47 protein-coding genes (2 of these 47 cut by a window edge) are annotated in these 55,952 nt (G+C 69.6%); 23 read left to right on the top strand and 24 right to left on the bottom strand.

The genetic code is table 11. The features are described 5' to 3' along the window. Positions 1-336: the 5' portion of a redox-sensitive transcriptional activator SoxR gene (soxR, locus tag ACF8LI_RS15675; protein ID WP_012202096.1), read on the bottom strand. Its footprint begins 168 nt before the window's first position; 336 of the gene's 504 nt are visible here — the first part of the coding sequence; the start codon lies at positions 334-336; the stop codon falls past the left edge of the window. Positions 337-560: 224 nt separating this feature from the next. Here soxR and ACF8LI_RS15670 point away from each other — a divergent pair, with 224 nt between their 5' ends. Continuing rightward, positions 561-944 (top strand): hypothetical protein, encoded by a 384-nt coding sequence (locus tag ACF8LI_RS15670; RefSeq protein ID WP_016447388.1) that lies wholly within the window; start codon positions 561-563, stop codon positions 942-944. 31 nt (positions 945-975) lie between these two features. Further along, positions 976-1,788, top strand: a complete 813-nt coding sequence (locus ACF8LI_RS15665; protein ID WP_312840572.1) for a helix-turn-helix transcriptional regulator — start codon at positions 976-978, stop codon at positions 1,786-1,788. 3 nt (positions 1,789-1,791) lie between these two features. On the opposite strand, the gene ACF8LI_RS15660 is transcribed toward ACF8LI_RS15665, so the two are convergent. From ACF8LI_RS15660 to ACF8LI_RS15645, 4 genes are all read right to left on the bottom strand, one after another. Continuing rightward, entirely contained in the window at positions 1,792-3,801 is a 2,010-nt protein-coding gene (locus tag ACF8LI_RS15660; RefSeq protein ID WP_312840573.1) for a reverse transcriptase domain-containing protein, read from the bottom strand. A 307-nt stretch (positions 3,802-4,108) separates the two neighbouring features. Beyond that, positions 4,109-5,839: an SWIM zinc finger family protein gene (locus ACF8LI_RS15655; protein WP_392413275.1), complete on the bottom strand. Its 1,731-nt coding sequence runs from the start codon at positions 5,837-5,839 to the stop codon at positions 4,109-4,111. A gap of 31 nt (positions 5,840-5,870) precedes the next feature. Then, entirely contained in the window at positions 5,871-9,032 is a 3,162-nt protein-coding gene (locus ACF8LI_RS15650; RefSeq protein ID WP_392413273.1) for a hypothetical protein, read from the bottom strand. A 223-nt stretch (positions 9,033-9,255) separates the two neighbouring features. Next, positions 9,256-9,441, bottom strand: coding sequence for a hypothetical protein (locus ACF8LI_RS15645; RefSeq protein ID WP_156179775.1), 186 nt, complete (start codon positions 9,439-9,441; stop codon positions 9,256-9,258). On the opposite strand from ACF8LI_RS15645, the gene ACF8LI_RS15640 reads away from it, so the two are divergent. From ACF8LI_RS15640 to ACF8LI_RS15600, 9 genes are all read left to right on the top strand, one after another. After that, the gene (locus ACF8LI_RS15640; protein ID WP_016447393.1) at positions 9,440-10,654 is read left to right on the top strand and encodes an efflux RND transporter periplasmic adaptor subunit; all 1,215 of its coding nucleotides are present in this window, start codon (positions 9,440-9,442) and stop codon (positions 10,652-10,654) included. The two genes, ACF8LI_RS15645 and ACF8LI_RS15640, sit on opposite strands and share 2 nt — an antisense overlap. A gap of 13 nt (positions 10,655-10,667) precedes the next feature. After that, complete coding sequence (locus tag ACF8LI_RS15635) at positions 10,668-13,874, top strand: efflux RND transporter permease subunit (protein WP_392413271.1); 3,207 nt, start codon at positions 10,668-10,670, stop codon at positions 13,872-13,874. Continuing rightward, positions 13,867-15,300 (top strand): efflux transporter outer membrane subunit, encoded by a 1,434-nt coding sequence (locus tag ACF8LI_RS15630; protein WP_392413269.1) that lies wholly within the window; start codon positions 13,867-13,869, stop codon positions 15,298-15,300. Before ACF8LI_RS15635 ends, ACF8LI_RS15630 begins: the two co-directional genes overlap by 8 nt. A gap of 151 nt (positions 15,301-15,451) precedes the next feature. Then, positions 15,452-16,606: an NAD(P)/FAD-dependent oxidoreductase gene (locus tag ACF8LI_RS15625; protein ID WP_392413267.1), complete on the top strand. Its 1,155-nt coding sequence runs from the start codon at positions 15,452-15,454 to the stop codon at positions 16,604-16,606. A gap of 59 nt (positions 16,607-16,665) precedes the next feature. Further along, positions 16,666-17,751, top strand: coding sequence for a hypothetical protein (locus tag ACF8LI_RS15620; RefSeq protein ID WP_016452210.1), 1,086 nt, complete (start codon positions 16,666-16,668; stop codon positions 17,749-17,751). A gap of 54 nt (positions 17,752-17,805) precedes the next feature. Next, positions 17,806-18,501 carry a helix-turn-helix domain-containing protein gene (locus ACF8LI_RS15615; protein WP_202396452.1) on the top strand — a complete coding sequence of 232 codons (696 nt, stop codon included), beginning with the start codon at positions 17,806-17,808 and terminating at the stop codon, positions 18,499-18,501. Between the two features lie 248 nt (positions 18,502-18,749). Next, positions 18,750-19,814, top strand: coding sequence for a homocysteine S-methyltransferase family protein (locus ACF8LI_RS15610; RefSeq protein ID WP_392413264.1), 1,065 nt, complete (start codon positions 18,750-18,752; stop codon positions 19,812-19,814). Between the two features lie 22 nt (positions 19,815-19,836). Next, on the top strand, positions 19,837-21,162 hold the full coding sequence (locus ACF8LI_RS15605) for a Fe-S oxidoreductase (RefSeq protein ID WP_392413263.1): 1,326 nt from the start codon (positions 19,837-19,839) through the stop codon (positions 21,160-21,162). Positions 21,163-21,460: 298 nt separating this feature from the next. Beyond that, positions 21,461-22,459, top strand: a complete 999-nt coding sequence (locus ACF8LI_RS15600; RefSeq protein ID WP_026062702.1) for a porin — start codon at positions 21,461-21,463, stop codon at positions 22,457-22,459. Here the strand turns inward: ACF8LI_RS15600 and ACF8LI_RS15595 are convergent, their stop codons facing one another. Further along, on the bottom strand, positions 22,460-24,112 hold the full coding sequence (locus ACF8LI_RS15595; protein WP_392413261.1) for a methyl-accepting chemotaxis protein: 1,653 nt from the start codon (positions 24,110-24,112) through the stop codon (positions 22,460-22,462). 682 nt (positions 24,113-24,794) lie between these two features. Then, positions 24,795-26,096 (bottom strand): CaiB/BaiF CoA transferase family protein, encoded by a 1,302-nt coding sequence (locus ACF8LI_RS15590; RefSeq protein ID WP_392413259.1) that lies wholly within the window; start codon positions 26,094-26,096, stop codon positions 24,795-24,797. Positions 26,097-26,256: 160 nt separating this feature from the next. Here ACF8LI_RS15590 and ACF8LI_RS15585 point away from each other — a divergent pair, with 160 nt between their 5' ends. Next, positions 26,257-27,171, top strand: a complete 915-nt coding sequence (locus ACF8LI_RS15585; RefSeq protein ID WP_012202113.1) for a LysR family transcriptional regulator — start codon at positions 26,257-26,259, stop codon at positions 27,169-27,171. 152 nt (positions 27,172-27,323) lie between these two features. Here the strand turns inward: ACF8LI_RS15585 and ACF8LI_RS15580 are convergent, their stop codons facing one another. From ACF8LI_RS15580 to ACF8LI_RS15565, 4 genes are read right to left on the bottom strand one after another with little or no spacing between them, the layout of a single operon-like run. Next, complete coding sequence (locus ACF8LI_RS15580; protein WP_392413403.1) at positions 27,324-27,725, bottom strand: PaaI family thioesterase; 402 nt, start codon at positions 27,723-27,725, stop codon at positions 27,324-27,326. A gap of 5 nt (positions 27,726-27,730) precedes the next feature. Beyond that, the gene (locus tag ACF8LI_RS15575) at positions 27,731-28,888 is read right to left on the bottom strand and encodes an acyl-CoA dehydrogenase family protein (RefSeq protein ID WP_013800068.1); all 1,158 of its coding nucleotides are present in this window, start codon (positions 28,886-28,888) and stop codon (positions 27,731-27,733) included. A 22-nt stretch (positions 28,889-28,910) separates the two neighbouring features. Beyond that, a complete protein-coding gene (locus ACF8LI_RS15570) occupies positions 28,911-30,122 on the bottom strand; it encodes a thiolase (RefSeq protein WP_017406617.1) in 1,212 nt (403 codons plus the stop codon). Then, a complete protein-coding gene (locus ACF8LI_RS15565; protein ID WP_034365598.1) occupies positions 30,119-30,523 on the bottom strand; it encodes a Zn-ribbon domain-containing OB-fold protein in 405 nt (134 codons plus the stop codon). Before ACF8LI_RS15565 ends, ACF8LI_RS15570 begins: the two co-directional genes overlap by 4 nt. 364 nt (positions 30,524-30,887) lie before the next feature. Between ACF8LI_RS15565 and fmdA the strand changes: the two genes are divergently transcribed. The 5 genes from fmdA (at position 30,888) to ACF8LI_RS15540 (ending at position 36,170) form a co-directional block, all read left to right on the top strand. Then, entirely contained in the window at positions 30,888-32,120 is a 1,233-nt protein-coding gene (gene fmdA, locus ACF8LI_RS15560; protein WP_126311589.1) for a formamidase, read from the top strand. Between the two features lie 17 nt (positions 32,121-32,137). Continuing rightward, the gene (locus tag ACF8LI_RS15555) at positions 32,138-32,485 is read left to right on the top strand and encodes a zinc ribbon domain-containing protein (protein ID WP_016452200.1); all 348 of its coding nucleotides are present in this window, start codon (positions 32,138-32,140) and stop codon (positions 32,483-32,485) included. A 146-nt stretch (positions 32,486-32,631) separates the two neighbouring features. Further along, positions 32,632-33,657, top strand: a complete 1,026-nt coding sequence (locus ACF8LI_RS15550; RefSeq protein ID WP_392413257.1) for a tripartite tricarboxylate transporter substrate binding protein — start codon at positions 32,632-32,634, stop codon at positions 33,655-33,657. A gap of 147 nt (positions 33,658-33,804) precedes the next feature. Beyond that, positions 33,805-35,043 (top strand): ABC transporter substrate-binding protein, encoded by a 1,239-nt coding sequence (locus ACF8LI_RS15545; RefSeq protein WP_392413255.1) that lies wholly within the window; start codon positions 33,805-33,807, stop codon positions 35,041-35,043. Further along, positions 35,040-36,170: a zinc-dependent alcohol dehydrogenase family protein gene (locus ACF8LI_RS15540; RefSeq protein ID WP_016450258.1), complete on the top strand. Its 1,131-nt coding sequence runs from the start codon at positions 35,040-35,042 to the stop codon at positions 36,168-36,170. The genes ACF8LI_RS15545 and ACF8LI_RS15540 overlap by 4 nt, the downstream gene beginning before the upstream one ends. A 68-nt stretch (positions 36,171-36,238) precedes the next feature. Here ACF8LI_RS15540 and ACF8LI_RS15535 read toward each other — a convergent pair whose 3' ends face one another. The 6 genes from ACF8LI_RS15535 to ACF8LI_RS15510 all read right to left on the bottom strand — a co-directional run bounded on the left by ACF8LI_RS15535 (position 36,239) and on the right by ACF8LI_RS15510 (position 42,868). Continuing rightward, the gene (locus ACF8LI_RS15535) at positions 36,239-37,630 is read right to left on the bottom strand and encodes an amidase (protein ID WP_392413253.1); all 1,392 of its coding nucleotides are present in this window, start codon (positions 37,628-37,630) and stop codon (positions 36,239-36,241) included. Further along, positions 37,614-37,874 carry a hypothetical protein gene (locus ACF8LI_RS15530; RefSeq protein ID WP_016450256.1) on the bottom strand — a complete coding sequence of 87 codons (261 nt, stop codon included), beginning with the start codon at positions 37,872-37,874 and terminating at the stop codon, positions 37,614-37,616. Before ACF8LI_RS15530 ends, ACF8LI_RS15535 begins: the two co-directional genes overlap by 17 nt. Then, complete coding sequence (locus ACF8LI_RS15525; protein ID WP_016450255.1) at positions 37,852-38,823, bottom strand: tripartite tricarboxylate transporter substrate binding protein; 972 nt, start codon at positions 38,821-38,823, stop codon at positions 37,852-37,854. The genes ACF8LI_RS15530 and ACF8LI_RS15525 overlap by 23 nt, the downstream gene beginning before the upstream one ends. A 338-nt stretch (positions 38,824-39,161) precedes the next feature. After that, positions 39,162-40,670 (bottom strand): class I adenylate-forming enzyme family protein, encoded by a 1,509-nt coding sequence (locus ACF8LI_RS15520; RefSeq protein WP_392413250.1) that lies wholly within the window; start codon positions 40,668-40,670, stop codon positions 39,162-39,164. Between the two features lie 14 nt (positions 40,671-40,684). Continuing rightward, positions 40,685-41,692, bottom strand: coding sequence for a tripartite tricarboxylate transporter substrate binding protein (locus ACF8LI_RS15515; RefSeq protein ID WP_047218579.1), 1,008 nt, complete (start codon positions 41,690-41,692; stop codon positions 40,685-40,687). Positions 41,693-41,848: 156 nt separating this feature from the next. Continuing rightward, entirely contained in the window at positions 41,849-42,868 is a 1,020-nt protein-coding gene (locus tag ACF8LI_RS15510; protein ID WP_392413248.1) for a LysR family transcriptional regulator, read from the bottom strand. Positions 42,869-42,967: 99 nt separating this feature from the next. Here ACF8LI_RS15510 and ACF8LI_RS15505 point away from each other — a divergent pair, with 99 nt between their 5' ends. Genes ACF8LI_RS15505 through ACF8LI_RS15495 form a run of 3 tightly spaced genes read left to right on the top strand, consistent with a single transcriptional unit; the run spans position 42,968 to position 46,271 of the window. After that, positions 42,968-44,191, top strand: coding sequence for a CaiB/BaiF CoA transferase family protein (locus ACF8LI_RS15505; protein WP_392413246.1), 1,224 nt, complete (start codon positions 42,968-42,970; stop codon positions 44,189-44,191). A 56-nt stretch (positions 44,192-44,247) separates the two neighbouring features. Next, on the top strand, positions 44,248-45,267 hold the full coding sequence (locus ACF8LI_RS15500) for an NADPH:quinone oxidoreductase family protein (RefSeq protein WP_392413401.1): 1,020 nt from the start codon (positions 44,248-44,250) through the stop codon (positions 45,265-45,267). Then, positions 45,264-46,271 (top strand): Bug family tripartite tricarboxylate transporter substrate binding protein, encoded by a 1,008-nt coding sequence (locus ACF8LI_RS15495; RefSeq protein ID WP_392413245.1) that lies wholly within the window; start codon positions 45,264-45,266, stop codon positions 46,269-46,271. Before ACF8LI_RS15500 ends, ACF8LI_RS15495 begins: the two co-directional genes overlap by 4 nt. 19 nt (positions 46,272-46,290) lie before the next feature. Here ACF8LI_RS15495 and ACF8LI_RS15490 read toward each other — a convergent pair whose 3' ends face one another. The 7 genes from ACF8LI_RS15490 to ACF8LI_RS15460 all read right to left on the bottom strand — a co-directional run bounded on the left by ACF8LI_RS15490 (position 46,291) and on the right by ACF8LI_RS15460 (position 52,418). Then, positions 46,291-46,662: a type II toxin-antitoxin system RelE/ParE family toxin gene (locus ACF8LI_RS15490; RefSeq protein ID WP_392413243.1), complete on the bottom strand. Its 372-nt coding sequence runs from the start codon at positions 46,660-46,662 to the stop codon at positions 46,291-46,293. Continuing rightward, positions 46,662-46,952: a type II toxin-antitoxin system ParD family antitoxin gene (locus ACF8LI_RS15485; RefSeq protein ID WP_016452191.1), complete on the bottom strand. Its 291-nt coding sequence runs from the start codon at positions 46,950-46,952 to the stop codon at positions 46,662-46,664. The genes ACF8LI_RS15490 and ACF8LI_RS15485 overlap by 1 nt, the downstream gene beginning before the upstream one ends. A 94-nt stretch (positions 46,953-47,046) precedes the next feature. Then, positions 47,047-48,255, bottom strand: coding sequence for an acetyl-CoA C-acetyltransferase (locus ACF8LI_RS15480; RefSeq protein ID WP_013800084.1), 1,209 nt, complete (start codon positions 48,253-48,255; stop codon positions 47,047-47,049). A gap of 35 nt (positions 48,256-48,290) precedes the next feature. Next, positions 48,291-49,592: an acetyl-CoA hydrolase/transferase family protein gene (locus ACF8LI_RS15475; protein ID WP_392413241.1), complete on the bottom strand. Its 1,302-nt coding sequence runs from the start codon at positions 49,590-49,592 to the stop codon at positions 48,291-48,293. Next, a complete protein-coding gene (locus ACF8LI_RS15470; RefSeq protein ID WP_016450246.1) occupies positions 49,589-50,386 on the bottom strand; it encodes an enoyl-CoA hydratase/isomerase family protein in 798 nt (265 codons plus the stop codon). Before ACF8LI_RS15470 ends, ACF8LI_RS15475 begins: the two co-directional genes overlap by 4 nt. A 51-nt stretch (positions 50,387-50,437) precedes the next feature. Further along, a complete protein-coding gene (locus tag ACF8LI_RS15465) occupies positions 50,438-51,331 on the bottom strand; it encodes a MaoC/PaaZ C-terminal domain-containing protein (RefSeq protein WP_392413240.1) in 894 nt (297 codons plus the stop codon). A 169-nt stretch (positions 51,332-51,500) separates the two neighbouring features. After that, entirely contained in the window at positions 51,501-52,418 is a 918-nt protein-coding gene (locus tag ACF8LI_RS15460) for an SDR family NAD(P)-dependent oxidoreductase (RefSeq protein ID WP_392413238.1), read from the bottom strand. 207 nt (positions 52,419-52,625) lie between these two features. Between ACF8LI_RS15460 and ACF8LI_RS15455 the strand changes: the two genes are divergently transcribed. From ACF8LI_RS15455 to ACF8LI_RS15445, 3 genes are all read left to right on the top strand, one after another. Continuing rightward, positions 52,626-53,531: a MaoC family dehydratase N-terminal domain-containing protein gene (locus ACF8LI_RS15455; protein WP_133072641.1), complete on the top strand. Its 906-nt coding sequence runs from the start codon at positions 52,626-52,628 to the stop codon at positions 53,529-53,531. 30 nt (positions 53,532-53,561) lie between these two features. Beyond that, positions 53,562-54,728, top strand: coding sequence for an acyl-CoA dehydrogenase family protein (locus ACF8LI_RS15450; protein WP_016450242.1), 1,167 nt, complete (start codon positions 53,562-53,564; stop codon positions 54,726-54,728). Positions 54,729-54,878: 150 nt separating this feature from the next. Then, positions 54,879-55,952, top strand: the 5' portion of a protein-coding gene (locus ACF8LI_RS15445) for a CaiB/BaiF CoA transferase family protein (RefSeq protein WP_392413236.1). The gene runs 141 nt beyond the window's last position; 1,074 of the gene's 1,215 nt are visible here — the first part of the coding sequence; its start codon is at positions 54,879-54,881; its stop codon lies off the right edge, out of view.

Here is a 55,952-nt window from a genome sequence, read left to right as displayed (position 1 = left end):
GCTCTCGCTGAGCCGCTGCAGCTCGCCTATGCGGTCGTCCAGCCGCTGCTTCCAGACCCGCGACATCTTCTGCCAGTCCCCGCCCGTGGGGACATGGCGGCTGGGCAGCTTGGCCAGCTGCTCGGCGATCTCCTCCAGCGTGAAGCCGATGCGCTGGGCGAACACCACGAAGGCGATGCGCCGCAGCGACGAGCGGTGGTAGCGCCGGTGGCCGCTGGCGCTGCGCACGGACTCGATCAGGTTCAGCGACTCGTAAAAGCGCAGCGCCGAGGCCTTGACCCCGCTGCGCTGCGCCACGTCGCCGATGCTGAGCAGCGGATCATCCTCGGTTTTCATGGTGGCTTTCCTTCGTGGCTTGACTTCAAGTTCACTTGAACTCGAAGAATGCGGCCATTCTGAGCGAAAGCGCAGGAACAGGGCAACCGGGGCTTGTACCGCCCCTGCAGGCGTCCTGGCCGGACTGCGAAATTCTTTGGCCGAGTGCTGCAATGACGCAGCTGCCGTTCATTCATACAGTAATGGGTCTCATTTGTATTGAATGGCATCGGCCGGAGGTTTCCATGTACATCGACAGCAGCAGCTTTCCCCTGGTCCGCATGGGCTACGAGCGCGACAAGGCCGTGCCCGTGGACCGCTTGCTGGAGGACTTCTCGGCCCTGCTGGCCCGCGGCCAGGCCTTTGTCTTCTTCAGCGACGGCGACATGTCCCAGGAGGAGCGCTCGCCCGAGGAGCGCAAGCAGGTCGTGCTGTGGATGAAGGCCCGCCGCCCCGAGCTCAAAAGCCTGGTGCGCGCCCTGGTCCACGCCGAGCCCGATGCGCACAAGCGCGCCGAGGCCGAGGCCTTCGCACAGATGTTCGGCAAGGCCTGGGGCTATCCCATGCTGCTGGTGGCCTCCCCCGAGGAGGCGCAGCAGCGTGCACGGGAGCTGCTCGGGTCCGATTGATGACCGATTGACATGAACTGAGAGAAACACCATGAATGCCGTGGATTCCGCCCTGCTCAAAGTCCTGCCCGAGAGGTGGGATCCCGACCATGTGGACCGTCCCGTGATCGTCCTGCCGATGCGCTCGGGCCCGGGTGACTGGGCAATGGACTTCCATGCCCACCGCAAGAGCCAGCTCATGGTCACCAATGCGGGCCTGATCACGCTGGAGACCGAGGCCGGCGTCTGCGTGGTGCCGCCGCGCAGCGCCGCCTGGATTCCGGGCGGCACGCTGCACCGCGTCAGCTGCAGCGGTGCGGCCAGCGGCCATATCGTCTTTGTGGAATGCGGCGCGGCGCGCCCCGCGCCCGGCCCCTGCCATGCGCTGGCCGTCTCGCCCTTTCTGCATGCCCTGCTGGAGCGCGTGCAGGGCCTGCCGCAGGACTACGAGCCCGACAGCGGCGATGGCCGGCTCATGCAGGTCCTGCTCGATGAAATCCAGAACGCGCAGCCCGAGGGCCTGCACCTGCCCCTGCCGCGCGACCGCCGCCTGCGCCGCATGACCGGCGCCCTGTGCGAGCAGCCCCAGCTGCAGGCGCGGCTGGCCGACTGGGCCCAGCGCATCGGCATGAGCGAGCGCAGCATGACGCGGCTGTTCCTGGCCGAGACCGGCCTCACCGTCAACCAGTGGCGCCGCCAGCTGCATGTGCTCACCGCGCTGCAGCAGCTGTCCCAGGGGCTGCGCATCCAGACCGTGGCCGATGCCCTGGGATACGAAAGCGCACCGGCCTTCGTGACCATGTTCCGCAAGGCCGTGGGCACCTCGCCGCGCCGCTTTCTGGCACTGCGCAGCGCGGTGCGCTGATCGCTACGAAAGCCGCAATCCCAGGCCGACCAGCACGGCCACCACCATCGCCGCCCCGAAGACATCCCAGCGCTGGATGCGCCGGTACCTGAGGATGACGACCAGGACGATGCCGATCAGCGTGATCAGCCGGGCCTGGAACACGGTGCCCAGCAGGAAGCAGATCACGATCTGCGCCCAGTAGGTGAGCAGGCCGGCCATCGGCGGCCTTTTCGATGCGGGCGGATTCGGGTCCGGTGCGGCCGGTGATGGCGATGGCGATGGAGAGGTCGATGCCGCGGGCAGGGTGCTTGCGGCGCCGGGGGCAGGGCCAGCCGCCTGCCGGGCGGCCTGCCGTTCCTCCTGGCGCTGCTCGCGCCGCTGCTGGTCGGTCTTCTCCAGCACGGGCGCTGCAGGTGCGGCCGGCTGCCACCATGGCTTGCCGCTGGCCAGCGCAGGTGCCTGCCCGCCGGCTGCCAGGCGCCGGAACGTGGCGTTTGCGGGGGGCTTGGCGCGCGCGGCGGCGCGGTCCTGCCGGCTGGCCTCGAGCAGGGCGTCGTTCGCCCGGTCCACAGGGCTGCGCGTGAGCTGCCGGGCCTGTGCCAGCAGCGGCCCGCCCTGCACGGGATCGATCTGGTGGACGAACTGCGCCATTCCCAGCAACTGCGAGGCATGGGCCGGCTGGCCTTGCCAGTGGGGCGCCTGGGCAGGCTGGACAGATTGGCCTGGCAGGCCTGTCCCGGCCTGCGTGGCGCGGTGCAGGGCGGCGCGCAGGCGCCTGCGCGTCTGGCGCGATACGCCGGGCTTGTCCGCGTTCACCACCAGCCCCGTGACCTCCTGGCGGCGGCCCTTGCGCATCACGCGCTCCTTGTCGGGGTGGGGCGTGAAGCCTTCGTCGCGCAGTATCCAGCGCACGCGGCCCAGCAGCCGCCCCACGTTGTCGCGCGCGGCCTCGCCCGAGGCCGAGAAGGTCAGGTCGTCCGCATAGCGCGTGTACACAAAGCCCAGCTGCCTGGCCAGGCCCAGCAGGCGGCGGTCCAGGCGGCGGCACAGCAGGTTGGTGAGCATGGGGCTGGTGGGCGCGCCCTGGGGCAGCACGCGCTCGCGCGCCTTGCCGCCAACGAAGAGCTTCTCGCCATCCACCTGCCAGGCCTGGGCGCGGTTTTCGCTGCACAGCAGGGCCAGGAGGGTGGCCATGGCCTCGCCATAGCCCAGATGCCGGAACACGCCCTTGATGCGGCCGAAGGCAATGCTGGGAAAGAAGTCCTTCACATCCAGGTTGATGACCACGTCGTGGCCCGCATGCGGCGCGGCGTTGCTGACGATGGAGCGGCCGGCCAGGAAGCCGTGCGCGGCATCGTGCGCGGGCACCTTGGCGAGGATGTTGTCCAGCACCCAGTACTGCGCGCGCTTGAGGCGCGGCATGGGCGCGGAGATCAGCCGCTCGCCGCCGGTCTTCTTGGGCAGGGTGAACGAGTGGTAGTGGTGGGTGCGGGCCACCTCGCGGTGAAAGCCCAGGAAGCGCAGCTCGGCCACGGTGATGCCCATGGCCTGGGCGAGCTGGGCGGCATCGGCCAGCTGCGGCAGGCCATGCCGGGCGAGCCGCTGCGGATCGGCCTGCCGGCGCTCCGTGCCATCCCGGGCGGCATCCTGCAGGGCCGCGGAGACGCCGGGGCCCAGATAGCCCACGTGCGTGGACCGCCTGGCATGCCAGGCCAGCGCCTTGTCATGGCGTTCCTGGGCCTGGCGGCGTTTGGTTTCCTCGCGCTGGGCCAGCGCCTTTTGCATGCGCTCCTTGCGCATCTGGCGCAGTGCGCGCTCGGGGTTCTGGCGCACGGCGATCTGCTGGCGCAGCTCGGCCAGCTCGCGCTGCAGCTCGCCTTCGCGCTGGATGTGGGCGGCGGCCAGCTGCGGCTGTCCCTCGCCCTTGGGCCAGAAGCCCAGGCGCTGCATTTCCTCGAGGATGACTTCCTGTTTGCTGGAGGCCTTGATGCGCTCGTAGATCTCGGCGCGCGTGGGTTGCGGCTGGCTCATGCGGCAACCCCTGCAAGGCGGGCCCGGCCGGTGCGAGGCGGGCAAGAAGGTGGAGCGACGCGCTTCTCGTCGAAGAGCCCGCAGGGCTCACGGGACGGGAGCTGTTCGCTCGACGCCACCCCGCGACGGTATGCGTGTTTCGCTTGTAGCAAGCCACTCAGGAAAACGCATACCGTCGCTGGGGTGGCACAGTGAAAACGGCGCCCGTGGTGCATGAAACGGCAGTTCACAAGGGTGGCGAAACACCACCCGGGTTGCAAGAGCCTGCGCGTCGCTCCGCGTGGCAGTGTAGAGCAATTGAGGCGGTTCACGCGATTTCTCCTTGTCCTGCTGCGGCCGCCTGCTGCGGGCCTGCCGGCTGGCGTGCGGCATCGAGCTGGGCCTGCGCCACCAGGCGCAGCGCAATCATGTGCTCGCAGGGCCCCTGGCGCAGCCGGTGCTGCTGGTAGTGGTTGCAGCTGCAGCGCGCATCGGTCAGGCGCTCGTCCGCGTTGAGTTCGAGCTGGGTGTCGAACAGGCGCTTGCCGTCGGCGCGCGGTATCTGGCCGGTGATGCGGCTGAAGCCGTCCTTGCGGTCGATGCGCGGCGGGGCAATGGCCTTGCCGCGCACCAGGGCCAGCGCCTTGTCCTCCTCGGGGTTGGCGGGCTGCAATTGCTGCGCCGTCAGCGGCTCGCGCAGCAGCTCGCGCCAGGCGTAGCGCCCGGCGTCCAGGTCGTAGACCGCGCGCCCGGCCTGCATCCAGCGTGTCATGGCCGTGTGCACCTGGGCCGGGGCCAGGCCCGTGGCCTGGGCCAGTTCCTGCGCGCCGGCCTGCCAGCACGACTGCAGTTGCCGGCCCACGGCCTCGACCTGGGCGGGCGTGACCTCGGCCTGCGGCGCCATCAGGTGAAAGCGCGCGCTGGCGGCCCAGTCGTTGGCGCTCCAGCCCGACAGGCCCAGCGTGACCGTGACCTGGCCCAGCTCCACCACCCAGAAGCTGGGCATGCCGCTGCCCAGCAGGTGCACGCGCACGCGCGTGGCCTGCGGGATCAGCCGCTCCAGCGTGAGCAGGCGCCGGCGCCCCCACAGGCGGATGGTGCCGCCGCCCGCGCCCAAGGCATCGCTGACGACGTGCGAGCGCCGGGTGGCCAGGCGTTCCTCCCAGGGCTCGAACACCACGGCGGGCGGCTGCCCCGGCGTCAGCTCGAAGCGCAGCGCGCGCGGGCCATGGCGCTCGCGCCGGGCACGCAGCCGCGCGCAGATGTTGAACAGGTCCATGGGGTGCAGTTCCACCACGGTGGCGGGCAGGGCCATGGCGCTGGAGACCTGTACGAAGCCGCGCAGCCAGCTGTCGGGCAGGTCGATCTTTTCCTCGCGCAGTGCCGGATCGGCGCCCACCTGCACGGCAAAGCCGGCCGGGTCCAGCGTCAGCCGCGTGTCCCGGTAGCTGCGGATCTTCTGGAATTCTTCGTAGAGGCTGGCCGAGTAGTCGATGTTGGTGGTGCCGCAGATGCGCTCGCCCGCATGCTCGAAGGCCTCGTGCCGGATGCTGACCGCGCAGTAGCTGGACTCGTCCTGGCTGAAGGCCTCGAACAGCAGCCGGTCCGGGTGCACGGTGATCACGGGATCGAGCACGTACCAGGCATCGCGGTTGGCCTGGTACAGCCAGTCGAAGTATTTGCGCTGCGCCTTGTAGAAGGGCGCGAGCACCTGATTGCGGGTCTCGCGCAGGTCCTTGAGTTCGACGCTGATTTCCTTGGCGCGCGCCTGGGCGCCGCCGGTGTCGGCCATGAAGCCGGCCAGCAGCTGGGACTCATGCTCCTGCAGCCATTCGCGGTAGGCCGTCTTGTCGCGGCCGCGCGTACGCATGTCGCTGACCACCACGCTGTGCAGCGCGCTGAGGCCTTCGCGCACCTGCAGGAAGGCCGGGCCGTCGCGCCGGAGCAGGCCGTCGAAGCGCGTGGGAGGCCGCAGCAGGTCGGGCGCGAAGGAAAACGCCTGTTGCGTGGCCGTGTCGCTGACCTGCGTGCTGCCGTAGTACTGATAGCGAAATTCCATGTCCGTTCGACTCCGTGCTGTGAACAGGCGCTCAGGTGGAAGACGGGGCCTGGCCGCGCCGCTCCGCCGCCAGGGGCTGCATGAAGCTTTGCGCCAGATGGGGATGGCGCTGCACGATGTCGCGCAGCCCGGCCACATAGTCGGGCTGGTCGGCCTGGCTGGCGCTGACCACCTGCCGCGCGAAGATGGCCGCGACCACGGCCGCGGTCTCGGGCGCATCGACCTGGCCGCGCAGGAAATGCAGCACGCGCGTCTTGCTGGCGCGCGCGCGGTGCACCTGGCTGAGCACGGCCAGGAAGTAGGGCTGCAGCTCCTGCAGGCGCGCCGCGCGCTGCGGTGCGGGCTCGTCGGGCAGGGCGAGCAGCCATTGCGTGACGAACAGCTGCACGCTGGTGGCGGGGTGCTGGGCCAGGCGCGCGAGGTAGAGGCTGGCCTCGGGCGCGCTCATGTGCTGCTCGAGCCGCTGGCGGCCCAGGGCCTGTACCCAGGACTGGGGATGGTCCACCCAGCCTATCAGCAGATCGGGCGTGAGCGCATTGGCCGGCAGCCGCTGGCCGAACATCTCGCGTGCGTACTGCTGGGTGTCGGCGAACAGGGCGTCGGCCAGCGGCAGCAGCTGTTCCGCCTGCTCGGGCCGGGTCTGTTCCATGGGCGTGAGGCGCGTGTCGATGCTCTGGCGGCTCAGTGCGCGCACATCGGCATCGGCATGCCGCGCCAGCGTGGACCACTGGCGCAGGGTGTAGGCCTGGATGTCCAGCGCCTTCAGGCCCCAGGCGCCGTAGCGTTGCGCACCCGTGGCCTGGGCCTGCAGGGCGCGCCAGATGCCCGAGGCATCGCGGGCCGGGGCCACGGCGGCCAGCGGGCCGGTGAGCAGGCGCAGCGCCGCGTCGTGGACGCCTTCGGCCTTTTCCGCGCGGAACAGCACCTCGTGCAGGCGTTCGGCGATCTGGGCGTTGCAGCGCGCGTTGTACAGAGGGGTGCCGGCCAGGCGCTCGACCAGGGGCGCGGCCGCTGCGCGCAAGGCGGCATGGGGCGATACCGCGAACCCGGCCAGCATGTCGGCCTGCTCGCACAGCAGATCGTCGGCCAGGCTGCCCATGAGCCGTATGCCGCAGGCCATGCGCGCAGGTTCCTCGGATTCCAGCAGCCCGCGCAGCGCCGCCGCAGGCAAGGTGCGCAGGCCTTGCGGGTGCGCCAGCAGCCAGGCGGTCGCCATCTCCACCAGTGCCGTCACCGAATGCGCCAGCAGGTGGTGCAGCGGCGGGGCCGGAACGCCGGGCGCGTGCGCGACCAGCGGTGCCTTGTCCGCGAAGAGGGCCTGCACCGCATCGCGGATGTCGGCCAGCGCAGCGCCGTCCGCATCCAGCGTGGGCAGCGCCGCCAGCAGGGCCAGGGCCACGGCGGCGCCATCGGCATAGAGCAGCAGGGCCAGTGCCTGCGTGCGCGAGCTGGCGGCGGGCGACAGAAGCAGGGCCGCCACCAGCTCGGCATCGCGCGCGGCGGCTGCGCGGTCGCGCGACAGCCAGGCGCCCAGGTAGCGGGCGGCCGGCCCCTCGCCGCATTGCGCAAGCGCCAGCAGCCAGGGGCGGCGCGCCGCATCGTCGGTCAGAGCGACCATGCGCTGCTGGGCAATCTCCAGGCCCAAGGCGGCGGCGGGCGCATAGGTTTGGTGCAGCAGCGGCGCGGCGGCCGCCGCATCCAGGCTGTCCAGAAAGGCCTTCTGGTCCTGCAGAGCGCGCGTGAGCGACCACAGCAGCAGCGTGGACTGCGAGCGGCCCACCAGCTGCAGCAGCCGCTCGGGGTGGGCGTCCCACAGGGGCGACAGCCCTTCCACGCGCTGCGCGGGCAGCTGCTGCAGGTCCAGCGGCTTGTCGGTGTACCAGCCATGGGCGCGTGCCGAGGCATGCAGCTGCGGCCAGCGCGGCAGCAGCAGCCGGGCGGCAAGCAGCCAGCGCGATTCGGGCAGGCGGCCGGAGCGCGAGGCAGCCTGGCCCGCGCAGCGGCGGTCCATGGCCTGGAGCAGGGCCGTGGCCTGCGCGGCGCCTTCGCTGTGCCCGGCCGAGACCATGCGCCGCAGCTGGCGCCAGCCGCGCAGGCGCAGGTACAGGGAGGTGTCGCGGCTGAAGACGGCACCCTCGTCGCGCGGGCCATCGAAGCGGGCATGCAGCACGGCCAGCAGGGCGTGGTCGCGCCGCCACTCGGCACGCTTGTGGATGCGCCGTATGGCAGGCCACCAGGGGCGTGTGAAAGGGATGCGCTCCATCCAGGCCAGCAGCTGCCGGTGGACGGCGCCATCGTGCGCTCCCAGCGTATCGGCCGCCAGCAGCGCCTGGGGCGTGAGGGCGTTGAACACGGCCTGCTGCGCCTGCGGGCCGTCCTCCGGCGGGGCGGTGCGTGTCTCTTGTTCCCCCTGTGCCCCTTGCTCCCCTTGTATCCACTGCTCCCACTGATCCCGGTGCTCCTGCAGCGCCGCCTGGCGCTCCTGCGGCGCGAGCAGCGCCAGCCAGGCCTGGTGCGCCAGGTCGCGCGTGGCCTCGCTGGCGCCGCGCTGCGACAGCGCCTGCATGGCCACCGCCGCGCCGCCATCGCCCAGGCGGCCCACCAGATAGGCCAGGCAGTAGTCGAGCAGGTCGTCGCCCGTGCCCAGCAGGGCCACCAGGCGCGGCACCTGCGCATGCAGCAGGCGCTGGGCGCCGCCGCCGCGCGCGGCATCCGCATATTCCGCCAGGCGCCACACCAGGCGCGCCTGCTGGCCTGCGGGCATCAGCCGCCAGGCATTGCCGTCCAGGCGCCGGCACAGGGCCGGTATGGCGGCGGCCTGCACGGGCGACTCCGGCAGCTGTGGCGGCTGCGGTGCCGGTTCCTGGGCGTGGCCAGCCAAGGGCAAGGCTTGCACGCCATCCAGCTCGGCAAAACCTTGCTGGGACTGCAGCACATCGCCGGCCGCCAGGCGCTGGCGCAGATAGGCCAGTGCGCGCTGGCGTGCAGGCTCCAGTGCCAGCGGCAACGGGGTCAGCGTGCTGTCATCGACCTGCGCGACGACGCCGGCCTTCCATTGCGTGACCTGCAAGGTCACGACATGGCGCGCCGCCGCGTCGCGCCCCTGCGGGTCCAGGGCCACCAACGTCACGGTGCTGATGCGTTCATTGCGTCCCTGCGGGCGGGACAGTACGGCTTGAGCAAGCAGGTTCATGCGGCAGGCATCCAGTGCTTTTCCATATGGGGTTGGCTGGCGGGAACAACCGGGGCCGCAAAGTGTTCGCGGCCGTCGTTTCCCGCTGGCCAACGCAGGGTCAGATGGCATCGCAGTGTAGTGCCTCGATGCCCTGCGGGCGCCGCCCGCCGCGTGCCCGCCGCAGTGCCGATGGCCGCTGCGCTTGTCCGATCCGGCCATTGATTCCCCTGGCAAACCGTCCTCAATTTTCGTGGTGTCTTTGTGGCTGGATCTTGACTTCAAGTTCACTTGAACTTGAAGAATGCAACCCATTGTGAGCAGCCGCCGGCAAGGCCTTCAGAGCCTGCGGTACAGCCCCCTTTTTCCGGCCCTGCACCGCCCCCGGCAGCAGGGCCTTGCCCATCCCCCTCAAGGAGAGTCGATCCATGCCAGTTCTTCCCCCGCCGCCGTTGCGGCGTGCCCTGTTCGGAGGCGCCCTGGCGGCGCTGGCCCTGCTTGCCGGCTGCCGCCCGCAGGCCGTGGGCGATGCCCATGCCAGCGACGGCCCGCCGCCTGCGCCCGAGGTGCTGGTGAGCGAGGTCGTGCCGGCCAGCGTGCGTGTCTGGGACGAGTTCAACGGCCGCATCGATGCCGTGGACTCCGTGCAGCTGCGCCCGCGCGTGTCGGGCTATATCGAGCGCATTGCCTTCAGCGAGGGGCAGGAGGTCAGGAAGGGCCAGCTGCTGTTCGTGATCGACCAGCGGCCCTACCGCGCGGCCCTGGCCAGCGCCGAGGCCGAGCTGGAGCGCACGCGTGCCGGCGCCGCCCTGGCGCGCACCCAGGACCAGCGTGCCCGCCAGCTGGTGGCCGAGCATGCCGTCTCGCGCGAGGAAGCCGACACGCGTGCCGGCGCCATGGCCCAGAGCGCCGCCCAGGTGCGTGCCGCCGAAGCCGCGCTGGCGGCCGCGCGGCTCAACCTGGACTTCACCGAGGTGCGCGCGCCGGTCTCCGGCCGCGCGGGCCGCGCCCTGCTCACCGTGGGCAACCTGGCCCAGGCCGACCAGAGCGTGCTGACCACCGTGGTCTCGCAGGACCCGGTGTATGTGTATTTCGATGCGGACGAGCACAGCTTCCTGCGCCACCAGCAGGCCGCCAACGCCGCCAACGGCGGCAAGGGCCGGCCCGTGCGCATGGGCCTGGCCAGCGATGAGGGCTTCCCGCACAAGGGCACGCTGGATTTCACCGACAACCAGCTCAACGCCGGCACGGGCACGGTGCGCATGCGCGCCCGCATGCCCAATCCCGACCGCCTGCTGACGCCGGGCCTGTTCGCGCGCGTGCAGTTGCAGTCAGGGCAGTCCGAGCAGGGCGGCGGCGGGCAGCAGGCGCTGCTGATCGACGACAAGGCCGTGCTCACCGACCAGGACCGCAAGTACGTGTATGTGGTGGGCGAGGGCAACAAGGCCGAGCGCCGCGACCTGGAGCTGGGCCGCATGGTCGATGGCCGGCGCGTGGTGCAAAAGGGCCTGGCGGCGGGCGACCGCCTCGTGGTCGGCGGCCTGCAGCGCATCTACTACCCCGGCATGCCGGTCAGCCCCAAGCCTGCGCCCGGCGATGGGCAGGCGGCGGTGGCCCAGGCGTCGGCCGTGGCCGCGCAGTGAACCGGGACGCACCATGGATTTCTCCAAATTCTTCATAGACCGCCCGATCTTCGCGGTCGTGCTCTCCATCATCCTGTTCGCCGTGGGCCTGGTTGCGATTCCGCAGCTGCCCGTGGGCGAGTATCCCGAGGTCGTGCCGCCCAGCGTGGTGGTGCGCGCCACCTATCCGGGCGCCAATCCCAAGGAGATCGCCGAGTCGGTGGCCGTGCCGCTGGAGGAGGCGATCAATGGCGTCGAAGGCCTGATCTACCTGAAGTCGGTCGCGGCCTCGGACGGCAGCCTGCAGGTGGTGGCGACCTTCCGCGCCGACGTGGACCCCGACACGGCAGCCGTGCGCGTGCAAAACCGCGTGAGCCAGGCGCAGAGCCGCCTTCCCGAGGAAGTGCGCCAGTACGGCGTCACCACGCAAAAGCGCTCGTCCACGCCGCTGATGTATGCGGGCCTGACCTCCAGCGACGGCAACCATGATGCGCTGTACCTGCGCAACCATGCCACGCTCAAGATCAAGGACGAGCTGGCGCGCATCCCCGGCATCGGCGAGGTGGCGCTGTACGGCGCAGGCGACTATGCGATGCGCGTCTGGCTGGACCCCAGCAAGGTGGCCGCACGACAGCTCACCGCTGCCGAGGTGATCGCCGCCATCCGCGAGCAGAACGTGCAGGTATCGGCCGGCCAGCTGGGCGCCGAGCCCAGCCCCAAGGGCTCGGACAAGCTGCTGTCCATCAATGTGCGAGGCCGCCTGAAGACGGCCGAGGAGTTCGGCTCCATCGTGCTCAAGGGTGGTGCCGACGGCCAGGTCGTGCGCCTGACCGACGTGGCGCGCATCGAACTGGGCGCCAGCGACTACAGCATGCGCTCGCTCAGCGACACGCGGCAGATGGCGGCCGTGGGCATCTTCCTGTCGCCGGGCGCCAATGCGCTGGGCGTGGCGCGGGAGGTCTACGCCACCATGGAGCGCCTGTCCAGGGATCTGCCCGAAGGCGTGAACTTCGAGACCGTCTGGGACCCCACGGTCTTCGTGCGCGACTCCATCAAGGCGGTGCAGAGCACGCTGATCGAGGCGGTGATCCTCGTGGTGCTGGTGGTCATCGTCTTCCTGCAGACCTGGCGTGCTTCCATCATTCCGCTGCTGGCCGTGCCCGTGTCCATCGTCGGAACCTTCGCGGGGCTGTACCTGCTGGGCTACTCCATCAACACGCTGACCTTGTTCGGCCTGGTGCTGGCCATCGGCATCGTGGTGGACGACGCCATCGTCGTGGTGGAGAACGTGGAGCGCTACATCGAGGAGGGCCACACGCCCCTGGAGGCGGCGCACCTGGCGATGAAGGAGGTCTCGGGCCCCATCATCGCCATCGCCCTGGTGCTGTGCGCGGTCTTCGTGCCCATGGCCTTCCTCAGCGGCGTGACGGGCCAGTTCTACAAGCAGTTCGCCGTGACGATCGCCATCTCCACGGTGATCTCGGCCATCAACTCGCTGACGCTGTCGCCTGCACTGGCGGCCAAGCTGCTGCAGCCGCGCGGCGCGCCGCGCGATCTGCTGTCGCGCGGGCTGGACCGCAGCCTGGGCTGGTTCTTCCGCCCCTTCAACCGCTTCTTCGACCGCAGCGCGCACGGCTACCAGAACTCCGTGGGGCAGTCGCTGCGCCGCCGCGGCCTGGTGTTTGCGGTCTACGCGGCGCTGCTGGCGGGCACGGCCGTGCTGTTCCAGGCCGTGCCGGGCGGCTTCATCCCGCTGCAGGACAAGCTGTACCTGTTCGGCGGCGCCAAGCTGCCCGAGGGCGCCTCGCTGGGCCGCACCTCCGAGGTGACGCGCCAGATCGTGGAGCTGGCCCACAGCGTGGAGGGCGTGGACAAAGTCGCTGCCTTCGCAGGCTTCAATGCGCTGCAGACCACGACCACGCCCAACCTGACCAGCTCCTACATCATGCTCAAGCCCTTCGGCGAGCGCACGCGCAGCGCCGAGGAGATCAATGCCGAGCTGGGCGCCAAGTTCGCGCAGATCGAGGGCGGCTTCGCCTACGCGCTGATGCCGCCGCCCATCCAGGGCCTGGGCAACGGCTCGGGCTACTCGCTGTTCCTGCAGGATCGCGCGGGCCTGGGCTACGCGGCGCTGCAGCAGGCGCTGCAGGCCTTCCAGGCCGAGATCGCCAAAACGCCGGGCATGACCTATCCGGTCAGCAGCTATCAGTCCAACATCCCGCAGCTCGAAGTCAAGGTGGACCGTACCAAGGCCAAGGCGCAGGGTGTGGCGCTGACCGACCTGTTCCAGACGCTGCAGGCCTACCTGGGCTCGGTCTACGTCAACGACTTCAACGCCTTCGGCCGCGTCTGGCGCGTGATGCTGCAGGCCGATGCCGACCACCGCCAGGCCGTGGAGGACATCGCGCGGCTGCGCACGCGCAATGCGCGCGGCGAGATGGTGCCCATAGGCTCCATGGTCACCGTGGTGCCCAGCTTCGGGCCCGACCCGGTGCTGCGCTACAACGGCTTCCCGGCGGCCGACCTGATCGGCGACTCCGACCCGCGCGTGCTGTCCTCGGGCGAGGTGCTGACCAAGCTCCAGGAGATCGCGCAGCGCACGCTGCCGCGCGGCATCGAGCTGGCCTGGACCGACCTCAGCTACCAGCAGGTGGAGCAGAGCAACGCGGCGGCCGTGGTCTTCGCCATCGCCGTGATGCTGGTCTTCCTGGTGCTGGCCGCGCTCTACGAGAGCTGGACGCTGCCGCTGGCCGTCATCCTCATCGTGCCCGTGTGCATCTGCGCGGCGCTGTTCGGCGTCTGGCTGGCCGGCGGCGACAACAACGTCTTCGTACAGGTGGGGCTGGTGGTGCTGATGGGGCTGGCCTGCAAGAACGCCATCCTGATCGTGGAGTTCGCGCGCGAGCTGGAGCTGCGCGGCGTGGGCATCGTCGATGCCGCGCTGCAGGCCTGCCGCCTGCGGCTGCGGCCCATCGTCATGACCTCGATCGCCTTCATCGCCGGTGCCGTGCCCCTGCTCATCGGCGGCGGCGCGGGCAGCGAGGTGCGCGCGGCCACGGGGGTGACGGTGTTCTCCGGAATGCTGGGCGTGACCCTGTTCGGCCTGTTCCTCACGCCGGTGTTCTACGTCACGCTGCGCCGGCTCTCGGGCCGGGCGCTGACGGGGCATGCGCCTGCACATGCCGCGCCTGCCTCCCCACCCTCCGACAAAGCCGCACCGCTGGAGCCCCACCATGTCTGAAATCCGCAATTCCCTGAGCCGACACGCGCTGGCGCTGGCGTCTGCCGGGCTTGTGGCCGGCTGCGCGGTCGGCCCCGACTTCAAGGCGCCTGCGGCGCCGCAGGCCGGAGCACAGTTCGCGCGGGCCGAGCCTGCACCGGCCACCCCGCAGGCCGAGCCCGATGCCGCCTTCTGGCGCCAGTTCCAGGACCCGCAGCTGACGCGGCTGGTGGAGCAGGCGCTGGGCGGCAACCAGGACCTGCAGGTGGCGCTGGCACGGCTGGACGGCGCCCAGGCGCTGCTGAGCGAAAGCCGCTTCGACCAGTTCCCCACGGTCACGATGTCGGGCCAGGCCACGCAGCAAAAGCGCAGCGAGAGCGAGGCCTTCTACGGGCCGCGCAGCCAGCGCAGCTACACGGCCGGGCTGTCGGCCAGCTGGGAGATCGACGTGTTCGGCCGCGTGCGGCGCAACATCGAGGCGCGGCGTGCCGACCTGCGCGCCGACGCGGCCGATCTCGCGGCGCTGCAGGTGGCCATCGCGGCCCAGGTCGCGGGCAGCTATGCCGACCTGCGCGGCTGGCAGCAGCGCCTGGCCCTGGCCCAGGCCAACGCGGCCAACCAGCAGGACACGCTGCGCCTGGTGCAGCTGCGCCTCACACACGGCAGCGGCACCGAGTTCGACCTGGCGCGCGCCCAGGCCCAGCTGGAGGCCACGCGCTCGCGCATCCCGGCACTGCAGGCGCAGATCGCCATGGCCCAGCACCGGCTGGCCGTGCTCACGGGCCAGGTGCCCGAGGCGCTGATCGCCGCGCTGGATGTGCCTGCCGCCCTGCCGCAGCTGCCGCCGGCCATCGACCCCGGCACGCCGGCCGGCCTGCTGCGCCGCCGTCCGGACGTGGCCGTGGCCGAGGCACGGCTGCATGCGGCCACGGCGCGCATCGGGGTGGCCACGGCCGACCTGTTCCCGCGCCTGTCGCTGGGCGGGCTGCTGGGCAGCACGGCGCTGCACGGCGGCGCGCTGTTCGAGGGCGGCAGCGCCACCAGCAGCGTGTTCCTGGGCGTGGACTGGTCCTTCCTCGACGTGGGCCGCGTGCGGGCGCGCATCGCGGCCAGCGAGGCCGGCGCCCAGGCCGCGCTGGCCCAGTACCAGCAGACCGTGCTGCTGGCGCTGGAGGACGCCGAGAACGCCCTGGTGCGCCTGCAGCGCACGCGCACCGAGGATGCCCACCTGGCCCAGGCCGCCGAGCAGCGCCAGCGCGCAGAACAGCTGGCGCTGCGCCGCTACCACCTGGGCAGCGTGGGCCTGTACGAAGTGCTGGATGCGCAGCGCGACCTCTACGCGGCCCAGGACGCCGCCGCCGACAGCCGTGCGCGCGGCCTGCGCGCTGCCGTGGCGCTGTACCAGGCCCTGGCCGGTGGCTGGGACGGGAAGCTGCCGCCAGCCTGAGCACAAGGCGTGCGTTGCAATAAGGGACGGCCAGGTGCCGTCCTTTTTTTTGCTTGTGCGGACCCCCGGTGAAAACCAGGAGTCAGAAGGGCTTGCCTCATTTTTTTCTTATCAGATAATTTTCTCATTGGAAAAAATGGAGCGATGGATGATGGAAAGCCAGGTTCTGGATTTCGCCGTGATCGGTGCCGGCATGGCCGGCGCCTCCGTGGCCTGGCGGCTGGCCGGTGCGGGCGCCTCGGTGCTGGTGCTCGAGCGCGAGCCGCAGCCCGGATACCACGCCACGGGCCGCTCGGCCGCCATGTTCATGGAAAGCTACGGCACCGCGCAGATACGCGCGCTGACACGCGCCAGCCGCGCCTTCTACAGCGCGCCGCCCGAAGGTTTTTGCGAGCACGCGCTGCTGCAGCCGCGCAGCGTGCTCTACATAGGCACGGCCGGCCAGGAGCCCCAGCTGGACGAGGCCCTGGCCATGTACCGCCGCGACGGCCTGCGCGCCGAGCGCATCGACGCGCGCCAGGCCTGCACCCTGGTGCCCTGCCTGGACGAGAGCCAGCTGGTGGGTGCCGTGCATGACCTGGACGCCATGGACATCGACGTGGCCGAACTGCACCAGGGCTTTCTGCGCGGCATGGCGCGTGCCGGTGCGCGGCTGCGCTGCGGCGCCGAACTTTCCGGCGCCGAGCGCGAGGTGGATGGTGGTGGCCAGGGCCTGTGGACCCTGGTGCTGCAGGACGGGTCGCAGGTCCGTGCCCGCGCCGTGGTCAATGCCGCAGGCGCCTGGGCCGATGCCGTGGCCCGGCTGTGCGGCGCGCGGCCGCTGGGCATCGAGCCCCGGCGCCGCTCGGCCTTCACCTTTGCCGCACCCGAGGGCGAGGACATCCACGGCTGGCCTGCCGTGATCGGCGTGGACGAGAGCTTCTACTTCAAGCCCGATGCCGGCCAGCTGCTGGGCTCGCCCGCCAATGCCGATCCCGTGCCGCCGCATGACGTGGTGGCCGAGGAACTGGACGTGGCCATGGGCATAGACCGCATCGAGACACTGACCCGCCTGCGCATACGCCGGCCGCGCCATGTCTGGGCCGGGCTGCGCAGCTTTGCGCCCGATGACGACTTCGTGATCGGCTGGGACGCGCACCGTGAAGGATTCTTCTGGCTGGCAGGGCAGGGTGGCTACGGCATACAGACGGCCGCCGGCGCCTCGGCCGCCGCTGCCGCGCTGCTGATGCGCGAGCCGCTGCCCGCCGAGCTGCTGGCCCAGGGCGTCGATGCCCGGCGGCTGAGCCCGGAGCGCTTCGCGGCCTGAGACGCCTGCCTTTTCGCTTTTTCAGCCCCCGCAACACACAACAATCCAAGGAGACAGGCATGGGTGCATTCAAGGAAGTGAGCAGGATTGCCGGCGCCTTCGTCGGCGTCATCGTCGGGGCGGGCTTCGCCTCGGGGCAGGAGATACTGCAGTTCTTTGCGGGCTTTGGCGCCATCGGCCTGGCGGGCTGCCTGGTGGCGGCCCTGGCCTTCGTCTTTCTGTCCATGGCGTTCTCCACCATGGGCCAGCGCCTGCAGGCCGGCTCGCACAAGGAGGTGGTGCAGGCCCTGCTGGGCCGGCATGTGGGCATGGTGTTCGATGTGCTGATCACCTTCTTCCTCTTCGCCATCACGGTGGTCATGCTGGCGGGCGCAGGCTCGCTGCTGCACCAGTGGCTGGGCCTGCCCGAGGTCTGGGGCAGCGTGCTGGCCACCGTGGCCACGGTGCTCATCGTCTGCCTGGACGTGGGCCGGGTGATCGCCTTCATCGGCGCGGTCACGCCGCTGCTGGTGTTCATGACCGTGGTGGTCGCAGGCTACGTGCTGGTGACGCCCCAGGGCGAGCCGGCCGCGCTGGAGGCCGCCACCGCCGCCCAGCCCCGGGGTGCGGGGCACTGGCTGGTGGCCGCGCTGCTCTATGTCTCCTACAACGTGGTGGCGGGCATGCCCTTCCTGGTGATCATGGGCGGCCAGGCCAGCTCGCGCCGCGTGGCGCTGTGGGGCGGCGTGGCCGGCGGGCTGCTGCTGGGCCTGCTGATGCTGCTGATCGCGGCCGCCATGGTCTGGCGCATGGACACGCTGGGCGGCCTGTCCATGCCCATGCTGGCGCTGGCCACGCAGATCTCGCCCTGGCTGGGGCACCTGATGTCGCTGGTCATCTTCGGCATGATCCTCAACACCGCCGTGGGCATGCTCTATGCCTTCGTGGCCCGCATCCTGCCGGCCGGCACGCCGCGTTTTCGCTGGGGCACGGGCGTGGCGGGCGTGGTGGCACTGGGCGGCAGCTTCGCGGGTTTCATCACGCTGGTGGGCATGGTGTACCCGGTCTATGGCTACATCGGCTTCGCGCTCATGGCCTGCGCGCTGGCAGGCTGGCTGCGCATGGGCCGCAGGCCGGCGCCCCAGGCCGATCTGCGCGGCACCTGAGGGGGCGGGCCTGACCCTAGAATCGGGCGGTCGCCAGCCCCGATCGCCCGCTTCATGCCCAGCCCCCGTCCTCGCACCAGTCCCGCCCCTGGTCCCGGCCCCAGCCCTCGTTCCAGCCCGCTTCCCACGGCAGACCAGGTCCTTGCCGCCGTGCTGCCGGGCGCCCGCACGGCCGCCGCCCTGCCCGCAGGCAAGCACGAAGTGGGGGCCAAGCTGCGCAAGGCCCGCAAGGAGCGCGGCCTGACGCTGCAGCAGGTGGCCGAAAGCAGCGGCCTGGCCGTGTCCACCATCTCCAAGGCCGAGCGCGGCCAGATCGCGCTGAGCTACGAGAAGGTGCTCATGCTGGGCAATGCGCTGGACATCGACATGACACGGCTGTTCATGGTCGGGGACGCCCAGCAGGCGGCCGGCGACACGCCCACCGTGGTCAAGGACCGTTTCGAGGACGTGCAGCGCTACGAGACCGACCAGTACCTCTACAGCGTGCTATGCGGCGCCTTCCCGGGCAAGAAGATGCAGCCCCTGGTGGCCGTGATCAATGCGCGCGAGGCCGGCGAATTCTCGGAGACCATCCGCCATGCGGGCCAGGAGTTCGTGATGGTGCTCTCGGGCCGGGTGCGCATCCTGTTCGAGAACGGCGAATCGGTGGAACTGGGCCGCCACGAGGCCGCATATTTCGACAGCGGCGTGGGCCATGTGTATGTGAGCCTGAGCCGCCAGCCGGCTCAAGTCGTCTCTGTCTGCACCTGAAATGGTTAGCACCCCCTGAGCGGCTGCGCCGCTTCCCCCGTGTGCACGGCGCCCTCTCTCGCTACGCGGGAGGGGGACGACACCCTCGGTGCGGGGCGGCGCGGCCGGCATAGGCCCTTCCTCGGTGTCTCTGGCGTGGGGGTGCGCTAGTTTCATAGGTCGCGCCTCTTGTTTGGGGCGCAGGCCGTTTTTCTGGGGGAATCCTCGTGCCCGGCACGGCCGCCCCGGAATTCCTACAATCGCTGCCCATGAGCCTGCCCCAGTACACCCGCGCCAAAGAGCTTCCCGCCATCCTTGCCAAGCGCCTCGTCATTCTTGACGGCGCCATGGGCACCATGATCCAGCGCTTCAAGCTGGGCGAAGCCCAGTACCGGGGCCAGGGCTACACGGGCCCCGGCAGCGTGGGCGACCGCTTCAAGGACTTCCCGCATGACGTCAAGGGCAACAACGAGCTGCTGTCGCTCACCCGCCCCGACGTGATCCGCGACATCCACGACAAGTACCTGGCCGCCGGCGCCGACCTGATCGAGACCAATACCTTCGGCGCGACCACCATTGCGCAGGACGACTACCACATGGCCGATCTGGCGCGCGAGATGAATCTCGAGAGCGCCCGGCTGGCCCGCGCGGCCTGCGACAAGTACAGCACGCCCGGCCATCCGCGCTACGTGGCCGGTGCCCTGGGCCCCACGCCCAAGACGGCCAGCATCAGCCCCGACGTGAACGATCCGGGCGCGCGCAACGTGAATTTCGAGCAGCTGCGCCAGGCCTACCTGGAGCAGACGCTGGCGCTGATCGAGGGCGGCGCCGACGTCATCCTGGTCGAGACCATCTTCGACACGCTCAACGCCAAGGCCGCACTGTTCGCGGTGGACGAGGCCTTCGAGCAAAGCGGCGAATGCCTGCCCATCATGATCAGCGGCACGGTGACCGATGCCTCGGGCCGCATCCTGTCCGGCCAGACGGTGACGGCCTTCTGGCACAGCGTGCGCCATGCCAACCCGCTGTCCATCGGCCTGAACTGCGCGCTGGGCGCGGCGCTGATGCGCCCCTACGTCCAGGAACTGAACAAGGCCGCGCCCGAGACCTTCATCAGCTGCTACCCCAACGCCGGCCTGCCCAATCCCATGAGCGACACGGGCTTTGACGAAACGCCCGAAGTCACCAGCCGCCTGGTGCATGAGTTCGCGGCCGAAGGCCTGGTCAACATCGTGGGCGGCTGCTGCGGCACCACGCCGGACCACATCGGCGCCATCGCCAAGGCCGTGGGCAGCACGCCCACGCGCCGCCTGTTCTACCCGGAATCGGCCTGATCGCGCGGGCGGAGCCTCTGACATGAGTTCGCCGCTGCCGCCCGTCCCGTCCCCAGCCGCAGGGCTGCCGCAGACAGTGGCGGCGCCTGTGCCCGGCCCGGCCGCTGGTGCGCCGGTGGCGCCGGCTTCACCCGCGTCATCCGCCTCACCCTCCGTTCCCGTCACGCCGCCAGCGGCCACGGCCGTGCGCTGGTCGCCCGAGATGCTGCAAAGCCTGCGCCTGCAGGCCTTCGAGCAATTGGTGGCCCAGCTGGCGCGCCAGGTGCAGGCCAGCCCCGGCGCGCCTGCGCCGCAGTGGCCGGCCAGCGGCGTGTCCGAGGCGCTGGGCCGGCTGCTGCAGGCCCTGCTGGCCCAGGTGGGCACCCAGCAGGGCCAGGCCCTGCAATTGCTGGCGGCCCAGCCGGGCTCGGCGGCATTGCTCCAGGCGCTGGCGGCAGGCACGACGGCGCCTGGCGGGCAGGATCCCCGGAGCGCTCCATCGGCCCAGGCCGGACCGCCCATCCCGTCTGCATCGACAACGCCTGCGGCCTCCATGCCGCCCACCGCTGCCGCAGTGACGCTGGCCGTGGCGGCTGCCAAGGGCAAGGTGATGGATGCGCTGCTGGCCGGATCCGGGCTGGCGCCGCAGGCCGGGGCGCGCCCAGCAGGGGGCATTGCAGGTGGCGCTGCCGGGGGGGCCACACAGACCCTGCCCGCCCTGCAAAGCTGGTGGGTGCAGCAGGGCACGTTGCTGACGCCGCAGGGCGAGCGCGGCTTCACGCTGAGCCTGCAGGTGCCCCAGGCCTGGGCCCAGGCGCAGGGCGCGGCCATGGCGCTGGCGGCCGCATCGGCTTCCGCGCCGGGTGCGGCCCCTTTCACGGCGGCGGCGGCCCTGCCTGCGGGCGCTGCGCTGCCCTTGGCGGGCGCCCAGGCCACGGAGCCGGGCCTGCGCCTGCCGCTGGATGCCTCGCTGCAGTCCCTGGCCTCGGGGCCGGTGGCCGTGGTGGTGCAGCCGCGTGGCGCCGATGCGCTGCGCACCAGCGCCCTGCTGCTGCTGGAGCTGCAGCCGCTGCGCCAGCCCGGTGGCGCCATGGCATCGCCGGCCGGGCTGGCCTCGGTGGCGTCGCTGTCGCCCGCGTTCGCGCAGGAGGTGCAGCAGATGCTGCAGCAGCGCAACGATCCCTGGCTGCACATGGCGGCGGCCCAGGCTTCGGGCGCCCTGCCGCGCGAGCGCCGGGCCTTCGAGCACCAGTCGCATTTCTGTACCACCGAAGGCTGCCAGTACGAGGGCCGCGCGCCCTGTGCCCAGCCCTTTTGCAGCGAGATGAACCGGCTCTGGGACGTGTCGCGCACCGAGCGCAGCCGCTGAGGCCGGCCTTGCGAAACTGACCGGGCCTGACGGTGGCGTGGTCATCGCCGGCCCCTGCTTTCATAATGCCGCCTGTTGCCCGCCACCTGCGCGGTTGACGTCTTTGGCCGGGATGTTTGACGAATGTGCAGCGATCATGCTGCGATCTGCATCCTGGCTGCCTTCAAGTCGCGGCTGGCCACCAGCCCGCCGCGCACCTTTCCAGCCACCCCCGTTGTGGCAGCCCCCGTCGCCGTTCGCGCATGCCCCCGGGCCGCGCCGGTGTTGTGCCATCTTTCATTTCAGGAACCCGTTCAGGATGCGTTGTACCTCCCGCTTGACCCTTGCCTCTCTCGCTATCGCTGCCGCCCTGCCGGTGGCCGCCCAGTCATCTGGCGCCGGCTCCAACGTCACCATCAGTGGCTATCTGGACGCGGGTGTGTTCCGGGATTTCGACAAGACCAGCAAGCTGGGAACGATTCAGCGCAGCAACCTGGCCATTGCCGGCTTCGAGGACCTGGGCGGCGGCCTGAAGGCCACCTTCCGCCTGAGCACGCGCTTCGACCTGGACACGGGCCTGACCGAGGACTATCCGAAGAAGCCCTTCTGGCATGACGAGTCCACCGTGGGCCTGCAGGGCAACTGGGGCCACCTGCGCCTGGGCCGCGCGCTCAGCGCCATGTGGAGCCAGGAATGGCAGTTCGATCCCTGGGGCAACTTCAACCGCATCGCCTCGCCGGCCTGGCACATGGCCCACTACCTGACGCCCACCGACCGCGCCAGCAACAACGGCTCGCCCGAATACGGCCGCATGTCCAACGGCGTGTTCTACGACTCGCCCAAGTTCGGCGGCTTTTCCCTGCACCTGAGCGCCTCGCCCGAACGCACCCAGGCGCCCGGCCGCCAGGGCCGTGCGCGCTCGGTATCGGTCAACTACGACCAGGGCGCGGTGGCGGCCATGGTGGCGCACGAGCGCAACGGCAGCGGCGACACCGACCTGTACATGGGCGGCAAGTACCGCATCGGCACGGCAGCGGTGATGCTGGCCTATGACCGCAGCAAGTCGGGCACGCCCGGCACGGGGCCCGACAAGTCGCGCATGGTCTCGCTGGGCGCCACCTACGGCATGGGCGCGACCACGCTCAAGGCCAGCTATGCGCGCCAGCGCCTGGACCGAGACACCAACAACATGCTGTCGCTGGGCGCCGAGTACGCGCTGTCCAAGCGCACCATGCTCTACACCAGCCTGGGCCATCAGCGCTACGAGAACCAGAGCTCGCGCACGGCCTTCGGCGTGGGCATGGCCCATTCGTTCTGATCAATGCGCTTCCCAGCGGCCTGACTGGGCTGCGCTGGTGATCCTGGCCAGGTCTGGAGCCGGCATGGGCTGAGGGGTGGCGGGCAGGGCGGTGAGTTCCATGCCGCGCTCCAGCTTGAAGACGCTCACGGCCTGCTGCAGGCCGTAGGCCTGTTCCTGCAGGGACTGTGCTGCTGCGGCGGCTTGCTCGACCAGGGCCGCGTTCTGCTGGGTGACCTGGTCCATCTGGGAGATGGCCTGGTTGATCTGCTCCAGGCCCGCCGTCTGCTCCACGCTGGCAGCGGTGATCTCTCCCATGATGTCGGTCACGTTGCGCACGCTGCTGACGATGTTCTGCATGGTCTGGCCGGCCTGCGCCACCAGGGCCGATCCGGTGCTGACCTTGCCGTTGGAGTCCTCGATGAGGAGCTTGATCTCCTTGGCTGCATCGGCGCAGCGTCGCGCCAGTGCGCGCACCTCGGCCGCCACCACGGCAAAGCCCCGGCCCTGCTCGCCCGCGCGCGCCGCCTCGACGGCGGCGTTGAGCGCGAGGATGTTGGTCTGGAAGGCGATGGCGTCGATCACGCCGATGATGTCGGCGATCTTGCGCGAGGAGGCATGGATGGCGTCCATGGTGTCCACCACCTGGGACACCACCTCGCCGCCTTGCTGGGCGACGGTCGAGGCCGAGGCTGCCAGCTGGTTGGCCTGGCGCGCGTTGTCGGTGTTCTGGCGCACGGTAACGGTGAGCTGCTCCATGGAGGCAGCCGTCTCCTGCAAAGAGCTGGCCTGGTGCTCGGTGCGCAGCGACAGGTCGTTGTTGCCCGAGGCGATCTGGCTGGAGGCCGTGGCGATCGAGTCCGTGCCGTTGCGCACCTGCCTGACGATGTGGATGAGGCTCTGGTCCATGCGGTGCAGCGCTTGCAGCAGCTGGCCTGTTTCGTCGGTGGTAGTGGCCTGGATGCGGCGCGTCAGGTCGCCTTCGGCCACGGCCTGGGCCACGCCCACGGCCTCGATCAGCGGCCGCGCCACGATGCGCGCCAGCGCCAGCGCCAGCGCCAGTCCCAGCGCGATGCTGGCGGCCAGCAGCCCCACCACCCAGGCGCGCGCGCTGCGGTACAGATCATTGGCGTGCCTGTTGGCCTCCTGGCCGGCATCGTGGTCGATCTGCACCATGCGGTCGATCTGGTCGTACAGGCGCCGGCTCAGCTCCAGCGATTCACCCTGCGCCAGCACCAAGGCTTCGTCCTTTCGGCCGTTGCGTGCCAGGGTCATGATCATGGCGTGCTCCCTGGCATATGCGCTGCGCAGCCGGCCCAGCTCGTCGTAGGACGCCCTTTCCTGCTCGGTTTGGATGAAGCTGGCGTAGTTGTCGTAGTTCGTCTGGATCTTGCTCCACAGGTCGCTCATGATGGCGTCGAAGGCCTTGATATCCTGGTCGCTGGTGGAGATCAGGTACTGAAGCTCGTTGGCGCGGTAGCGCGCCGTGGTGGCGCGGATGGTGAGCAGCATGCGCGACGAGGGCATCCAGCGTGTGGCGATGTCGACGGACGCCTGGTTGATCTGGCTGAGCCGCATCACGGCATACAGGCCCACGAAGGTGGTCAGCGCCAGCACGGCCAGGAAGGCCAGCAGCAGCTTGGAGGAGATCTTGAGGTTGCGAAAGGCTTGCATGGCGAAGTTCTGAAGTCGTATCCCTTGAACGGCAAGGGAGCAAAAAAAGGCGTGCAGCAGGGCACACCTGGCCTGCGGTGCAGAGCAAGGTGGAAAGGGATCAACGAAGGCAATGACGAGGGCCGGCGCGTGCGCTCAGGGGGGGAACCAGCCCGAGGTCCGGCAGATGCGGCCCTTGATGCGGGGTCTCATGGCGCAGGCCCTTCCAGGGCGGCAGGACTGCGGCTGGCCATGCGCGGGTCTGATGCAGGGCAGGGGCGGTGGATGCGGAAGATGCCGAGCCGTCCGCCTACACCTTTTGGCGCCCGGACGCCAGCTGCGGCCCGGTGCTTGGCGGCGGCTGCCGCCTTCTGCGCCCAGGTGCTGCGGATGGGTGTCCTAGGGATTTCGGACAGGAAAGAATTGGCTATGTGCATCTGTGGTGGGGATTATTTCCGCACCGCCAGATGATGAGAATGCTTCCTATCTGATTTTCGATAGGACGTGTCCTAAAAGCGGTTTGCGGGCGCGCGACACGGCCGTCCGCACCGTCTTCACACCGTCTTCGCACCGTCTTCGCACCGGCTTTCGCTCCGTCATTTGTGCCGTCATGTGCGCCGGTGCGACGGGCCGGCCCCCAGCCTTCAGGACGTCAGGACAGCCGCGCGACAGCGTGTGCCAGGTGCCTGCCGATGCCGGTCGTTCAGACCACGCCCTGGTCGCGCAAGGCCTGCAGCTGCTGTGCATCCAGGCCCAGGCGCTGGCGCAGCACTTCGTCCGTGTGCTGGCCCAGGGCCGGCGGCGCATGGCGCAGCGTGGTGGGCGTGTCCGACAGGCGCAGCGGGCTGGCCGTGGTCACCACGCTGTTGATGGTCTCGCCGGCAGGCGGCGTGGCGCCCGGGTAGCGTTCCTGCTCCACGCGCAGGCCGCGTGCACGCACCTGCGCATCGTCGAAGGCCTGGCCGATGTGGTTGATGGGGCCGCAGGGCACGGCCTTGTCCTCCAGCAGCGCGATCCATTCGGCCGTGGGCCGGCCGCGCGTGAGATCGGCCATCAGCGGGATCAGCGCGTCGCGGTGGGTGACGCGGCCGGCATTGGTGGCAAAGCGCTCGTCGCTCGCCCAGTCCGTGCTGGCCGCCTCGCAAAAGCGCGCGAACTGGCCGTCGTTGCCGATGGCCAGCAGCATGCGGCCGTCGGCCGTGGGGAAGTCCTGGTAGGGCACGACGCTGGGATGGGTGTTGCCCTGGCGGCCCGGCACATGGCCGGTGTTCAGGAAACCCGCGCCCTGGTTGGCCAGCACGGCCATGGCCACGTCCAGCAGGGCCATGTCGATGTGCTGGCCGCGTCCCGTGCGGTGGCGGGCCTCCAGTGCGCCCAGGATGGCCGTGGTGGCATACATGCCCGTGAACAGGTCGATCACGGCCACGCCCACGCGCAGCGGGCCGCCGCCGGGCTCGCTGTCGGCGCGGCCCGTGATGCTCATGAGGCCGCTCATGGCCTGCACCAGCAGGTCGTAGCCGGCGCGCGGCGCATACGGCCCGGTCTGGCCGAAGCCCGTGACCGAGCAATAGATGAGGCGCGGGTTCAGCGCGCTCAGCGAGGCGTAGTCCAGGCCGTAGCGCTTGAGGCCCCCGGTCTTGAAGTTCTCCACCACCACATCGCTTTGCATGGCCAGCTCGCGGATCAGCCGCTGGCCCTCGGCCGTGGCCATGTCCACGGTGACCGATCGCTTGTTGCGGTTGCAGGCCGCGAAGTACACGGCGTTGTCCGAGGGATTGCCTTGCGCATCGGGAAAGAAGGGCGGGCCCCAGTGGCGCGTGTCGTCGCCCTCGCCGGGTTTTTCGATCTTGATCACGTCGGCCCCCATGTCGGCCAGGTTCTGGGTGCACCAGGGGCCGGCCAGCACGCGCGAGAGGTCGAGCACGCGCAGATGGCCCAGCGCTCCTGCGGTCTGGGTGGCCGTGTTGTGGATGGGGCTGGGGGAGGGGGTTGCTGTGTGGTTCATGGGCTGAGGCGGCTATCCCGGGCAGATGGGCCATGCTACGGCGCGGCGGCCCGCCGTGGCTTCGCATTTGTGAAAGCGCGCGTTCGCGCCCGGCCGGCACTGCGGTTTGTACTGACGCGCAGGGCTCAGCCGGGGCCGCTGCGGCTTTCTACAATGCCGGATGGCCATGCATTTCGATCTTGTGGATCTGCGCCTCATGGTGCACATCGCCGACGCCAACAGCATGACGCGTGGCGCGGAACTTTCCTTCATCTCCCTGCCGGCGGCCAGCACCCGCATCAAGAACCTGGAAGAGAGCATCGGCACCAAGCTGCTGTACCGCACCAGCCAGGGCGTGACGCTGACGCCGCCGGGCCAGGCCTTCGTCACCCATGCGCGCATGGTGCTGGGCCAGATCGAGCACCTGCGCGGCGACATGCAGGAGTACGTGCGCGGCATCAAGGGGCATGTGCGGGTGTTTGCCAACACCACCTCGCTGGGCGAGTTCCTGCCGCCCGTACTGCGCCACTACCTGCGCCGCAATCCCGACGTGAACATCGACCTGCGCGAGCGCCTGTCGCACGACATCGTGCGTGCCGTGACCGAGGGGCAGACCGATATCGGCATCGTCGCCGGCCTGGTGCGCACCGAGAACCTGGAGACCCTGCCCTACCGCCGCGACCGCCTGGTACTGGTGGTGCCGCGCGGCCATGCGCTCGATGGCGAGATGCAGATGGCCTTTGCCGACACGCTGGACCTGGACCATGTGGGCCTGCACGAATCCAGCGCCATCCACGCCTTCCTGCGCCAGGCCAGCGACCAACTGCACCGGCCCATCAAGCAGCGCATCCAGGTGGGCAACTTCGAGACGGCCTGCCGCATGATCGAGTCCGGCGTGGGCGTGGGCGTGCTGCCCGAATCGGCCGCCAGCCGCCATGCGCATTCCATGGACATCGCCATCGTGCCGCTGTCCGATGCCTGGTCGGTGCGCGAGATGCAGATCTGCGTGCGCAGCCTGGAGGCCCTGCCGTCCTTCGCCCAGGAGCTGGTGGAGCTGCTGGTGGCCGACGCACAGGGCCGGCTCACGCTGGAGTAGCTTGGACTCAACTATTCAGTGCTTGCGCACGGCCTACGCAACTGGCGTGTTCCAAGCGCGAGACGCCGAGCAAGGGCCGCCCCGCAGCGAGGGCGTCGTCCCCCTCCCGCGAAGCGAGAGAGGGGGAAGCGGCGTAGCCGCTCAGGGGGTGTTCATACCGTCGGTGCCAGCCAGTATTTGAAGGTGCCGGTGGCCGTGGCCACGAGCTTTCCGTCTTCATCGAGCAACTGCGCCGCGCAGCTGCACAGGCTGCGGCTGGAGTGCACCACCCAGCCTTCGGCCAGCAGCGCGCCCTTGCCCGGGCGGTGGAAGCGGCTGCTCATCTCCACCGTCACGGCGGTCTGCGATGGCGCACCGGGCAGCTCGCCGGCGGCGCGCGACATCACGGAGTCCAGCAGCGTCATGAGCACGCCGCCGTGCGCGGCGGGCAGCTGGTTGAGCAGTTCCTCGCGCATGTGGGGCAGGCGAACATGGACCTTGCCGGGCGGTGCGGGCACCTGAGAGGCGCCGATCAGCCGCATGAAGGCATTGCGGTCGGGGGCCGGTGCACTCATGTGGCTCATGCGGCGCGCGCCTCGCGCACCATGTTGCGCGCGATGATGACCTGCTGGATCTGGGTCGTGCCTTCGTACAGGCGGAACAGCCGCACGTCGCGGTAGAAGCGCTCGATGCCGAACTCGGCCAGGTAGCCCGAGCCGCCCAGGATCTGCACGGCGCGGTCGGCCACGCGGCCCACCATCTCGGTGGCGAACATCTTGCAGCACGAGGCCTCGGTGGAGACGTTGCGGCCCTCGTCGCGGCGGCGCGCTGCGTCGATCACCATGCACTCGGCCGCATACAGCTCGGCCTGGCTGTCGGCCAGCATGGCCTGCACCAGCTGGAACTCGCAGATGGGCTGGCCGAACTGCTTGCGCTCCAGCGCATAGTTCAGCGCGTCGCGCAGGATGCGCTGCGCCACGCCCACGCTCACGGCCGCGATGTGGATGCGGCCCTTGTCCAGCACCTTCATGGCGGTCTTGAAGCCCTGGCCTTCCTTCAGGCCGATGAGGTTGGCCGCCGGCACGCGCACGTTGTCGAAGAACACGTCGCAGGTGTGCGCGCCCTTCTGGCCCATCTTCACGTCGTTCTTGCCGAAGCTGATGCCCGGCGACTTCGCATCCACGATGAAGGCCGAGACGCCGCCCGCGCCCTTGTTGGCCGGGTCGGTGCGCGCCATCAGCGTGAACATGCCCGCATGCGGCGCATTGGTGATGAATCGCTTGTTGCCGTTGACCACATAGTGGTCCCCGTCCCTGATGGCGGTGGTGCGCAGCGAGGCCGCATCCGAGCCCGCCTCGGGCTCGGTCAGCGCGAACGAGGCCATGATCTCGCCCGTGGCCAGCTTGGGCAGCCAGGCCGCCTGCTGCTCGGGCGTGCCGTCGATGAGGATGCCCTGCGAGCCTATGCCCACGGTCGTGCCGATCACCGAGCGGAAGGCCGGCGCGGTCTGGCACAGCTCGAAGAGCACGCGCACCTCTTCCTCCATGGTCAGCTCCAGCCCGCCGAACTGCTCGGGGATGGTCATGCCGAACAGGCCCAGGTTGCGCATCTCCTGCACGATGGACTCGGGAATCTCGTCGGTCTCGGCCACTTCGTTCTCGGCGGGCACCAGGCGCTCGCGCACAAAGCGGCGCACGCTGTCCAGCAGGGCTTCGAGGGTTTCTTGGTCGCGGATCATTGCGGTGTGCTTCCTGTGCGGTTCAGAGGGTTTCGGCGGTTCCCAGCACCGCCGTGGATTGGCTTGACAGCGTGCCGCCGTTGCCGTGCACCACGGCCGTGCGGTGGCGTCCCAGCTGGCGCTGGCCGGCCTCGCCGCGCAGCTGGCGAACGGCCTCGATCAGCGCAAAGATGCCGTACATGCCCGGGTGCACGCAGGACAGGCCGCCGCCGTTGGTGTTGACGGCCAGCCGCCCGCCGGGCGCAATGCCGCCCCCGGACACGAAGGCGCCGCCTTCGCCCTTGGCGCAAAAGCCCAGGTCCTCCAGGAACAGCAGGGTGTTGATGGTGAAGGCGTCGTAGACCTGGGCCATGTCCATGTCGGCAGCGGTGAGCCCGGCCATGGCAAAGGCCTGGGCGCCCGACTGCGCGGCAGCCGTGGTGGTCAGGTCGGGCATGCAGGAGATCTGGCGGTTCCAGATGGCCGTGGCATTGCCCAGCACGTAGACGGGGGGGCGCGGCAGGTCGCGGGCGCGCTCGCCGCGCACCAGCACGATGGCGCCCGCGCCGTCCGTCACCAGGCAGCAGTCGCGCACGCTCAAGGGGCTGGCGATGGGGCGGGCCGAGAGCACGTCCTCGATGGTCAACGGGTCGCGCATGAAGGCTTCGGGGTTGAGCTGGGCCCAGGCACGCGCGGCCACGGCCACCTCGGCCAACTGCTCGCGCGTGGTGCCGAACTCGTGCATGTGGCGCGCGGCCGCCAGCGCATAGGCGGTCACGGGCAGCACGGGCTCGTAGGGGAACTCATAGGGCTGCGGGTCCAGGAAACGCCGCGCCGCCTGGCCTTCCTTGCGGCCGAAGGTGGCCGAGCGCTGGGCGCTGCCGTAGCACACCAGCACGGCCTTGCACTGGCCGGCCTCCAGCGCGCGGATGGCGGGCAGCAGGTGGGCGATGAAGCTGCTGCCGCCGATCATCGTGCCGTCCACGTAGGTGGGGTTGATGCCCAGGTGCTCGATCACGGGCATGGTCCACATGCTGGCGTTGACGCTGCAGGTGGCCAGTCCGTCGATGTCCTGCATGGTCAGGCCCGCATCGGCCACGGCCGCATGGGCGGCGCGCACCAGCAGGGTCATGTCGTCCATGCCGGGTGCCTCGCCGCAGCCATAGGTGGCGGCGCCGGCAATGGCCACGCGCCCGCGCAGCGGGCGGTTCACAGCGGCGGCGTCCAGGGTGGATTGGGGGATGCGGGTGTTCATGCTGCACCTCCATGGGAAGCCTGTGGAGCCGGTTGCAGCGCGGGCTGGAACAGCACCAGGCCGCGTCCGTCCTTGCTCGCCACATGGGCGCTCACGCGCTGGCCTATGCGCACGTCGGCCGGCGCAATGCCTTCGACGCGGCCCATCATGCGCACGCCTTCGTCCAGGTCGATCAGGGCCACGTTGTAGTCGCCACCGGCATCGCTCTTGCGCGCGACGGTGCTGGTGGAGTAGACCGTGCCCTGGCCGCTGGCGCGCACCCAGCGCAGCGGGCTGGCGCCGCAGTGCGGGCACAGCTCGCGCGGGGTGAAGACATGGCGCGTGCATTGCGGGCACTGCTGTATGCAGAAGCGGCCGGCATCGAGTTCGGCCTGGTAGTGGGTCTGTGCGCTCAGGTGCATGGGCGGTGTTTCCGTTCTCGGTGTTCTTGGCGCTGCACCCGGCACGCGGGCGCAGCGGCTGTCCGCCAGCATGCCCGCATCGCGAGGCCGCTTCAATTCGCCAATCTGGAAGGGTGGCTTCACCAGTGCCGGCGCCCGGCTGTCAACCCAGGGTTGCTGCCTAGGCGGGCCGGCGGGCACGGCTGCTATGGTGTTTATGCATTCCCGGCCATTTCTTCATACCCGCCCTGCGCCGCCTGCCGGCGCACCGAGGGCGCGCCGCCGCTTTGGCACAGCGTGGCGCCACAGGAAGGCCGGCAATGGCGCGCCGCACCCCGGCCCGTTCTCCGCTGTCGATCCCCACCCACCCAGGAGGTTTTTGCACATGACGGATACGCTGATCAAGGTGGACCTGAACCGCCCGCCCACCGATAACGAAAGGGTCCACAACCGCTGGCACCCGGACATTCCCATGGCCTGCTGGGTCCAGCCCGGCGACGACTTCATCCTGGAGACCTACGACTGGACCGGCGGCTTCATCAAGAACAACGACAGCGCCGACGATGTGCGCGACATCGACCTGACCACGGTGCACTACCTGTCCGGACCCGTGGGCGTGAAGGGCGCCCAGCCCGGCGACCTGCTGGTGGTGGACCTGCTGGACATCGGCGCCAAGCCCGACAGCCTCTGGGGCTTCAACGGCTTTTTCTCCAAAAACAATGGCGGCGGCTTCCTGACCGACCATTTCCCCTCGGCCCAGAAATCGATCTGGGACTTCAAGGGCATGTTCACCAGTTCGCGCCATATCCCGGGCGTGAACTTCCCCGGCCTCATCCATCCCGGCCTCATCGGCTGCCTGCCTGACCGGCCCATGCTGGAGATGTGGAACGAGCGCGAGCGCGCCCTGATCGCCACCGATCCCGAGCGCGTGCCCGGCCTGGCCAACCCGCCGTCGGCCGGCACGGCCCACATGGGCCAGATGCGCGGCGAGGCCCGCGACAAGGCCGCCGCCGAAGGCGCACGCACCGTGCCGCCGCGCGAGCATGGCGGCAACTGCGACATCAAGGACCTCTCGCGCGGCGCCAAGGTGTTCTTCCCCGTCTATGTGGACGGCGCCGGCCTGAGCGTGGGCGACCTGCACTTCAGCCAGGGCGACGGCGAGATCACCTTCTGCGGCGCCATCGAGATGGCCGGCTGGGTGCACATGAAGGTCAGCCTCATCAAGGGCGGCATGGCCAAGTACGGCATCAAGAACCCCATCTTCAAGCCCAGCCCCATCACGCCGCGCTATGACGACTACCTGATCTTCGAGGGCATCTCGGTGGACGAGAGCGGCAGGCAGCACTACCTGGATGTCAACGTGGCCTACCGCCAGGCCTGCCTGAACGCCATCGAATACCTGAAGAAGTTCGGCTACAGCGGCGCCCAGGCGTATTCCATCCTGGGCACGGCGCCCGTGCAGGGCCATATCAGCGGCGTGGTGGACGTGCCCAACTCCTGCGCCACGCTGTGGCTGCCCACGGGCATCTTCGACTTCGACATCAACCCCAACGCCGCAGGGCCCGTCGTCCAGTTCGACGGCAGCGTGGACATGCCCCTGTCCCCCGACCTGCGCTGACGCCAAGGAGCCCGCCCATGCCCACCTACGACTACGACTGCGCGCAATGCGGCGGCTTCGAGGCCCTGCGGCCGCTGCGCCTGCGCGACGAGCCTGCGGCCTGCCCTGGCTGCGGCACGGCGGCTGCGCGCGTGCTGGCCGCCGCGCCCCGGCTGGCGCTGATGGCCGACGGCACGCGCCGCGCCATGGCCACCAACGAGCGCGCGCGCCACGAGCCCGCCAGCTCGCGCGACTATGACTATGCGCGGCTCAGGCACCCGGCAGGCTGCGGCTGCTGCGGATCGGGGCGGCGCAGCGCCACGGTGACGGCGCCCAACGGCGCGAAGTCCGCGCCCTCGCGGCGGCCCTGGATGATCAGCCACTAGGCTGCATCGGAGTGGACCGCTTCCCAGGGTTTCCACCGCTTGGGAGCCCTGGAAGCGCGCCTTCCACATTCGCGAAACACGGAGCAGGGCGGCTTGCCCAGAATGGGCCGCGCGGCAAGCCGCCGCCCGTTGCCCGGAGTTTCGCCATGCCCCCGTCTTCCTTCCTGCCTTCTGCCACTTCCTCCTTCTCTTCGCGCCGCCGCCGCCTGCTGTCCGCCGGTGGCGCGCTGGCGGCCGGCAGCCTCTTGCCTGCAGTCCGGCCGGCGTTTGCGGCCGATGCCTGGCCCACGCGGCCCGTGCGCTTCATCGTGCCCTTTCCGCCCGGCGGTCCCGTGGACACCACGGCGCGCGCCTTCACCCAGAAGCTGGGCGAGATCTGGCAGCAGCCCAACCTGGTGGACAACCGCGCGGGCGCCGGCGGCATGGTGGGCGCGGCCCTCGCAGCCAAGGAGCCTGCCGACGGCTACACGCTGTTCGTGGGCTCCATCCACCATGCGGTGAACCCGGCGCTGCAGCCGAAGATGACCTACGACATAGAGCGTGACTTCGCGCCCGTGAGCTTTGCGGCCATGTTCCCGGTCTTTCTGGTGGCCCATCCCTCGGTGCCCGCCCGCAACGTGCGCGAGCTGATCGCGCTGGCCAAGTCCGGCAACGGCCTGAGCTTCGGCTCCTCGGGCAATGGCGGCGGCACGCACCTGGCCGGCGAGCTGTTCAACATGCATGCGGGCATCAAGCTGCAGCACATTCCCTACAAGGGCAGCGCGCCGGCCATGAACGACCTGCTGGGCGGCCAGGTGCAGCTGATGTTTGCCGATGCGCCCAGCGCGCTGCAGCACATCAAGTCGGGCCGCATCAAGGTGCTGGGCGTGGCCAGCCGCCAGCGCTCGGCCATGCTGCCCGAGGTGCCCACCATCGCCGAGTCGGGCCTGCCCGAGTACGAGGCCTATTCCTGGGCCGCGCTGTTCGCGCCGGCCCGCACGCCGCCCGCCGTGCTGGCGCGCATCAATGCCGACTTCAACACCGCGCTGCGCGATGCCGCCGTGCGCGAGCGCCTGCTGACGGCCGGCGCCGAGGCCGACCCCGGCACCCAGCAGCAGATGCGCGAGCGCCTGAGCAGCGAGCTGCGCAAATGGGCCCAGGTGGTCAAGGTGGCCGGCATCCAGGCGGACTGAGCACGGCGGCGTGCCCGTACCCGGGACAAACCCGGCTTCGCAGCGCTGCAACCCGGTCTTTCGCAATCGCGCATAGGCGGGCCGGGCCTGCCTGCTTAGGCTTGCCTCCGGTATCCAGAAAAACAACCCCGAGACAAGGAGACGGATATGCGGAAAGGCTTGATGCGAGGCGGCTTGACCAAGGCGCGCGCTGCCGGCTGCGCGCTGGGCGCCGGCCTGCTGTGGACGGCGGCGCAGGCGCAGCAGATATCGGACGACGTGGTGCGCATCGGCGTGCTCAGCGACATGTCGGGCCTGTACGCGGACACGGCGGGGCGCGGCTCCGTCGAGGCCGCGAAGATGGCCGTGGCCGACTTCGGCGGCCAGGTGCTGGGCAGGAAGATCGAGGTGGTCTGGGCCGACCACCAGAACAAGGCCGACGTGGGCGCCACCCATGCGCGCACCTGGTTCGACCGCGACGGCGTGGACCTGATCGTGGACATCAACAACACGGCCGTCGCCATCGCCGTCAACAACCTGGCGCGCGAGCGCGGCAAGATGGTGATCAACACCGGCGGCGCCTCCGACATCCTCACCAACGAGCACTGCGCGCCCACGGCCATCCACTACACCTACGACAGCTATGCGCTGGCCAACGGCGCGGTGCGCGGCATCCTGGCCCAGGGCAAGAAGGAATGGTTCATCCTGGGCGTGGACTACGCCTTCGGCAAGGCCATGACGGCCAACGTGACCGACTTCCTGAAGGACGGCGGCGGCAAGCTGGTGGGCACCACCGTCCATCCGCTCAATGCCAGCGATTTCTCGTCCTTCCTGCTGCAGGCCCAGGCCTCCAAGGCCTCGGTGATCAACCTGGCCAATGCCACCAGCGACACGGTCAACGCCATCAAGGCCGCGCACGAGTTCGGCATCGCGCCCAGGCAGACCCTGGTGCCCAACCTGCTGTTCATCAACGACGTGCATGCGCTGGGCCTGCGCTACGGCCAGGGCATGGTGCTGACCACGGGCTTTTACTGGGACCGCACCGAGGCCACGCGCGCCTGGTCGCGGCGCTTCTTCGAGAAGATGAAGAAGATGCCCTCCATGATCCATGCGGGCGCCTACTCGGCCGTCACCAACTACCTCAAGGCCGTGCAGGCCACCAGGGGCGACGACGGCAACGCGGTGGCGCGCCAGCTCAAGCAGATGCCCATCGAGGACTTCTTCGCCCAGAACGGCAAGGTGCGCGAGGACGGCCGCATGGTGCACGACATGTACCTGGTGCAGATCAAGAAGCCCGAGGAATCCAAATACCCCTGGGACTACTACAAGGTGCTCTCCACCATCCCCGGTGACGAGGCCTTCCGCCCGCTGTCCAGGAGCAGCTGCAAGCTGGTGAAGACATCATGAAGACACGCGCCGCCGTACTCACGAGAACGGGCGCAGCCGCGCCCTATGCCGACAGCCGCCCGCTGGAGATCTGGGAGGTGGACCTGGCGCCGCCCGGCCCCGGCGAGGTGCTGGTCAAGGTGGCCGCCGCAGGCGTGTGCCACTCCGACCTGTCCATCATCAACGGCGACCGTCCGCGCGACACGCCCATCGTGCTCGGCCATGAGGCCGCAGGCGTGATCCAGGCGCTGGGCGAGGGCGTGACCGACCTGGAGGTGGGCGACCACGTGGTCATGCTCTTCGTGCCCGGCTGCGGCAACTGCCAGCCCTGCGCCGAGGGCCGGCCCGTGCTGTGCGAGCCCGCAGGCCAGGCCGGCGTGGCGGGCACCCTGCTGTCGGGTGCCAGGCGGCTGTCGCGCAATGGCCAGCCCATCTCGCACTTCGTCGGCGTCTCGGCCTTTGCCGAGCATGCCGTGCTCTCGCGCCGTGGCGTGCACCGCATCGACAAGTCGGTGCCGCTGGAGCTGGCCGCGCTGTTCGGCTGCGCCGTGATGACCGGCGTGGGCGCGGTGGCCAATACCGCCCGGGTGAGCCCCGGCCAGAGCGTGGCCGTGGTGGGGCTGGGCGGCGTGGGCCTGTCCTCGGTGATGGGCGCGGCGGCGGCGGGTGCGGCCCGCGTGGTGGCCGTGGATCTCAATGCCGACAAGCTGGCCATGGCGCGCGATTTCGGCGCCACCGATACCGTCAATGCCGGTGACGAGGATGCCGTCAAGCAGGTGCGGGCGCTGACGGGCGGCGGCGTGGACCATGCCTTCGAGATGGTGGGCTCGGCCAAGGCACTGGAGATGGCCTACCGCATCACGCGGCGCGGCGGCCAGACCGTGACGGCGGGCCTGCCCTCCAGCGCCCAGGCCATCAGCCTGCCGGTCTGGCACCTGGTGGCAGAGGAGCGCACGCTCAAGGGCTGCTACATGGGCAGCTGCGTGCCGCGCCGCGACATCGACCGCTACCTGGCCCTGCATGCGGCCGGCAGGCTGCCCGTGGACCGGCTGGTCACCGGCCACCTGACGCTGGACCAGATCAACGAGGGCTTCGACCGCCTGGCGCGTGGCGAGGCCATACGCCAGATCATCCGCATGGAGGCCTGATAGGAGGTCAGGCCGACCAGCGAGTACCGGGGCTGCTGCTGCGGCTGTGTCCAAGCCAAGCACGGCGGTCAGGTGCCATCGGGCAGCAGCTGGTTTTCCCAGCCGGTCAGCCGCTCGATGGCCCGGGCCACCTGCAGGATGCGGGCCTCGTCGAAGTAGCGTCCCACCACCTGCACGGCCAGCGGCAGGCCCTGGGGCGACAGGCCCACCGGCACGCTGACGGCCGGGTGCCCGGTCACGTTGAAGGCATGGGTCTGCACCGGCCAGTGGCGGAAATGCGGCATGGGGTCGAAGCGCGGCGCCGTATCCAGGGTGATGGCGGTCAGCAGCACGTCGCAGCGGTCCAGCGCAGCGTCCACGCGGGCCGCCAGCATGCGGCGCACGCGCAGGGCGTTCAGGTAGTCCTCCGAGGACACGGTGGCGCCCAGCAGCAGCCGCGCCGCCGTGAGTTCGCCATAGTCCAGCGGGCGCGAGCGCAGGTCCTGCGCATGGATGGTGAACATCTCGGCACTGAGGATGACGCGGCCGGCCGCCAGGAACTGCTGGCTGTGGGGCAGGCTCACGTGGATGGGACGGGCGCCGGCCTCGGCCAGCTGCGCAGCCGTGCGATCGAAGGCCGACAGGAACGTGGGCGACGCCTGGGGCGAGGACTGGAAGTGGTCCTGCGGCACGCCGATGGTCAGGCCCTTCACGCCCTGCTCCAGCCCCGTGCAGTAGTCGTCCACGGGTTCGGTGGAGCTGGCCGGGTCCAGCGGGTCGTGCCCGGCCAGCACCTGCAGCGCGATGGCCGCATCCTCCACGCTGCGCGACAGCGGGCCGCAGTGGTCCAGCGTCCAGGCCAGGGGGAACACGCCGTGCTTGGAGACGCGGCCGTAGGTGGGTTTCAGCCCCACGGCACCGCACCAGGCGGCCGGTATGAGGATGGAGCCGCCCGTGCAGGTGCCCAGGGCCAGCCGCGTGAAGCCTGCCGCAATGGCGGCGCCCGAGCCCGACGACGATCCGCCCGGGATATGGGCCAGGTCCCAGGGGTTGCGGGCTGCGGGAAACGGCAGGTCGGGGCTGGGCGCGCCGATGGCGAACTCATGCGTGGCCAGCTTGCCCAGGATGACGGCGCCCGCATCGCGCAGGCGCCGCACCGGCGTGGAATCGTCCTCGGGCACATAGTCCAGGCTCAGCCAGGACTGGCAGGTGGTCGGCAGGCCGGCCACGTCGTAGACGTCCTTGATGGCCACGGCAATGCCGTGGAGCAGCGGCAGATCGGCGCTTTCTCCGCGCGCCATGTCTGCGTTGCGCGCAGCCTCCATGGCACCGCTGGCATCGAGATTGGTGAAGGCATGGATGTCGATGTCCATGGCGCGGATGCGTCCCAGCGCCGCCCGGGTCAGCATCTCCGAAGTGGTCTTGCCGGCGCGCAGCGCGCTGGCCATCTGTCGTATCGAAAGTTCAGGACTGCCGCTCATGCTTGCTCTGACGGGAGATGGTGGTGTGGATCTGCGAGGGTCCCGCCTCATGCGCCAGTTCGTTGACGAGGCCGCGGTGCTCCATCAGCAACTGGTGCTCCGCCAGGATGGGTCCCAGCCGCTCGAAGGGGATGTCGATGCCGTGCTTTTTCAGCGCATTGAGCAATTCGTGCAGCGCATTGACATCGGGCCCTGCCAGTTTCTGCGGCGAAGGGGGTATTTCAGATTTTCGCGATGCCGGCATCACTGACCACCTTTCTCCATTTTCTGGCGTCGTCGGATACGAATGCCTTGGTGCTGTCCACGGATTTCCAAAGGGGAATGCTGCCAAGCTCCATGAATTTCTTCTGCACCTTTTCGTCGGTCAGGATATTTTTCATCTGTGCATTGATGGCGTTCACTATCGCGGCCGGCGTGCCCTTGGGTGCCATGAGCACATTCCATGAGGTCTCGTTGAAATTGCCGAGCCGGGCCGGGCTTTGCTCGCTGAGCGTCTGCCAGTCGGGCATGAGGGGTGAGCGCTCGCGCGTGGCCACGCCCACGCGATTGACCTTGCCCTGGTGCACATACTGCTTGGCCGTGATCAGCAGGTCGAAGGCGATATCGACCTGGCCGCTCACCAGGTCGCTCATCATGGGCGCGGCGCCCTGGTAGGGGATGTGCAGCATGCGTATGTCGGCGGCCAGGCTCAGGGCCTCGGCCGCCATGTGGCCCGCGCTGCCGTAGCCCGGCGTGGCATAGGTCAGCTTGCCGGGGCTGCGCCGCGCCAGCTCGATCAGGTCCTGCACCGACGCCAGCTTCAGGCCCGGGCGTGTGATGAGCACCAGAGGACCGTCGTTGATGGTGGAGATGGCTTCGAGGTCGTTGACCACGTCATAGCCGGCCTGCGTGTACAGCGCGCCCGAGATGGTCTGGGCAGTGGAGCAGATCAGCAGCGTATATCCATCGGGACGGGCCTTGGAGACCTGGCGCGCACCGATGTTGCCCGAGGCGCCAGGGCGGTTTTCCACCACCACGTTGACGCGCAGGCGTTGTGCAAGCTCCTTGGCGATGATGCGCCCCACGATATCGGTGCCACCGCCTGCCGGGAAAGGTACAACCAGCGTGATCTGCCGGTCTGGCCAGGCCGCATGAACCAAGCTGGCAGCGATCAGGAAAATACCTCCGAAAATCAGATTGAGGATTTTTTTCATTCGCTTGATTCAAATGGTTGCGGAAATGGGGCTTGTCTTTTTGCAGACGTGAGCAGGCACATGGGATGTGCACCACTGCGGCTGCCTGCAGCCCGGGCCTGGCAAGCGTTCAGTTAATGAATCTTTTTAAACTATCGAGATATTAAGTTCCATAGTTTTACATCATGAAAGAAGGGGTGCAAGGCCTGCGCCACGCTTGGCGTAGGGGTGTTGCATCGATGCCGCAGATAAGGGTTTCCGACGGCGATGGCCTTGGCGCGCGTCGGGATTCAGGGCAGGGAGGGTGAAAGGTTGCACCGGCAGTGGCACCGGCGCAACGATTCAGCGGGCGTGTTGGCTCAAGCGCGCAGCGCCTGTTCCTGCAGCAGGCGCTTGAGCACCTTGCCGTTGGGGCTGGTGGGCAGCTCGGACAGGGGCACGATGCGGGCGGGCAGCTTGTAGGGCGCCAGCCGTTCTCGCAGGTGGGCACGCGCAGCAGCGTTGTCCAGCGTGGCGCCGGGCTGCAGCTCGACGAAGGCGATGACCTCCTCGTTGCCATCGTTTTCGGGGCGGCCGACCACGGCGCTGCGCTGCACGCCGGGCAGCTCGTTGAGCGCCAGTTCCACCTCGGCCGGATACACGTTGAAGCCCGAGCGGATGATCATTTCCTTGAGCCGCCCCACCACGAAGAGCGCGCCGTCGGCATGCAGCTCGCCCAGGTCGCCGCTGGCGTACCAGCCGCCCTCGCGCATCACGGCGGCCGTGGCCTGGTCATCGCGGAAGTAGCCGTGCATCAGGCCGCGCCCGCGTATCCACAGCTCGCCGCGCTCGCCCACCGGCAGGGGCCGGCCCGTGGCCGGGTCCACGGCGCGCACCTCGGCGCCTTCCACCACGTAGCCGGCGCTGGTGTCGGGCCGTTGCTCGCCCTGTCGCGTGAGGTGGACCGACCCTGCGTATTCCGACAGGCCGTAGCCATGGTGCAGCGCCTGGCCGAAGGCGGCCTCCACGCGCTTTTTTAGCGTCAGGTCCAGCGGGCCTGCGCCTGTGTAGACATAGCGCAGCGCCGGCGCCTGAGGGTGTGCAATGCCCTGCTCCTGCAGATGGGCCAGCAGGCGCGCGTACAGCGCAGGCGGCCCCTGCAGTTGCGAGATGCCGTGGCGCGCCAGCGCATCCAGCAGGTCGGCCGGGTCGAACTGCGGGCGCATCACCATCTGCGCGCCCGCATGCAGCGAGGCCAGCAGCACCGTGCCCAGCCCGAAGATGTGGGTCATGGGCACGAAGGCGTAGCTGCGGTCCTGCGGACCCAGCCCGCGCGATGCGGCCGAGACGCGCGCGAACAGCGTCAGCGCGTCATGCCCGACCATCACGCCCTTGGGCGTGCCCGTGGTGCCCGAGGTGAAGATCAGCGCCGCCACCTCGTCCTGCAGCGCACCGGATTCGGCCACGGCCTCAGCGCGCACGGGGCTGTGCTGCATGCCGGCCAGGGCCGAGTCGCCTGCGCCAAAGCGCCGCGCGTGGCCGCTGGCGCTGTCCGATGCGGCCGAGGTGAAATACACCACGCGGGCATCGGCCTTGGCCGCAAAGGCATCGATCTCGCCGGGCGCCATGCGTGCGTTCACACCGCAGGACCAGGCGCCCACGCGGCTGCAGGCCAGGATCAGCGCCGCATGCTCGGGGCAGTTCTCGGCCACGACCAGCACGCGGTCGCCGGGCCGCACCTGCAGCGCGCGCAGCTCGGCCTCGGCCGTGTCCGCCAGCGCGCCCAGGTCGGCAAAGCTCAGGCTGCTGCCGTCGGGCAGGTGGATGAAGGGACGCTGCGGCGCTTCGGCCAGCCAGCGGTCCAGCAGATGGTGTATTCGTTGATTCATGCTCCGCGTATCCCTCAGTCCACCACAATGCCTTGCGTGACGGTGGCCCACATCGCGCGTTCTTTTGCACCGCGCTCGGCCAGTTTCTGGGGTGCGCCGGTCCACTCTTCGTAGCCCAGTTCCTTGAGGCGCTTGCGCAGCTCCGGCTGGGCCAGGGCGGCGTTGATGGACTTGTTCAGGCGGGCCACGAGTTCAGGCGACATGCCCTTGGGCCCATAGACGCCATACCAGCCGCCCACGTCAAAGCCCTTGAGGCCTTCGATGCCGGACTCGGCAAAGGTGGGCACATCGGGCAGGGACGCATTGCGCTGCGGCGAGGTGACGGCGATGGCCCGCACCTTGCCGCCCTGGATGTAGCTGCTGGCGGTGCTGATGATGTCCAGCATCATGCTCAGCTGGCCGCCGATCACGTCGGTCATGGCCGGTGCGTTGCCCTTGTAGGGGATGTGGTTCATCTCGATGCCGCTGCGCCGCGCGAACAGCAGCGCGCCCAGGTGGTTGGAGCCGCCCACGCCGGCCGAGCCGTAGTTGAGCTTTTGCGGATGGGCCTTGGCATAGGCCACGAGCTCGGCCGTGGTCCTGTAGGGCTCGTTGTTGTTGACCACCAGCACGTTGTAGTAGCTGAGCACGGGCGCCACGGGCGTGAGATCACGGGCCGGGTCGAAGGACATCTTGCTCATCACGTTGGGGCTGATGGTGATGGTGGGGCTGGCCGCGAACCACAGCGTCAGCCCGTCGGGCCTGGCGCGCACGACCTCGCTGCCGGCCATGGTGGCGTTGGCGCCGGGCTTGTTCTCCACCACCACCGAGGCGCCCAGCTCCTTGGTCAGCGCCACGCTGAGCAGGCGGGCGCCCTGGTCCACGGGGCCACCGGCCGAGTAGCCCACGATGAGGCGCACGGGCTGCGCGTCCTGCGCGGCGGCGGGGAGGGCGCTCAGGGTGGCCAGGGCGGTCACCAGGGACGCCAGAAGCGGGGCATGGGCCAGGGTGGCCAGGGCCTTGCGGCGGTGTTGGGCGGGCATGTGCATGTCTCCTGCAAAAGATGAATGAAGCGCTGCCGTGGCCTGCACGGCGGCGCGCCCGGTCTGCGCCGGACATGCAGGCAATGGTGCGCAGGCAGGCGCGTCTTGGGAATCTGCTTTTGCCAAAGCCAGGGTTTGCCGGCTGTTAGGGCAATCCTAGGAAGAGCGGTGCGTGCAGCCCCCTCCGCCGCCTTCTTCACCACCCTCTTCAGCCCCCGCCTGCCAGCTGGGTGCGGCGGTGACGATGGCCTCGCGCAGGAACTGCTGGAAGGCGCGCGCGGCCATGGTGGGCTGGCGGTCGGGCATGCGCACCAGGTACATGGCATTGCCCAGGCCGGAGAACACCACCTGGTCCAGCACGGCCACCAGCGTGCCGCCGGCCAGCGCGGCCGAGGTCACGTAGTCCGGGAGCAGGGCCAGGCCCAGGCCGTCCAGCACGGCGTCGTACAGCAGGCGGTAGTCGCCCGATTGCAGCGAGGGCAGCACATCGAGGGCAGCGGCCACGCCATCGTCGCCGCTGCCGGCCAGCCAGGCCAGCCTGCCGCCCATGGCCAGCGGCAGGATGAGGCGGGCCTGCAGCAGGTCGGCAGGCGCGCGCAGGGGCCGGCCCAGCGACTGCTCCAGCGCCTGCAGGCAGGCGGGCGTGGCCACGAAGTTCCAGCGCACATCGCACAGCCGCGTGGCCACCAGATCGTCCAGCGGCGCGGAGGTGATCTGCACCGCCAGATCGACCTTGGAGGCCACGAGGTCGGCCATCTGGTCGTTGATCAGCAGGCGCAGGCGGATCTCGGGATGCTCGCGGCAAAAGCCCAGGATCAGGGGCTTGAGATAGAAATGCCCGAAGCCGGTGGGCACGCGCACGCCCACCTCGCCGCTCACGGTGGAGCGCAACTGGTGGATGGCATCGCGGGCGCGCTGCAGCTCCTCCATCATGGCCAGGCAGCGCCGGTACAGCAGCTGGCCGGCCTGGGTGAGCTCCACATTGCGCGTGGTGCGGCGCAGCAGCTGCGCGCCCATCTCGGTCTCCAGCGCACGCAGCCGACGCGAGACGTTGGAGCGCGTCATGCCGCCGCGCTCGGCCGCCCGCGTGAGGCTCTTGGCCTCGGCGATGTCGATGAAGACGCGGCACAGGTTCAGGTCCATCTCGGCATTCTTTGCAGGGCCGGGGCCGGCCATTGTTGATCGGGAGTCACCAGGCATGGCCTGCTGGCGAGGATTGTGGCGCCAGCCCTGCCTCCCTAGCATGGAGGAAACCATGGCGAAAGGCCGCTGACCGTGAACCAAGAAGCTTTGCAAACCGCGCCGCCGGCGCCCCTGGCGCACTACCGTGTGCTCGATCTGAGCCAGGGCGTGGCCGGCCCCTACTGCACCCACCTGCTGTCGCGCCAGGGCGCCGAGGTGATCAAGGTCGATCCGCCCGAAGGCGACTGGGCGCGCCACGTGGGCATCTCGCGCAACGGGCACAGCAGCCTGTCGGCCACCTACAACGCGGGCAAGCGCAGCATTGCCGTCGATGCGCGCCAGGCCCAGGGGCGCGCGCTGCTGCTGCGGCTGGCGCGCGAGGCCGACATCGTGGTGCAGAACTTCCGCCCCCAGGTCGTGCAGCGCATGGGCGTGGACTACGACAGCCTGCGCGCGGCCGGCCTGGACCCGGTGTACGTCTCCATCAGCGGCTACGGACCCACGGGGCCGTATGCCGACCGGCCCGCCACCGACTCCGTCATGCAGGCGGACACGGGGCTGATGACCAGCAACCGCGACGTGCAGGGCCAGCCCCAGCGCGTGGGCCTGCTGCTGGCCGACATCGCGGCCGGTGTCTACGCCGCACAGGCCTGCACGGCGGCCCTGCTGGGCAAGGCGCGCAGCGGGCGCGGGCGCCATGTGGAGCTGAACCTGTTCGAGGTCTGCTGCGCCCTGCAATCCACGGTGCTGGCCGAAGACACGCTGCGCGGCGGCCTGCCCGCCGAAGGCGTGAGCGCCCCCAACGGCGTGTTCGCCACGGCCGATGGCTTCATCACCGTGCTGGCCCTGAACAACGACCAGTTCGAGCGGCTGTGCCGCGCGCTGGACCTGCCGCACTGGCTGCAGGACGCGCGCTTTGCCTCCAATGCGGGCCGCATGGCCCACCGCCATGTCCTGCATGCCGGGCTGCAGGCCTTGCTGGCGCAGCAGCCGCGCGCCCACTGGGAGCAGCGCCTGGCAGCGCAGGGCGCCCTGCATGCGGGCGTGCGCACGCTGGCCGACGTGGTGGCGCATCCCCAGGCCGTGCACCGCGCATCGTTCGCCACGCTGGCGCAGCCCGGGTTCGGGCCGCTGCTGTATGCGGCTTCACCCTGGTCGGCAGACGCAGCAGCCTGCGGTGCATCCCTTGGCGCCGCGCCGCGCACGGGCGAGCACACGCGCCAGATCCTGGCCGAGGCCGGCTGCACGCCGCAGGAGATGGAGCAATGGATGGCCAGCGGCGTGGTGCACCAGTGCGCGCAGGAGGTCATGGCATGAGCGCTTCCATATCCACTTTCACACCCGCCTCCCCGGACACCTGCCCGGACACCTCCATGCAGGCCCTCGTCTGCCATCAATTCGGCGCGCCGCACGAGGTGGTCCGCCTGCAGTCCATGGATCGGTCCGGCCAGCCCCTGGGCGCGCACCAGGCGCGGATTGCCGTGGCCTACGCCAACGTCAGCCACGCCACGGGCCTGCTGATCGAGGGCCGCTACCAGCGGCGCCCGCCGCTGCCCTTCGTGCCCGGCACCGAAGGCGTGGGGCGCGTGCTGGAATGCGGCAGCGCGGTGCAGCACCTGCAGCCCGGCGATGCCGTGGCCTTCATTGCCGACTGGGGTGCCTTTGCGCAGGAGACGGTGGTGCATGCATCCACCGTCTACCGCCTGCCTGCGGGCATGCCCTGGCTGCAGGCCCTGCCCATTGCCCTGTCCTACGGCACGGCCTACACGGCCCTGCACTGGCGCGCGCGCCTGCAGGAAGGCGATGTGGTGCTGGTGCTGGGCGCCGGTTCGGGCGTGGGCGCCGCGGCGGTGGAAGTGGCCCGGCAGACGCCCGGCGTGCAGGTCATCGCCTGCGCCAGCACCGAGGCCAAGCGCGCCGATGCGCTGCGCCGCGGCGCGCACCAGGCAGTCACCCCGCAGGACCTGGCCGCCCAGGTCAAGCAGGCCACGCAGGGCCGGGGCGCCTCCCTGGTCTTCGACCCCGTGGGGGGCGATCTCTTGCTGCAGGCACTGCGCGCGGCCGCGCAGAACGCGCAGCTGCTGAGCGTGGGCTTCGCCAGCGGCGCCATTCCCGCCGTGCCCATGAACCTGGCCCTGGTCAAGAACCTCACGCTGCACGGCTTCTTCTACGGCCGCTACATCGGCTGGACGCCGGCCGATGAGCGCCAGGCCTTCGCGGCGCAGCTGCAGCCCGTCATTGCCACGCTGCTCGACTGGGCGGCCCGGGGATGCATCCATCCCCAGGTCAGCCAGGTCTTCGCCATGCATGAACTGCCGGAGGCGCTGGATGCGCTGCACGGCCGCAATGTGACCGGCAAGCTCGCACTCGCCATTCAAGGAGACAAGGTATGACAACGCAACGCACAGGCTCCGCGCTTTCCCGCCGCACCCTGCTGGGCGCCGCTGCGGCGCTGGCCGCATGGAGAACGGCAGGGGCGCAGCCATCCGCCGGGGCCCAGGGCTATCCCAAGGCGCCCATCCGCGTCGTCGTGCCCTATCCACCGGGCGGGCCTACCGACGTGGTCGGGCGCGTGGTCACCACGCGGCTGGGCGAGGCGCTGGGCCAGCCGCTGGTCGTGGACAACAAGGCCGGCGCCAGCGGCATGGTCGGCGCGGCCCTGGTGGCCAAGGCGCCGGCCGACGGCTACACGCTGCTGGTCAACGCCTCCATCCACGTCATCAACCCCTACGTCTATGCCAGCGCGCCCTATGACGCCTTCCGCGATTTCGAGCCGGTCACGCAGCTGGTCGATGTGCCGCTGGTGCTGGTCGTGGGCAGCCAGCTTCCGGTGCGCAATGTGCAGGAGCTGATCGCCTGGGCCAAGGCCCATCCGGGACAGGTGAACTTCGGCTCGGCCGGCAATGCGTCGTCACAGCACCTGTCGGGCGAGCTGTTCCGCCTGAAGACCGGCGCGCAGATGCAGCATGTGCCCTACAAGGGCAGCTCGCCGGCCCTGACCGACCTGATGGGCGGGCAGATCCAGCTCATGTTCGACTCCATGCCCTCGGCCATGCCCTTCATCGCCTCGGGCCGGCTGCGTGCGCTGGCCGTCACCTCGGCCAGTCGCTCGCCCTCCCTGCCCGATGTGCCCACCATGGAAGAGGCCGGCATGCCCGGCTTTCGCACCAGCACCTGGTACGGACTGTGGGCGCCGAAGAACACGTCCCAGGACGTGGTGCAGAAACTGTGGACCGAGTCCCGCCGCGTGCTTGCCGAACCCCAGATCGCCGCGCAATACCGCCGCCTGGGCGCCGAGCCCGTGGGCTCCACGCCCGCCGAGTTCGCGCGCTACATCCAGGCCGAGGCCCGCAAGTGGGAAGAGATCGTGAAGGCGTCGGGCGCGCGGGCGGATTGAGGCGGGAGCGTGACCGGCTTCAACCCTCGTCCCATGGCGAGTCGGAGGCCAAGTGCCGCTCCAGCTCCATGGCATCGTGCAGCACGCGGCCGATGACCAGTTGTTCGCCATGCATTCGGTAGATCAGGAAATGCCTGGGGTGGCGCACGACGCCGGTGGCTGTGCGTGCCCGGTCACGGCTCAGACGCAAATGCCATGAGCGCACGCCGTCTCCCAACTCGGGCCGCTCCATGCTGCCCGCTCGGCAGGGCTGGGCAGCAAGATCGCGCAATGCAGTCGCAATCAGGGCTTGATAGCGCATGCGGGCTGGCACGCCAAAGCGCTGTTGAGACCAAGAGAGGATGTCGACAAGGTCTGCTTGCGCTGCCGTGGAAAGGCGGTATTGCGCCATCAGGCCTTCGTCTGGGTGCGGCTGGAAGCTTCCTGTCCCAGGCTTGCGATGAAGCTGTCGAGTTGGTTGTCCGACAGATCGATGTAGCGGCCAGCGGCGATATCGGTCCAGCCTTGCCGCGCCGCCTCCTGAAGGGCCTTGAGCTTGGCAGCTTCGAGGGACTCTCGCTGCTCGACCAGGCGAAGGCCTTCACGCAGCACCTCGCTGGCGTTCTGATAGCGGCCTGACTGCACCAGTTCTTCGACAAGTTCGTGCTGGTGGTCGCTGAGCACCACATTGCGTGTCGGCATGGTCGTCTGCTCCTGCGGTGAATAGGGCTTCAGTCTAGAAGGATTGGCATAGTATGCCAATCCTTGGGAGCATCCAGCGGATACTCCCCCGACCTCACACCCGCTCGAACACCGCCGCAATCCCCTGGCCGCCGCCTATGCACATGGTCTCCAGCCCATAGCGGCCCTTGCGGCGCTCCAGCTCGTGCAGCAGGGTGGCCAGGATGCGCACGCCGGTGGCGCCTATGGGGTGGCCCAGGGAGATGCCGGAGCCGTTGACGTTGAGCTTGTGGTCTATGGCGCCCTGGTCGTTCCACTCCCAGCCCTTGAGCACGGACAGCACCTGGCAGGCAAAGGCTTCGTTGAGTTCGACCAGGTCCATCTGGTCCAGCGTGAGGTTCAGGCGCGCCAGCAGTTTCTTGACGGCGGGCACGGGGCCTATGCCCATGTGCGAGGGCTCGCAGCCTGCGGCGGCCCAGCCCACCAGGGTGGCCATGGGGGTGAGGCCCAGTTCGGCCAGCCTGTCCTCGGCCACGATCAGGCAGGCGGCGCTGGCGTCGTTCTGCTGGCTGGCGTTGCCGGCCGTGACCGTTCCATTGGGCATGAGCACGCGCAGCTTGCCCATGCTGTCGGTGGTGGCGTCGGCGCGAAAGCCTTCGTCGCGCGTGAACAGCACGGGGTCGCCCTTGCGCTGGGGCACCTTGACGGGGACGATCTCGTCGGCGAAGCGGCCCGCCTCCCAGGCGGCGGCGGCGCGCTGGTGGCTGCGCACGGCATAGGCGTCGGCTGCCTCGCGGCTGATGCCGTAGTCGCGCGCCAGGTTCTCGGCGGTCTCGATCATTCCCGAGATCTTGCCGAAGCGCTCCACGGGCTGGGAGCGCTCGCGGCCGCGGTCCAGCCGGTCGTAGAAGCGCACATTGCCCGAGCGCGCACCCCAGCGCATGTCGGTGCTGTAGTACTCGATGTTGCTCATGCTCTCCACGCCGCCTGCGATCACCACGTCGGCGGCGCCGCTTTGCACCATCATGGCCGCCGTGGCCACGGCCTGCAGGCCGCCGCCGCAGCGCCGGTCCAGCTGCATGCCCGGCACCGTCACCGGCAGGCCGGCCTGCAGCGCGGCCCAGCGGCCCACGCAGGGCGTCTCGCTGCTGGCGTAGGACTGGGCGAAGACCACGTCGTCGATGCGTGCGGGGTCGATGCCGCTTTTCTCGACCACGGCGCGCACCGTGGTGGCGGCCAGCTCCTCGACCGATACCGGCCGCAGGCTGCCGCCGAAGGTGCCCACGGGCGTGCGAAGGGGGGTGACGATGGCGGCTCTGCGCATGGTGTTGTCTCCTTGGGAATCAGTGGATCAGTGGATCAGGAAAAGGCTGCGCCGCATTGGCGCAGCAGGGTATGTGCCTGTTGTTCCAGGTCGGCGCGGTGCTCCGGCGCCGCGATGTCGATCAGCCGTTTCACGCGGCGCGACAGCGTCTGGCCGCGCAGGTCGGCCACGCCGTGTTCGGTGACGATGAGGCCGGCGTCGCTGCGCGGCGTGCTGACGGGGCCGGACAGCCGCGCAACGATGCGCGTGGCCCCCCTGGCCGTGGCGGGCAGGGCGATGATGGGCAGGCCCCCGCGGCTGCGTGCCGCGCCGCGCAGAAAGTCCACGGCGCCCCCCACGGCGCCCACGTAGACGCCGCCTGCCACCTCGGAGTTGATCTGGCCCGTGAGGTCCACCTCCACCGCCGAATTGATGGCAGCCAGCCGGTGGCTGGCGGCCAGCACCTCGGGGTCGTGCGTGTAGCGCGTCTCGCGCAGTTGCAGGGCGGGGTTGCGGTGGGCCCAGCGCCTGAGCGATTCGCCGCCCATGAGGAGGCCGCCGATGCCCACGCCGCGGTCCTGGCTCTTGCGCGCGTGGGTCAGCACGCCGGCTTCGGCCAGGGCTGCAATGCCGTCGCCCACGGCGCCGCTGTGCAGGCCCAGGTCGCGGTGGCCGTGCAGGGCGGCGAGCACGGCCTCGGGCAGGTTGCCCACGCCCACCTGCAGCGTGGCACCGTCTTCGATGAGGGCGGCCACATGGCCGGCAATGGCCTGCTCGGCAGGGCCGGGTGCGCTGCGCGCCTGGTCCAGCGGAGGGTGTTCGGCATCGACCAGCAGGGCGAAGTCGCCGGCCTGCAGGTGCAGGCTGCCGTGCGTCCACGGAATGGCGGGGTTGACCTCGCCGATCAGCACGCGCGCCTTGCGTATGGCGGCCGGCAGGTATTCATGGACCAGGCCCAGGCTGTAGCGGCCCTGTGCATCGGGTGGCGAGACCTGGAGCAGCACCACGTCGGCAGGCAGCAGGCCCTCGTCGATCAGGCCGGGCAGGTGGGAGTAGTGGCTGGGCAGGATGTCCAGCACGCCGGCCTGGGCCAGCGCGCGGTGGGGGCCGCCGGCCGCGTAGCCGAAGAAGTCGATGGCGTCGGCATGCGCCGGTTGCAGCGTGTCCGATGCGCCCATGCCCACGAAGACGCGCAGCCGGCCCTGGCCACCGTGCCGGGCCAGTGCATGGCGCTGCGCGACCACGGCGCGCGTGAGCGTCAGCGGCTCGGCCGTGGCCTGGCCCCACCACAGGGTGTCGCCGGGGCGGATCAGGGCCTGCAGCCTTTCTTGCAGGGCGTCCGGCGACAGCACGCTCATGGCGCGCGGTCCCAGTCGAAGCGCGTGGGCTGCTTGTCCTTGAAGCGCTGCACCGCCTCCTGGTGGTAGTCCGAGCCACGGCACATCGTCTGGGCATAGGCTTCCAGCTCGGCCATGGCGCGTGCGTCCAGCTCGAAGGCCTGGTTCATGGCCGTCTTGGCCATGCCGATGGCGGCTGTGGATGCCTCGCCGAAGCGCCGCGCCAGTGCCAAGGCGGCGGCCTGCAGGGCCTCGCCGTCTTCCACGATCTCGTAGACCATGCCCAGCGACCTGGCTTCCTCGGCCTGCACGGTGCGCGCGGTGAAGACCAGCTCCTTGGCCTTTTGCAGGCCCACGATGCGCGGCAGCATGTGCATGGCGCCCAGGTCGGGCACCAGGCCGATGCGGCCGAACACGGCGCAGAACTTCGCGCGCCGCGTGCACAGCACGAAGTCGGCGGCCAGCGCCAGGCTCAGGCCCGCGCCGAAGGCCGGGCCGTCCACGGCGGCGATCACGGGTTTTTCGAGGTTGACCAGCTCGGGGAACCACTGGTGCAGGCTGCGCATGCGCTGGCGCCAGGGCAGGCCGGCCTGGCTGGCATCCATCATCTGGCTGATATCGCCGCCCGAGCAGAAGGCGCCGCCCGCGCCCGTGAGGATGACGGTGTGCACCTGCGCGTCATCGCGCATCTGCGCCACGGCGGCGGCCAGGGCCGGGCGCATGGCCTGGTTGAGCGCGTTGCGGGCCTCGGGCCGGTTCAGCGTGATCGTGCCTATGCCGTCCTGGACGGAGGTCAATACGGGGGAGGTGTTCATGGGAACTCCAGGGCAGGGGGAAGGAGCGGCCTCTTGCGAGGCCGCCGTGCATCAGGCGAGTTCGGCGTAGCCGTGGCTGAGCACGATCTTGTCGCGCTCCAGCACGCGGGCGCGCAGTTGCTGCTGGCAGGGCTGGTCGGGCGTGCGCCAGATCTCGGTGACCAGGGTCTCCCCGGGATAGACGGGCGCGGTGAAGCGCACATCCAGCGCCTTCAGGCGCGCGGGATTGCGGTCGCCGCATTGGCGCAGCACGGCATGGGCCACCAGGCCGTAGCTGGCCAGGCCATGCAGGATGGGCCGCTCGAAGCCGGCCTTGCGCGCCACGGCCGGGTCGGCATGCAGCGGGTTGTAGTCGCCCATCAGGCGGTACAGCAGCGCGGCCTCGGGGCGTATGGCCTGGGTGTCGGTGAAGTCGGGCGCGCGGTCCTCCGGCGTGGGGCGCAGCGGCGCCAGGGGCGCGTCGCTGGGCTGGCCGCCGTCCAGCAGGCTGTAGCCGCCATCGCCGCGCAGAAAGCTGACCTGCTGCACGGTGGCCAGCAGCTCGCCGCCGGCGGTCTCCAGGCGCCGCTCGGTGACTATGATGGCGCCCTTGCCTTCGCCCTTGTCCGTCAGGTGCGTGATGCGGTTGTGGCCCACCACGTCGGCGCTGGCCGGCAGCGGGCGGTGCAGCCGCATGCGCTGCTCGCCATGCAGCAGCTTCACCCAGTCGATGCCCGTATCGGCCTCGCGCGCCCAGAAGCCCGGGTAGCCCAGCACCACGGCCTGCGAGGGCAGGGCGCGCAGCCCGCCCGGCGCCCCTTCGTAGAAAAAGGGCAGGGCCGCATCCGACAGCGGATCGCTGCCCAGGCCCAGGCTCAATGCATAGAGCATGGTGTCGCGTTCGCCATAGTGCTGGCGCACGGGCTCGAAGGGGCGCTGTTTCAGGTGCTGATAGCTGATGGCCATCACGGTTCCTCTCAGTGTTTGATTGCGCTGGCGCGCTTCAACCCTCGCAACTGGCGCGGCCCGACTCAGGGACACCGAGGAAGGGCAGCCCCGCACCGAGGGTGTCGTCCCCCTCCCTCGCGAAGCGAGTAGAGAGGGGGAAGGCGCGTAGCGCCTCAGGGGGTGTCGTTCAAACAGGATCCCAGCTGAACACGTCGGCGGACCGGTCCAGCGGCACGAACGACGCCTTGAGCGCCGGCATGCCGTGCTCGGCAATGAACTGGGGCGACCAGCCTTCGCTGCGGTGCACCGAGCGCAGCGGGCGCGGCTGGCTCATGACGAAGATCTCGTTGTTGCGCACGGCGAAGACCTGGGCGTTCACGTCGCTGGCCGCGTCGGACAGCAGGTAGACGGCCAGCGGGGCGATCTTGTTGGGCGTCATCTGCTGGATCTTGGCCACGCGCGCCTGCTGCTCGGGCGTGTCGGTGGGGATGGAGCCGATCATGCGGCTCCAGGCGAACGGCGCGATGCAGTTGGAGCGCACGTTGAACTTCTGCATGTCCAGTGCGATGGACTTGGACAGGGCCGTCAGCCCCAGCTTGGCCGCGCTGTAGTTGGCCTGGCCCAGGTTGCCGATCAGGCCCGAGGTCGAGGTCATGTGCACGAAGGCGCCGCTTTCCTGCTCCTTGAAATGGTTGGCGGCCGCGCGGCTCATGTAGTAGCTGCCGTACAGGTGGACCTTGATGACGGCATCCCACTCGTCCAGGCTCATCTTGTGGAAGAACCGGTCGCGCAGGATGCCGGCGTTGTTGACCACGCCGTCGATGCGGCCGAAGCTGTCCACGGCGCACTGCACGATGCGGCCCGCGCTGGCGGCCTCGGCCACGCTGTCGGTGTTGGCCACGGCCTGGCCGCCTGCGGCCTTGATCTCATCGACCACCTTCTGCGCCGGGCCGGCGTCCGTGCCCTCGCCCGTGGTGGAGGTGCCTATGTCGTTGACCACCACCTTGGCGCCCTCGGCCGCCATGGCCAGCGCCATGTCGCGCCCGATGCCGCCGCCGGCACCCGTCACCACCACTACCCTGTCCTGCATCATTTTCTGCGCCATGGCCTGTCGTCCCCGTTCAGTGTTCGTTGGAAAGAAGTCGGGACCAAGGATGCCGGCAAACGCCGGGCCGCGCCATTCGCCAATCACAAGGGCGGACTTCGCGGGAATGAAAGCAGCGGCGGACAGGCCGCGCCGGCCCAGCCTTCAGCGCGGCCAAAGGCTTGCTTAAGAAAACGCGGATTGCGGGCCGCCGCGCTTGCACCGACCATGGCGGCCATGACAGACAAGCAAGCTACCGACACCCTCGACGCCGCCGCGCTGGCGCATCTTCAGTCCTGGCAGGGCCGCAGCGAAACCCTGGCAGACAGCATCACGGCCGCGCCCGTGGCCGCGCTGTCGGCCACGCTGGACCGGGAAGACCCTGAGCCCGCCGACGGCACGGCGCTGCCGCCGCTGTGGCACTGGATGTACTTCCTGCCCCATGCACGCCAAAGCGAGCTCGGCCCCGACGGCCACCCGCGCCGTGGCGGCTTTCTGCCGCCCGTGCCGCTGCCGCGCCGCATGTGGGCCGGCGGGCGCCTGCGCTGGGAGGCAGGCAACGCGCTGCAGGTGGGCCAGAAGGTGCAGCGCCGCTCCACCATCGGCTCGGTCAGCCACAAGAGCGGCCGCTCGGGCGAGCTGCTGTTCGTGCTGGTCGAGCATGCCTACAGCAACGACCAGGGCCTGGCGCTGACCGAGGAGCACGACATCGTCTACCGCGCCGCTGCCCAGCCCGGCGATCCCGCGCCCACGCCCCAGAAGCCGCCGCTGGACGGCCAGCAAACCTGGTCGCGCACCATCGTTCCCGACGACGTGCTGCTGTTCCGCTACTCGGCCCTGACCTTCAACGGCCACCGCATCCACTACGACCGCCGCTATGTGACGGGTGTCGAAGGCTATCCGGGCCTGATCGTGCACGGCCCGCTGATCGCCACGCTGCTGCTGGACCTGCTGCGCCGCGAGCTGCCCCAGGCGCGCGTGCTGTCCTTCGAGTTCAAGGCCGTGCGCCCCACCTTCGACCTGCATGCCTTCAGCGTGCACGGCAAGCCTTCTGCGGACGGCAAGACCGTCGAACTCTGGGCCCAGGACCACGAAGGCTGGCTGACCATGACCGGAAAAGCCACCCTGGCCTGAGACCCCTGAACACCGAGCCTTGAGACCACCATGATCGAACAAACGCTTTCCAACAATTTCCCCGAAATCCGCGACGCCATCCGTGCGCTGTGCGCCGAGTTCCCTGACGAGTATTTCCGCAAGATCGACGAGCAGCGCGCCTATCCCGAGACCTTCGTGGACGCGCTGACCAAGGCCGGCTGGCTGGCCGCGCTGATCCCGCAGGAGTACGGCGGCTCTGGCCTGGGCCTGACCGAGGCCAGCGTGATCATGGAAGAGATCAACCGCTGCGGCGGCAACTCCGGCGCCTGCCATGGCCAGATGTACAACATGGGCACGCTGCTGCGCCACGGCTCGCAGGCGCAAAAGGAGAAATACCTGCCGCGCATCGCCTCGGGCGAATGGCGCCTGCAGTCCATGGGCGTGACCGAGCCCACCACGGGCACGGACACCACCAAGATCAAGACCAGCGCCGTCAAGAAGGATGGCCGCTACGTGGTCAACGGCCAGAAGGTCTGGATCAGCCGCGTGCAGCACAGCGACTGGATGATCCTGCTGGCGCGTACCACGCCGCTGGCCGAGGTGAAGAAAAAGAGCGAGGGCATGTCCATCTTCATGGTGGACCTGGCCGAGGCCCAGAAGAGCGGCCTGACCGTGCGCCCCATCCCCAACATGGTCAACCACGAGACCAACGAGCTGTTCTTCGAGAACCTGGAAATCCCCGAGGAGAACCTGATCGGCGAGGAAGGCAAGGGCTTCAAGTACATCCTGGACGGTCTCAATGCCGAGCGCACGCTGATTGCGGCCGAATGCATAGGCGACGGCTACTGGTTCCTGGACCGCGTGACCAACTATGTGCGCGACCGCAACGTGTTCGGCCGCCCCATCGGCCAGAACCAGGGCGTGCAGTTCCCGATTGCCGATGCCTTCATCGAGGTCGAGGCCGCCAACCTCATGCGCTGGAAGGCCTGCGAGATGTTCGACGCCAACCAGGCCATGGGCGCCCAGGCCAACATGGCCAAGTACCTGGCGGCCAAGGCCAGCTGGGAGGCGGCCAACGCCTGCATCCAGTTCCACGGCGGCTTCGGCTTTGCCTGCGAATACGACGTGGAGCGCAAGTTCCGCGAGACGCGCCTGTACCAAGTGGCGCCGATCTCCACGAACCTGATCTATTCCTACGTGGCCGAGCACATCCTTGGTCTGCCGCGTTCTTTCTGAAATGGAAAACCCCCTGAGTCGCTTCGCGCCTTCCCCCTGGAAGGGGGACGACAGCCTCGCTGCGGGGGCGGCCCTTGCTTGCTGTCCCTGGCTTGGAGCGCGCCAGTTGGTCGGGTCGTGGGTTTCGCCAATGTGCAATGGATTTCCAAGATGAAAAAGCAAAGTCTTCGGCCGCTTGACGGCACCACCGTCGTCTCGCTGGAACATGCGGTGGCCGCACCGTTTTGCACGCGCCAGCTGGCCGACCTGGGCGCGCGCGTGATCAAGGTCGAGCGGCCGGGCAGCGGCGACTTTGCGCGCGGCTATGACCAGCGCGTGCAGGGCCAGTCCTCGCACTTCACCTGGATCAACCGCAGCAAGCAGAGCCTGGCGCTGGACCTCAAGCAGGACGAGGCCATGCAGGCGCTGCTGCAGCTGCTGGAGGGTGCCGACGTGCTGGTGCAGAACCTGGCGCCCGGCGCGGCCGCGCGCAAGGGCCTGTCCTATGCGGCGCTGCGCGAGCGCTTTCCGCGCCTCATCGTCTGCGACATCAGCGGCTACGGCGCAGACGGCCCCTACCGCGACAAGAAGGCCTACGACCTGCTGATCCAGAGCGAGGCGGGCTTTCTCTCGGTCACGGGCACGCCCGAGGTGCCGTCCAAGGCCGGCATCTCGGTGGCCGACATCGCGGCCGGCATGTATGCGTACACCAACATCCTGTCGGCCCTGCTGCTGCGCGGGCGCACGGGCGAGGGCAGCCACATCGATGTGTCCATGCTGGAGGCGCTGGGCGAGTGGATGGGTTATCCCATGTACTACGCCTTCGACGGCGCGCCGCCGCCGCCGCGCACCGGCGCCTCGCACGCCAGCATCTATCCCTATGGGCCTTTCGAGGCCGGCAAGGACGTGGGTGACGGTGGCACGGTGATGCTGGGCCTGCAAAACGAACGCGAGTGGAAGCTCTTTTGCGAACAGGTGCTGCTGCAGCCCGCGCTGGCCACGGATGCGCGCTTTGACAGCAATGCGCGCCGCAACGCCAACCGCGAGGAGCTGCGTGCGCTGATCCTGGGCGTGTTCAACGCGCTCGATGCCGCACAGGTGGTGCAGCGGCTGGATGCGGCCGGCATCGCCAATGCGCGCGTCAACGACATGGCCGGCCTGTGGGCCCATCCCCAGCTGGCCGCACGCCAGCGCTGGTGCAGCGTGGACACGCCGGCCGGTCCGGTGCAGGCCCTGCTGCCGCCC

Source organism: Delftia sp. WSY_12 (genome assembly GCF_043104645.1).
GTDB lineage: Bacteria > Pseudomonadota > Gammaproteobacteria > Burkholderiales > Burkholderiaceae_C > Comamonas > Comamonas tsuruhatensis.
The sequence above is the reverse complement of the archived record's forward strand: the minus strand, read 5'-3'. Positions and strand labels throughout refer to the sequence as shown.

What these genes read in the sequence shown, in the direction of transcription:
- ACF8LI_RS15670 (WP_016447388.1), top strand. Translation starts at nt 561, where the DNA reads ATGTACATCGACAGCAGCAGCTTTCCCCTGGTCCGCATGGGCTACGAG.
- ACF8LI_RS15665 (WP_312840572.1), top strand. Translation starts at nt 976, where the DNA reads ATGAATGCCGTGGATTCCGCCCTGCTCAAAGTCCTGCCCGAGAGGTGG.
- ACF8LI_RS15660 (WP_312840573.1), bottom strand. Translation starts at nt 3,801, where the DNA reads ATGAGCCAGCCGCAACCCACGCGCGCCGAGATCTACGAGCGCATCAAG.
- ACF8LI_RS15655 (WP_392413275.1), bottom strand. Translation starts at nt 5,839, where the DNA reads ATGGAATTTCGCTATCAGTACTACGGCAGCACGCAGGTCAGCGACACG.
- ACF8LI_RS15650 (WP_392413273.1), bottom strand. Translation starts at nt 9,032, where the DNA reads ATGAACCTGCTTGCTCAAGCCGTACTGTCCCGCCCGCAGGGACGCAAT.
- ACF8LI_RS15640 (WP_016447393.1), top strand. Translation starts at nt 9,440, where the DNA reads ATGCCAGTTCTTCCCCCGCCGCCGTTGCGGCGTGCCCTGTTCGGAGGC.
- ACF8LI_RS15645 (WP_156179775.1), bottom strand. Translation starts at nt 9,441, where the DNA reads ATGGATCGACTCTCCTTGAGGGGGATGGGCAAGGCCCTGCTGCCGGGG.
- ACF8LI_RS15635 (WP_392413271.1), top strand. Translation starts at nt 10,668, where the DNA reads ATGGATTTCTCCAAATTCTTCATAGACCGCCCGATCTTCGCGGTCGTG.
- ACF8LI_RS15630 (WP_392413269.1), top strand. Translation starts at nt 13,867, where the DNA reads ATGTCTGAAATCCGCAATTCCCTGAGCCGACACGCGCTGGCGCTGGCG.
- ACF8LI_RS15625 (WP_392413267.1), top strand. Translation starts at nt 15,452, where the DNA reads ATGGAAAGCCAGGTTCTGGATTTCGCCGTGATCGGTGCCGGCATGGCC.
- ACF8LI_RS15620 (WP_016452210.1), top strand. Translation starts at nt 16,666, where the DNA reads ATGGGTGCATTCAAGGAAGTGAGCAGGATTGCCGGCGCCTTCGTCGGC.
- ACF8LI_RS15615 (WP_202396452.1), top strand. Translation starts at nt 17,806, where the DNA reads ATGCCCAGCCCCCGTCCTCGCACCAGTCCCGCCCCTGGTCCCGGCCCC.
- ACF8LI_RS15610 (WP_392413264.1), top strand. Translation starts at nt 18,750, where the DNA reads ATGAGCCTGCCCCAGTACACCCGCGCCAAAGAGCTTCCCGCCATCCTT.
- ACF8LI_RS15605 (WP_392413263.1), top strand. Translation starts at nt 19,837, where the DNA reads ATGAGTTCGCCGCTGCCGCCCGTCCCGTCCCCAGCCGCAGGGCTGCCG.
- ACF8LI_RS15600 (WP_026062702.1), top strand. Translation starts at nt 21,461, where the DNA reads ATGCGTTGTACCTCCCGCTTGACCCTTGCCTCTCTCGCTATCGCTGCC.
- ACF8LI_RS15595 (WP_392413261.1), bottom strand. Translation starts at nt 24,112, where the DNA reads ATGCAAGCCTTTCGCAACCTCAAGATCTCCTCCAAGCTGCTGCTGGCC.
- ACF8LI_RS15590 (WP_392413259.1), bottom strand. Translation starts at nt 26,096, where the DNA reads ATGAACCACACAGCAACCCCCTCCCCCAGCCCCATCCACAACACGGCC.
- ACF8LI_RS15585 (WP_012202113.1), top strand. Translation starts at nt 26,257, where the DNA reads ATGGCCATGCATTTCGATCTTGTGGATCTGCGCCTCATGGTGCACATC.
- ACF8LI_RS15580 (WP_392413403.1), bottom strand. Translation starts at nt 27,725, where the DNA reads ATGAGTGCACCGGCCCCCGACCGCAATGCCTTCATGCGGCTGATCGGC.
- ACF8LI_RS15575 (WP_013800068.1), bottom strand. Translation starts at nt 28,888, where the DNA reads ATGATCCGCGACCAAGAAACCCTCGAAGCCCTGCTGGACAGCGTGCGC.
- ACF8LI_RS15570 (WP_017406617.1), bottom strand. Translation starts at nt 30,122, where the DNA reads ATGAACACCCGCATCCCCCAATCCACCCTGGACGCCGCCGCTGTGAAC.
- ACF8LI_RS15565 (WP_034365598.1), bottom strand. Translation starts at nt 30,523, where the DNA reads ATGCACCTGAGCGCACAGACCCACTACCAGGCCGAACTCGATGCCGGC.
- fmdA (WP_126311589.1), top strand. Translation starts at nt 30,888, where the DNA reads ATGACGGATACGCTGATCAAGGTGGACCTGAACCGCCCGCCCACCGAT.
- ACF8LI_RS15555 (WP_016452200.1), top strand. Translation starts at nt 32,138, where the DNA reads ATGCCCACCTACGACTACGACTGCGCGCAATGCGGCGGCTTCGAGGCC.
- ACF8LI_RS15550 (WP_392413257.1), top strand. Translation starts at nt 32,632, where the DNA reads ATGCCCCCGTCTTCCTTCCTGCCTTCTGCCACTTCCTCCTTCTCTTCG.
- ACF8LI_RS15545 (WP_392413255.1), top strand. Translation starts at nt 33,805, where the DNA reads ATGCGGAAAGGCTTGATGCGAGGCGGCTTGACCAAGGCGCGCGCTGCC.
- ACF8LI_RS15540 (WP_016450258.1), top strand. Translation starts at nt 35,040, where the DNA reads ATGAAGACACGCGCCGCCGTACTCACGAGAACGGGCGCAGCCGCGCCC.
- ACF8LI_RS15535 (WP_392413253.1), bottom strand. Translation starts at nt 37,630, where the DNA reads ATGAGCGGCAGTCCTGAACTTTCGATACGACAGATGGCCAGCGCGCTG.
- ACF8LI_RS15530 (WP_016450256.1), bottom strand. Translation starts at nt 37,874, where the DNA reads ATGCCGGCATCGCGAAAATCTGAAATACCCCCTTCGCCGCAGAAACTG.
- ACF8LI_RS15525 (WP_016450255.1), bottom strand. Translation starts at nt 38,823, where the DNA reads ATGAAAAAAATCCTCAATCTGATTTTCGGAGGTATTTTCCTGATCGCT.
- ACF8LI_RS15520 (WP_392413250.1), bottom strand. Translation starts at nt 40,670, where the DNA reads ATGAATCAACGAATACACCATCTGCTGGACCGCTGGCTGGCCGAAGCG.
- ACF8LI_RS15515 (WP_047218579.1), bottom strand. Translation starts at nt 41,692, where the DNA reads ATGCCCGCCCAACACCGCCGCAAGGCCCTGGCCACCCTGGCCCATGCC.
- ACF8LI_RS15510 (WP_392413248.1), bottom strand. Translation starts at nt 42,868, where the DNA reads ATGGCCGGCCCCGGCCCTGCAAAGAATGCCGAGATGGACCTGAACCTG.
- ACF8LI_RS15500 (WP_392413401.1), top strand. Translation starts at nt 44,248, where the DNA reads ATGCAGGCCCTCGTCTGCCATCAATTCGGCGCGCCGCACGAGGTGGTC.
- ACF8LI_RS15495 (WP_392413245.1), top strand. Translation starts at nt 45,264, where the DNA reads ATGACAACGCAACGCACAGGCTCCGCGCTTTCCCGCCGCACCCTGCTG.
- ACF8LI_RS15490 (WP_392413243.1), bottom strand. Translation starts at nt 46,662, where the DNA reads ATGGCGCAATACCGCCTTTCCACGGCAGCGCAAGCAGACCTTGTCGAC.
- ACF8LI_RS15485 (WP_016452191.1), bottom strand. Translation starts at nt 46,952, where the DNA reads ATGCCGACACGCAATGTGGTGCTCAGCGACCACCAGCACGAACTTGTC.
- ACF8LI_RS15480 (WP_013800084.1), bottom strand. Translation starts at nt 48,255, where the DNA reads ATGCGCAGAGCCGCCATCGTCACCCCCCTTCGCACGCCCGTGGGCACC.
- ACF8LI_RS15475 (WP_392413241.1), bottom strand. Translation starts at nt 49,592, where the DNA reads ATGAGCGTGCTGTCGCCGGACGCCCTGCAAGAAAGGCTGCAGGCCCTG.
- ACF8LI_RS15470 (WP_016450246.1), bottom strand. Translation starts at nt 50,386, where the DNA reads ATGAACACCTCCCCCGTATTGACCTCCGTCCAGGACGGCATAGGCACG.
- ACF8LI_RS15465 (WP_392413240.1), bottom strand. Translation starts at nt 51,331, where the DNA reads ATGGCCATCAGCTATCAGCACCTGAAACAGCGCCCCTTCGAGCCCGTG.
- ACF8LI_RS15460 (WP_392413238.1), bottom strand. Translation starts at nt 52,418, where the DNA reads ATGGCGCAGAAAATGATGCAGGACAGGGTAGTGGTGGTGACGGGTGCC.
- ACF8LI_RS15455 (WP_133072641.1), top strand. Translation starts at nt 52,626, where the DNA reads ATGGCGGCCATGACAGACAAGCAAGCTACCGACACCCTCGACGCCGCC.
- ACF8LI_RS15450 (WP_016450242.1), top strand. Translation starts at nt 53,562, where the DNA reads ATGATCGAACAAACGCTTTCCAACAATTTCCCCGAAATCCGCGACGCC.